Origin of the sequence: Pseudobacteriovorax antillogorgiicola (genome assembly GCF_900177345.1) — a bacterium.
GTDB lineage: Bacteria > Bdellovibrionota_B > Oligoflexia > Oligoflexales > Oligoflexaceae > Pseudobacteriovorax > Pseudobacteriovorax antillogorgiicola.
Window position 1 is genome coordinate 57,672 of the sequence record NZ_FWZT01000011.1, and the last position, 57,671, is coordinate 115,342.

Consider the following 57,671-nt stretch of genomic DNA (forward strand, 5'->3'; position numbering starts at 1 on the left):
TCTTCAAGCTGATTCAGAATGTATGTGAATGCACTTGGTCGCTTCGGTTTCGCTATCAAGACCATCTTGGCTTGGTCCAGCGTATGATTGCCTTTTTTACGATTGCACTGTTCACAACAGCATACCGTATTTTCCCAGGTGTCGCCGCCACCCTTGGACTGCGGCACTACATGATCGATAGTTGCACTTTTGGCGTTGAGCTGCTTTGCGCAATACTGACATTGAAATCGATCTCGTTTAAAAACATTGATTCGTGAGTAAGGAGCCCCTTGATGAAGGCTCTTGATAACGCTGATATAGCGCTTGAGGCGAATGACCTTGGGTGCTGAAAAGGATCTTGAGACCGAACGAACCTTTGTCACATGAGACGAGATCATCTCAGCCTTCTCTTTCATCACCAGAGTTATTGCTCGCTGCCAAGTAACCACATCAATCGGTTCGTAGCTGGCGTTTAAGACCAAGGTACGCATAGGCAAACACTCCCGGTTTTTGATAAATTATACCGTTCAATCCCATCATTTTTAAAGAAAAATACGCGAGCCTGAATAAACAAGTCAGACCAGATTCCTAGGGCGGGCTCGAACCCAGCCTACGATGACTCAAAAGGGTGGGGATCCGATAAATCTAGAGTAAAGGAGGCTAACTCATTTCGTATAGGTAATCTTCTTTAGAGAGCTCCTATCAATAATTACCAGACATATAGATTGCTAAGGTCTCTTTATCGTCACCCAAACAAACACTGAATTCTCATTGGTTTTAGTACCTTAAAAATACTTCAAACACCTTTAAACGACGGTTTTTCAGGGAATTCGCGCACCTAGTTTTTTTTAAAGTATTTTCTGAGAGTTCTCGATATTGGCTTTAGATGGGTTACACACAGGGGATAGACTTATGACTTATGAGTTTCACTTAGAAAAGCCGCTTCCAAGCTTTGTAAAAGACACACTTAAGATTCTAGATAGCTCCGAAACTCAAGAGGACTATATCTATAAGATTCAATTCGAATCGACCTTAGAACACGAAGAGTTCTGCGAAATCGTCTATTCGATTCTCGATATTAACGGTTCCGAAGAAGCGGCCTGATATAGCAACGATCAATCCCTAGGATAGAGCGTCAAGCTGCCCTGTGATACCATCATATTTAGCAATATTTCTCTTCAGCAAGCCAGCCTCCACCATGTCGGCCCGCAGGCTTGCTCAAGCGACTATGACTGAGGGGACAAGATGAGACTCGCCATAGCCATTCTAGGCCTGGGCATTCTGTGTCTCACAGAATCATCATGCACCAAAAAGCAACATTCCGAGCAGAACGAAGCGGTTACTCTTCAGCAAGACGTAACCAACACTCTCTCGATGCAAGCTAAGCCCATTTCCTGGAAAGATTTGCTGGCAGTGGCCATTGGTAAATCAGATCCAGAGGCGAGCTTCGGTGATTTGGTCGGTATTCATAAAAGTGGGCGAATCGTCAGACTCTCTCTACCAAACTGTGTTAACTGCAAGATCCAAAACATCATTCCCGGGCCTTCTGGATTCCTGATCCAGGGTTTACTCAACCTAATCGACGACAGCAAGAATCTTGTTACGGCAACCGTTATCCACTGGAATGGAAAGGAAGTCAGTATCGTATCTGATCAAAAGGTTTCCAAAATCGACTTAAAAGACGGCCTTATCTCGCTTGAAGTGGCTCATGAGAATAAGCTGAAAACGGTAGACCTTTCGTCGAAACCTATATTTGAAGTCGGCTCAGACACTTGGCAGGACTTCGCAATTCAGGAAGATGGCAAGATTTTTATCGCTAGCTCAGAACCATGGCCCAAAATAGAAAAAAGTCATTACTTCATCGAATCGGGAAGCCAACTACTTATGGGTCATCATTTCACCCTTGATACGAACTATCAGTCACCAAAGTCCTATTCATACAACCAATGTTTTCCTCCTGCCCAAATGTGGAAGATCTTTTTCACCCAAGGCAAGCGAGTGACTCGCAGCACGATCCCGGCTCTCTCGCAGAGTGGCGCAAAGTTCCATCAAGGGGACCATCATATTTTCGCGATTGGTCAACAGGGTGATTTAGCTACGATCTCGAACTATGCACAGATTCCAGTCATTGAAGACATCCTTGAGCGAGGTTTTGGCCACAGCCTTGACGATCATAACAATCTGTTCTTTGACGGACACAATGTCTATCGAGTTCGCCAAAACATGGACCGGATCACGATAGTACCCCACATTCGTTTGCAATATGACTTCAAAGATCAGGACTATGCAAGAAACCTATTTGGCCCGAACCATGGCTTTAAAAAGGAGCTTGTGGCCATTACGGGAGATGGAGACCTGGTTTCGTTCAATAACGAGAGTGGGACGATCCAGCCCTTATCACGACGCAAGATCAGTTATGAAAGCGAGTTGGACCATGTGGTTTTGATCAAGAGCAAGGATAGTATTTATGGACTTGATTTAATTAGACGAAAGGTCCTTGCCGGAGACCAGACGGACCAAGAGCTGCGCCTCAATCCGGTGCTAACCATGTTAAATATCAAACACATTGAACAAGTTCGCTTTTATCAAGGGCAGATCATTTTTCTAGCAGATCAGATTCTATGGCAACTCAAGCTAGAAACCATGACCTTAAGGAAGTTGGCCACCGACCCAACTTGTGACCTCAGCTTTGGCTTTAGAGTCGATCAAAAAGGCCATATCCAAGCCCTTCAACGCTGTTCCCACAAGGGGACATTGGTTGCGATCAACCTAAAAGGCAAAAAAAAGCTACCGGTGACCATGATCCAATCGCCCGAACTGTCCTCGCTGATTCGCCTTGGCAAAGTCGAAGGTGTCCACCTTCTGAAGCTCAAGGACCAGACTCTCATCACAGCCACTGACACCCAGGTTTGCCAACAGCTTACCTTAAGTCAAAATCATTCTGATCCGAGCGCGAGAGCCCAATTTATACCCCAAGACCGAATTGAACGTCTCCGGTCTTCGACACGTTTTAAAGAGCCTCATGATGTTTTCGTGCACCAAGCATTCAGTTGGGACGAATCAACAATTCTTGTTAATGGCCAGCAGAAGACCTCTTGGGTAAGTCATATAGTAAAGCCACAAGAGAGCTATCAAGTTCACCCTCTAACAGGCCTGGAAGCCCACGAGTTTTTGAGCCTTGATAATGGGCGAGCCTTGGTCCACGGCTACTTGAAAGGAAATCCATTTACATATATTGTCTTCAAGGATGGTTCGTCTGCCATCACAATTGACGATCAAGAAGGCCTCTACCTTGATCAGCTCTCTGCCACTCCTCTAAATCGATCTCAACTCAACTAAGCCTGCTGTGCATAGAACTCACTTCAGCCACCTAAAAAACAAAAGCGCCAGCTCGGAGAGCTAGCGCTTGACTGGCTGCACAGCCAGAAAAATGTCTTCTAAGGTATTTCTTACTCTGAGTCTAAAACTTCAAATAAGGAGCAATCACCGACATAACAACTGGAATTAGTATACTGAAGTAAAGCAAGTTCTTGAATTTCACTTTCTCTGGGCACGCACGCGAGTCAGTGGCGTTTAGAGCCATATCATTGTTCATGACTTTCAATCTCCTCAAGGGGTCACTTTTTTGTAATTGCTGTAGTATTAATAGTTTCGGCATCCGAAAAATGATTTCAAAGGAAAACTGATTTACCGTTTACAATCCATAGGTTAATTGGGGTATTTATTGTAGGACCTCAAGCATCCCGATTGTAGAAGGTCTAAGTCCCTAGGAATACACAAAATAAAATCTACGCTGCGTCGACGAAATAGTGGAAAGACGAACGCCCTATACGCTTGGCCTCGTGACGATCAATTGCGAAAAAAGCGGCGACCTCAGTCCGAAATCCAGGCCTGACGTTGAAGACAACAAGGTCTGCTCCTTCTACGATCATATAGAGGCCCCGTCCTGCTCCACCCTTAGTGGTATCGACAGATCCAGCTTGATCTGAGTAACAGCTTTCAAGGTACTTGAAAACTGTATTTTTCTTTATGGAGCCAAACGGATCAATTGCAGCGACACCCACGTAGGAACCATCACAACCGTAGGTGAAATGTGCCATCTGTTCAGGGCGAAGTTTTACTGCCACCCGGCGGTCGAGAGTGTTGTACAAAGCTTCTCCATCTTGATCCACAGGCGCATCGTAGATAGCGTTGAGTAGAAGCTCTTCGGCAACCATTGAAATTCTGGTTGTGAGTGCCTTAGTTAAGCCAACATCTCTGAAATAATCTTTCATATGGTCTATGGCTGACAGCCTGTGATCGCTTCCTTCAATTGTTTCCTTGTAGATTTTGGTTCCTGATTCTAAGTACTTCTCTATTCCAAAGATATCTCCAGTGGTGATCTTTTTAATGGTGCTCAGCACTCCTTTGAGCGTGAACTTATAATCAGACTTACTAAGAGACACAATATTGTTGACGTAGGGATAGGGGGCTAGACGCGGTATATATTCATCGGGTGACTCTGCAGTTAGCAAGACAATCTTCGTGTTGGGATTCTTATCGCGGGCAATAGCAGACAATTTGATCATTCGCTTATCTAGTATAACAATTTGATAATTCCCTTCGTAGATATACTTCTCGCCTTTGTCAACTGTTTCAGCATAGTCTATCGTGCCTCCAGTGCTTTGAAGAGCCATACGGGTAATCCGCAATGATTTACTCGACTCACCACAAAATAGAATCTTGAGGTGAGATAGGTTTAGTGGGCCTTCTTCATAGATCATTTTGATTTGCTCTAACTCACTTTTCACTTGCCCCACTAAATCACCATAAAAATCTTGCGTTAAATTTGTGACTTTATCTACTAGCGAGGCATAAATACTATCCTCAGCATCATCTGCAAGCTGAAGATGGGGCGTTGGTTGCTGATCAAGAGAGTATCCTAGCAAACTGTCGTGAGCATGAATGATTGCATCAACGACCTCTTCTAAAGAGATAAAACCTAACAACCTCTGATTTTCGACCACTGGTAAGCAATGATAGCGATTCTTGGTAAATACCTTCAAAGCTTTTTCAAGTGAACAGCTTGGGGAGATTGTGGTAGGGTTTGGTGACATTAGGTGTAGGGCTCTAGTTTTATCCGTCATAGCCTCGCCCTTGATCAGGAAACGCTCCACAAAGTCATGCTTTGTGATTACCCCCTTCAAGACCGAATCCTTAACGACTAGGACGGCATTAGCCCCTTTTTTCGCTAAGATATTTAAAGCATCGGAGGCGTGCTGCTCAGGTTCAACAGTCCAATTGCTTAGGCTTTTTTCTTGTGTCTCTATTAATGTTCTGACATCCATGTCTAACTCCTAGCTGCCCACCGGGGTGAAGTTACTATCACCTTGACCCGCACACATTCCTTGGGCAGTTGCAATATCGAACAAAGGCCCATAGTAGATTTGCCCTGGGTCCTGACTCAGCCCTGTCTCATAAGTTGACAAAGAGCAGGTACCAAGTTGATTTTCCGGAGGGCAAGATTCACTGACCCATCGTCGGTCATCACTCGATTCGCAACGAGACTGTAATGATGCAATATCAGCGTCTGACTGCCCACTGAAGTCTTGACAAAGTAAGAGTCGATCGCCTTGGACCGTTTGGCAACTCAACGATACAGCGGTCGCTAAATCCTCACTTGTCGTAGGATCAGATGAATTTTTACAGGAAAACCCTGAAACTGCCACCAAAACTGATAACACTCGAAGCATCTAGCACCTCCTTAAACAGGGAGTCGGTTCTTCACAGCACACACTTAATCTGAAAGCTAGGCAATTCCGTGGAGTGACATATTTTCCTAGCACTTCCTTCATCGCACCAAGAGCTCTTACGAAAAACAGGGTGGAAGCCTCAAAAAATACCCTCACCATCCATGCAAGGGCTTAGACAATGACAAAAACCCTGAATTTTCAAGAAACCATGAGCGGCGTTATATATCCAAGCCAGAAGCAAAAAAATTTCGAATTGAAGGATGATCAACCTAACCACAAAATTATTTTGACGATGGAACTCTCACTTCAAGACCCCCCATCCTTGCTTCGTGACGGTCACGTTTCGGGAACAATCAATGGCTGGGTCGAATCTGATGCCTTGGGTGGCATATCGCTCATTGAAGACGGCATGGTTTCGCTATTTACCAATTCAATGCTTGAGGATGTTGAGCGTGAGATGACCTACTCATTAGTAGTTAAGTCACCAATGCATGGCTTGCTAACTATCGACGGACGAAAGCTTCTGAGGGGCTTAAACCCACTCAAGATCTGGTATGAAACCACAACATTAATGCTTCATATCAGAAAATGCACACCAAGAAGCAAAACAACCGAGTCCCTTTTTGAAGGCCAGGCATCGGTATCAGCCATGGGATTAATCCATCATCTGCGATCTATGACTACTAATTGTAGTGACTCACGGGTTGCTGCATCATGTATATCTCAATTCTTAGCCGGATTTGTTAGGAATTGTTATGAAATATATGCACAACCTATGGCCTCCCGAAACCAAACTTTATCTGACCAAAACTCTATACCAAAATTTCAGGATACCATAGTCATTGGGTCTGGTTATGGAGGCGCTATTTCAGCTGCCAGGCTTGCATCTAAAGGCTATCCAGTAGCTATATTGGAAAGGGGACGGGAATTTAAATCAGGTGATTTTCCAGATTCAAGTCTAAAGGCTCTTCGTGAATTTCAAGTCAATCACTTCTTAGCCCCAAGAAACCCTAGTGGCCTATTTGATTTTCGGACATTTGATGATGCTGCGGTCGTTGTCGGTTGTGGTCTGGGTGGAACATCTCTTATAAACGCCAATGTGGTTGCTCCTCCTGACCCTGGTATCTTTAGTCACTCGTCTTGGCCTGAGGCTATCCGTCGTAAACCACAGCAAATGAATCGCTATTTCCATGTTGTAAGCAGTGTTCTAGCTGCTAAACCATTCCCAGAAAGTGGCGAGAAGCCCCTCGCCAAAAGAAGGCTATTTCGTGAGTTTTCGCAAAAGCACCAGATCCCTCTGACAGACCCGCCCTTAGCGATCAACTTCGATGGGTCCTGCTACAACAAATTTGGTGTGAAGCAGAGCCCTTGCATCTCCTGTGGTAACTGTTGCTCAGGATGTAACTATGGAGCAAAGAACAGCCTTGATAAGAATTATCTACCCATGGCTAAGAGTTTTGGGGCGCGCATCTTCACTGGTATCGAGGTATCTCACATTGAAAAGTTGGATAACCATGACTATCAAGTCTACTACTGGAATCATAGTTCCTCCAAAGCTTCAAAGAGGCAAGAAAACTTACAGGTAGTTCGTTGTCGGCAATTGATTTTGGCAGCTGGTGCACTAGGAAGCCCTGAAATATTGCTTCGCAGCCGCGAGCTTGGAGGAATTCAATTATCTTCCACTTTGGGTAAAAGTTTCTCACTCAATGGCGGCACCATCGGCTGGATCTACAACACAGATAAAAGTGCTCATCCCATCGGCTTCAATCGTCAAAGTTCGCCAGAAAAAAGACGTAAATCTCAACATAGGAAAGACGATTACCAGGGGGAGGAACGACGAAAATCTAGCGCTTTCCATAAGGTCTTTAAGGCTATGAAAAGCAATCGCTATCGTCCTCAAGTAGGGCCAACAATCACGAATATGCTCGACTATCGGAGCCTGAGTTCTAAGCAGCAGCCCCACCAAGGAGGATTTGTCATCGAGGATTCAAGTATCCCTGGAGTACTTTCGCCACTTCTCCCTTGGGCTGTCACCATTAGCAGTTTTAAGTTTGGACAATCTCCAGGAGATCTCAAGATAAAGTCACTTGCCCCCATTGCTAGATCACTCATCAAAGGATCCTACCAAGGGGCAATTGATAACTCACTAGCCCTGTTGGGGGTCGGTCAGGATCGCCAACAAGGACAAGTTTTTCTTCCCGACTATTCGGGTACCAATGACCTGCTTCGCAAACGCCTTGATCTGTCGTGGCCTGGGCTTAATCGAAGCCCTTGGTACAAAGAGATTCATAGAGAATTTAATAAGTTTCAGCAAGACTTAGGTGGAATCTTCGTCGATTACAATGGCCTTGGACTCAATCGCCCGATCTCCGTTCATCCCTTGGGAGGTTGTGCCATGGGAGAATCCCACGAAACTGGAGTTGTGAATCATCGATGCGAGACCTTTGATCCACAGGGAGGCATTCACAAAGGGCTGTACGTCTGCGATGGCTCAATCATCCCAACCTCAATAGGAACAAACCCTCTTCTTACTATCTCAGCACTAACAGAACGATCAATGGACTACATTCAAAACTATTCAGCTGGTGAAGCCCCTAAATACATGGAACCCTTGCCAAGGAAGCGATTCGACTCCCCAGATATACCTAACACCAAGCGCTTGGTTCAATTTAGTCAGAGATTTGCTAGAGGGTTCCAATATCAAACTACAACGAAGTCTTCGTCACACCTAAGAGTCTTCGCCAAGCACACCCAGTGGAAAATTAGAGCAAATGATGGCTCGCTCGTGACTCTCACGCGACTCCAACGAGACTTCAAGGCTCGCTCTTGCATCATTCTAATGCCCGATATTTACCAAAATTTCGAAGATTATACTTCAGGCGCCATGGCACCCTTAAGTCAAGCAGTGCTTGATCAAGGATATGACCTAGTCATTGCCGATTCTCGATTGACGAGGTTGCGGGGCAAATCCCACTCCATCGAAACCTTTGATCACGTCGCTGCCTACGATATTCCGATTATCATGGAGGACCTTGGATCTCTTAGCTATGAGCATCAACATCTTATATCTCCTGGCTTCAGCAACTTCGCCAGCCTCCTAGCGTGCAACAACATTTTGTTTAGAAGTATTAGCTCATATATTTCTCTTGGGATCTCTTTCATCCCCAATATCTCTCCTGCCTGGCGGAAGACCTCGTCAATTTCGAAATCGTTTCAGTGGATTCCAGGCCTATCATCAAGCTGCCTCCCACGCTCTTACCAAAGCCACCTGGAGCGCATGATTCGTACGGGCCATATTTGTCGATTTCATAACAGAAAACAGGACTATCTTAGCTCACTACCGAAAAACCCGGTGGAGGACTTCGTAAAATCAGGTATTCCGACCCTCTTTATTGCTGGCAAGGATGATAGGTTGTTTAAGTCGTCTCAGAAGGACGCCTTTGCTTTACTAGAAGAACTCAGTCCCGGAAAACATCAATATATAGAGATTCCCAAGTACAACTATCCTGACCTAATTTCTTCTCCAAAGTGGAATCAAGATGTCGGTAACTGGCTCTTTCCATTTCTAAGATTACAGGAAGAGAAAAAACGAGGTCTCGATCCGGCTAACAGTATGTAAAACATAAAAGCTAGGTAATTAGAACCAAGATATGGCGCAATCTACCTTCATGTAAAGGGTGAATTCGTCTTTTAGACTGGATTCATTTGATGCTTACTCCCTTTGAGGTTAGGATAGCAAAACTCAATTTTGCTACGATCCAGGGAGTTTCCTATGAAATATCTCATCCCACTATCACTCCTCGTCGTTACATCACTAACCTTAGGGATAAGCAACTATCGAAGATCGGTATCATTCCAAGATCTCCACCATAGGCTGCTGAGCAGTTTAAATATTTCTAGCTCTGAAACTCTGTATCAAAATCTAGACAAAATTTTTCACGGCTTAGAGTTAGACCGCCATTTTAGAGCATTAACCCAGCAGATCCGCTATCGCAATCAAAACAGTTTAGAACTTTTCATCAAGCGAATTGAATACCATTCCGTTGCAATTCCCTTTCTGTCTCCCGATGAAATTAATGTGGAGTGGAGCATGGATGCTACTTTGGTTCACAACAAGCACGAATACGATCGTCATCTCTTTTTCTCGGTTAATTATCAGGTCGCAGAAACAGAACAGGGGCTCAGAATTATAGGCTCGGACTACCTGCCATGGAGTGACTTTTCCATACAAGAATGGGAACTTAACGAACCCATGCGTTTGGGGGTAGGGCCATGATTGAAATTCGCGACTTAAAAATTGATACGGGTCAAGGTCAGAGCATTCTTTCCATCGATTACCTGCGTATTACTACAAGACAGGTCGTTGGAATTATCGGTGCAAGTGGTTCCGGAAAAACAAGCTTGCTCAGGTGCTTAGCTGGGCAAAAACCGCCTAAAAGCGGAGACGTTGTTATAGGGGGTCAAAGCATTTATGAACTTCCACTCAATATTCGAACAGAATACTGCCGAAGTCATATGGCTAAAGTAGGTAGTGAACCAAATCTACTGCAATATCTGAATATCGAAGATAATATCCTTGTTCCCAGACACTTCTCTCACAAAAAACCTCGCGTTAACCTTGCTCGCCATCTACTTCAGTACTTCTCTATGGACGGTCTGCAACGGAATTATCCTTCATCACTCTCGAAAGGTGAGCAGCAGCGGGTGGCGATCTGTCGATCTCTTTGCCTTGAGCGCCGCATAGTACTCGCTGATGAACCCATGTCTCACTTAGATCCTGACATGCGAGAAAAAACTCTTGAATCACTCATCAATATTTGCCGTGATCGCAGTACCAGCCTGATAATCTCCACTCACGACTATAGCGACCTTTCCATGTTGGATCATGTGTACCAGATCGAACTTAAGGAACTGAAACCATGTCGCTGATTTTTAAACGTTTCCGGTATTACTGGGCATTCTATAGTTTCTTCGTACTGAGCATCGCCATCGCCGGAGCCTTACCTTTGAGTGCGATCAGAATTTCAAGCTACTTCCATAAGCTCTTGGACCTCAGGCTTCAACAAGCTCAGCTCATGATAGCTCCCGAAGGCAGTTCTCTAGCATCCATTGCAACGAACCTACTGCTACTGGACAGGCCACCACAATCATTCGACTTCGCTCAAGTGGAAACGCTACTGGATAGATTACCTAAAGCAGTACCAGTTTATATTACACGTCTCGACAGAACTCTGATTATTGGGACAAACCAACGTTACTTTCAGCTATTCCAACTCTCTCCAGTACGGGGTAGGGTGTTTGATAAGCCAGGAGATATTGTCCTCGGCTCTGACCTTGCGTCATCGTTGAAGGCCAAAGTGGGCTCCAAAACTTCCCTTGGTCATCGGCAAGGTCTCCCCAGCCATAAGCTGAGGGTCGTTGGGCTCTTAAGCCCCTCTATGAGCCCCCTGGATCGAGTTTTGCTAACCGACTTGGAAACCGCTTATGAGCTTGAGGATAACTTCCAACGGCCATATACCCATCTGATTCACGCTGCAGACACTACTCCGAAGCCTTTGACGTCAATTTTGATTGGTGGTTTGAGTCAGAAAGAGCGATCTTTTCTGTGGGAGAAACTTCAAGATTTTGACGACATTCAAGTCATTCAGCCAGATCTTTTCATAGATGATTTTAATCGTGAGAATCAGGGGTTTATGAATCTGAGCAAATGGTTGATGTCCACGGTTTTAGGACTCGTCATTGTCAGCCTTGCTGTGATTGCCTATCTCGTCTACCGTCTTCGGCGCTACGAATTTATCAAAATGCGAGCAATTGGTTTTAGTAAGAAAGATGTAGGAATCTTTCTAGCTCAGGAGTTGCTTCTGCTGGCATTTCTTGCAGGTATTTGTTGCTTTTTGATAACATGGGGGGTGACATCCACCACCTTGCATCTCATGGGATTCACGTTATGAAAAAAGTGATTATTCTCTTAGTAGCTTGCTTGTGGTTCCACTCAACACCGAGCAGGGGTACTACCAAAACCGTTCAGATCATCGCTTCGAACGGCCCTCTTCTCTACATCGCTAAACGGATTGGAGGAACCTTTGTTCATGTAACTCCCCTTTCAAAATCTCATTCTAGAACTTGGGAGCCAGGATCAACCGCGACAAGCCGAATGGAAAAGGCCGATTTGATCCTACTAAACGGCGCAGACTTTGAGCCCTGGTATAGGAACTTAAACATTGATAAGGCGAAGTTGGTTAAAACCGCAGAAGTTTTTCGCAGTCAATGGCTGATCAGCGATATCCATGTTATTGATCGAACTCATGGGCAAAGCACCCAAAGTGGATATAATCCTTACGTTTGGCTTAGCCCTAGGTTTGCCAAGCTACAAGCCATTGCAATTGAAAGAGCTATTTTGAAAATAGTTTATGACCGTTCCATCGAGAGAGCCGCGGAAACCTTATATCTGGAACTCGATGAGTTGGATGCTCAATACCGACGTTTAGCTCAGTTTTCAAGTCGGTACAAAATCATGGCTGCTCAAACAACGTTTGCCTACATTAGCCAACATTACGATCTTGACTTCGTCAACCAGTATATCGATCCTTTGGTGCCATTAAATATCGATCACAAGGACTTGCTAGCTAAAATACTAAGTCCATACAAAGGCAGCCCGATCATTTGGGACAAAGCCCCTAATGAGGAGCTGCAAAAATTTCTAGAAGCAAAGCTCCAAATTTCTTCGTTTACTTTGGACTCAGGAGTTCAAAGTAAAGACTTAGTCCAGCTGCTTCGATCAAACCTATCTGAACTTTCCAAGGCCCTTGGAGTTCACCCTCAATATACTTTAAGCAAGCGCCCTGAAGAAACTCGTTAGTTGGGCTCTCATGAGCATGTATCATACAAAACCCTTTAAATAGAGGGTTTCTATACCTAGTTAAGGTTGCGTTCTCGAAGGATTTTGTGGGCCTGCCGTCGCAATGCGAACAAGAGATCGTAAGCATAGTCTCGCTGTACCATATTCACAACCCATGAAGGAATCCAGCCTCCTGGATCGGCGTGCATTTCCAACTCTACATATGTTTTGCCGTCTTTGGGGGTTAGAGTCCATCGGGAAAAATCAATATCCATCCGTACACCCACCGTCTCTGGTGCCTGTGGGTACTCCCTAGACTTGCCAACCACAGTTACAATCCCCGAGGACGGGTCCTTCTTAAAGTGAACATCGTAAACGGCATCGCGATCACGAATGAAGGGTGGGCTATCAAACGCCTGATAGAAAATCAGATGATTTGCTTTTCTTGGCTCCAAAATCTTGCCGGACAATAATAAATCAGTCCACTCCTTCCAGCGGGGAGCATCTTTGAAGACGTCAACGATCAAGTCTGGAGTTGTACTAATCGTGGCGGTGCCGCGAAACGCAACAAATTTAGACCCAGACAGCTTGGCTCTAAACACTTCGATCCCGTCCTTCTTGTATAGTTGCTCCCAGGGAATTGGTTGATCTCTGGCAACTAGCCAAGATCCCATGAGAAAAACAAGTGTCGCGAAGCCTAAATATCTCATGCCAAAAAATTCCTTTCTGTTTTGTAGGGTTAGCATACATAAGCTAAAACCGCCTGAGATAGTACAATATTTTGCTAGAAAAGCCTAAATCTAAGACAAGACCCTCACTAGACTTTTTCTTTCTATTTAAGTTTTTGCCAAATCTTGCCGATCAATAGGGTAGCACGTTATAAGTTTAGAGGGGATGCTATGAAAAAGGTGTTATTGGTCTATGACCAGCAAATTTCAGCCCAAAGCCATTGTCGAAGCCTTTACTACAAAGGAATCTACCCATTGGTCAGCAACGACGTCCAGGAAGCTTACGAGCTTGCTTGTTACAATCGTTTCGACCTTATCATTGTAGACTTTTTAGATGACCTTGACAAAATCCAAGAGACTCTAACAAAGCTTGCAAATGTGAAACGATCTGCGAAGATCATCGTCACAACATCTGCTCATTCATTGGATCTGAGTGAACACTTAAGAGCCTTAGGTGCCGACCAAGTTCTGCTTCAGTCGAGCCACCCCAGGGAGTTCTTAGATAGCCTCAGTTCAGATCTAGAGGTGTGCCCCCACACTACGTGGGTATCTGGCGAGTTCTGTTGGAATTAGTCGACGACTGAAACTGAGTCAGCCGAGAATGCCGTTTAGAGAAAGCACTCTCAGTACTCCCTACGTCCCACCGGGTCGTGGGGCTATCCTCCTTCACTCCAGCTTGCTGCTCGAACCATCCCCATCGCAAGCTGGCTCCTCCACAACCCTATCGCGGTTGTATAATCGTTTCTAATTCCTTGTAGAATCGGTCAGCAAGCGCTCGGTCAGAGTAGGCAGAACCCCGTTCGACTTGCGCCTGGCGAATCAAAGAAGCGTTACTTCGAATGCTAGAAAGCGCTCTCTGTATGCAAACACCCATGGCTTTGCTATCTCCTTCTGGAAAGCAGTAGGCATCATCGATTAGGTGAGGGATGTGACCCGAATCAGACCCAATCACAAGACAGCCACAGGCTTGAGCCTCGACAATGACTCGCCCAAACTGTTCCTTCCAATGAGATTTCGTACGGCTTGGAACCAGGAGGACATCAGCAAAGTTTAAAAGAGCCCCCATATCGCCATGCGCCAAGAATCCTAGATAGTGGACCCACTCGTGGTCCTGGTTAAACTTTTTAATAGCGCTCTGCACTTCAGCTTCTAGCTCGCCTTTTCCGATGAACAAGAAGTCAACCTGCCCCTGAAGCTCGCCCTGTAAATCCCGCAGACAGGCTAAGATATCAAGGACCCCCTTTTGCTCTACTAAGGCCCCCACGTAGGCGATTTTGATTGTATCTTGGCGAATCCTTGCAGGAATGGTGCTAGATAACTGTCGACAAGCCTCCCCTTTGCTTAACGGCTGAAATTTATCGCTATCAAACCAAAGTGGAAAATCGAATGTCTTACCTTTATAGCCTTGCGCACGAATCACGTCTTCCTGCTCAGGGCCTAATATCGCAACTGCGGAAGAGCGTTTGAACATGATCATTTGAATCCATTGCAGTGGCTTGGGGAAATCCTTCTTGATGTTCTGCAGGCTAAATAAAATTAGGTGAAACTTCTTCCCATATAACAATCTAGCCTTAAGCCAGACGACAAAGGCTGTAATCGAGTAAGGTTCTGCTAGGCAAAAAATCACCTTCGTGTGATCCCTGTTAAAGAAGTCTTGGAAAGCTCGATGCAGGCGACGAAACAGTACTGCTTGCGTGTGATAGACCTTCGACCTAAGGGAAAAGGATTTCACCCGAGGCTTGTTATCAAACGGCTCACAAGGAATGTTTTGAAAGCCCAGTTCGGTAAATGTCTCAGGCGCGACTAGGCCGAGTTCCAAACTAGGCTTCTGGGCAAGTTGGTAGAAAAAACTGCGATAGGTTTTCACAACTAGGCTCTGCCAAATCACCATTAATTGAATCTTAGAACTAGACCTTTGCGTATTAGAGGAATCCAACTTTTGAGTGCTCCTGTGGATCGTTTCCTGACCACGTTTTGATATCAGACTTACGCCAGAGGCGCAATCGAGGAGCACAGTGGGTTGATCAAGTCAGAAGAACATAGCGCTAACTTTAGGATTTGTCTAACATGCCAACTATGCTATACCCGCTCTCCAGACCCTATTTTGTCCTACGTCCCAGGAACCACTACATGAGACCATTTAAACCCTATATACCTGATAATACTCCACCTTTTCCAGATATTTCGGCAGATAACGCGATCGACATTGAAATCGGCTGTGGGGTAGGACTGCACCCCATCCTCTACTGCCAAGGGAACCCTAATCGCCAACTCATTGCGATCGAACACACTCGTGAGAAATTTGATAAGTTCGCCAGGCGGGCGGCACAGCACAAGCTCCCCAACCTGTATCCGATTCACGCCAACGCAATTTCTTTTATTGGCAAATATGGGCGCAAAGAAAGTGTTGATCGCTTTCTGCTCATGTATCCCAATCCAAACCCAAAGCCGTCGCAATTAAACAAGCGCTGGCATGGAATGCCCTTCATGGGCTTCCTTTGGAACTGTCTCAAACCGGGCGGTAGCATCACCATTGTCACCAATGAATCCTGGTATAAGGAAGAGGCTTTGGAGCACTTCGAGCGAGTTTGGAACTTTCCAGTGCCAAACGTGAAGGCAATCAGCCTTGACTCACACCCGGACTGGCGAAGCCGCACTCACTTTGAAGCCAAGTATCTCAAACGAGGGGAAACCTGTTACGACATCTGTCTTCACAAGCCTCTTGCCTAGTATTCTATAGCTGATCGGATTTTAGGACTTGGATAAACTCCTGGACTGCTGTCGAAGCCGGCCCCACAAAATGTCGATTGAAGCTATGGCTAATGGCAGTCGCATCTGTATTGATCTCTATTTTCGGGACTTTTGGTTCCAGTGCCCTCACAAAACCAGCGGCAGGATAAACCTGCCCGGAGGTACCAATAGAAACAAATAGGTCACACCGAGCTAAAATATCTTGAATTTGATCGAGATAGTAAGGAATCTCTCCAAACCAGACAATATCAGGCCGCAATGTTCCCGTTTTTTGGCAACAAGTGCACACTGTCTTCTCATCAAAATCTGTACTTATTTCCAGACTCCTCCCTGAACTCCGGCACTTAGCCTTCATGAGCTCACCATGCATATGCCAAACTCGGCTCGATCCAGCTCGCTCATGGAGGTTATCAACATTTTGGGTAATAATGGTTACTTGTGTATCAGCTTCCAAGTCGGCAAGTGCCACGTGAGCTGCGTTGGGCTCGATCGCTGGATCTAGCAGTTGTCTGCGTCGTTGATTGTAAAAATCATAGACAAGGCTTGGGTTGGCAGCAAAGCCTTCAGGGCTAGCAACTTCCTCAATGGGATGATTTTCCCAAAGGCCGTCGGCATCGCGGAATGTCTTGATACCAGACTCCGCCGAGATTCCCGCCCCCGTTAAAACTACTATATTATGATACATCGATTCCTCTCGGGTCTAAGTGATTCATTTTGAAATCAAAATCATCGTATTTTGCGCCTATACTCAAAATCAAGATCTTTTCTTAATCTTGGCAATGATTCCTGCAAAGCACAGGATATCTAAGGTTTTTCTTGATTTATCCGATTCGAAAAGAGACTTCACCGACTTTTGGAATGGCTATGGCTCCTGCGCTGCCCATTGTTGCAAAATTGCTCATGATCAGCATGGCACTTAGCGTCATGTCTTGCCGCATGAATACAAATCTCGCCCGCAAAGGCACTCTTGACCTCAGTCATGTTTCTCGGGATAAATTTCGATCCCTTCCACTTGTTGGGGAGTGGCAATTTCAAATTCGTAACGACCCGAACAACACTGTTTTTCTATCTTGGCCCAAGACTTGGCCCGAAAACTACGGCTACGGCAAGTACACCTTACGTGTCACCCTACCAGCCTTGCATGCTAACGAAACCGTTGGCCTCCACTTTCCTCTTCAAATCTCTGCAGTTCGATATGAAGTTAACGGGCGAATAGTGGCTGCCTTTGGCACGCCTGGCACAAGCGTCGAGACCGAAATCCCAGGTCGGAATGCCAAGTTTGTCTCGATACCATATTCCCCAAACCTAGAAATATCTGCCTATGTTTCGAGCTACCACCACGCCCGTGGAGGCACCATACGCCCCATCCTGATTGGGCACGAGCAAGCTCTCGCTGAAGATCGCTTTAGCTCCCAAACCATGGATGCACTTCTTACATTTACGCCTATAGGCTTTTTTCTTTTCTACTTAGGACGGTGGTTTCTCAGTCGAACACCTATTGATTTGAGTCTAACGGTCGCCTCCCTTGCTTTATCTGTTCGCAAGTCTTTCGTCGATGAACGCAGCTTGGAGAGAGTGTTAAACGTCAGCTATGATTTGGCGATGAGAATCGAATATGGCAGCGCCTTTCTTCATTACTACGCCACTGCTTGGTTTTGTATTGCATATCTTTCATGGAAATGTCGGCCGCTTATCTGGGCCACATTGTTTGCTACCATTCCCCTTTTTATCCCCCTACTCTTCAGCCCCAAGTTTTTCTCAAGCTTGCTCTACTTGAACCAAATCATGCTCTCTAGCATAGGAGTGATAACTCTGCCTTATCTAGCTCGCGCTGCAAAGTACAGAGAGAAGGGGGCAAGCTATATCTTGTTCGGCGTCGGTGTTCAAATCCTTGCCGGAGCTATTGATACTACCAGAGGGATATTCTTTCACCAATTTTCAGGCTATCTTACTCCTTATGCAAGCATCTTCTTCATTGGCATGCTCTCACTGGCATCGGGTCGCCTTGAGAAGCGAAGGATGGTCAAACTACGGGAGGAATCTGAACGTCTCATTCACAGCTACCAACAGCTTAGTAAGATTATATTTCCTCATCAAATCGAAATGATTCGCGGCGGCATGAATCTTGAGGAAACAATGCCAACCCAAAAACAAGAAGGTGTAGTGATTGCCTTTGATATTGTCGGATCATCACGGCTTCATCACCCCCGGTTAAAAGAGTTCTTAGAAGCGTCTATCCACGACTGTCTCGACATCTTATCCGAAAATTACGACAGTAAGGCCATGGCCTCCAACGGTTACCGCATTAAGGAGCTAGGTGATGGCTTTCTGTGTTCTATAGGTTACCCCCTCGCGAACCCCACCGAGGAATCTAACTCTGATCTAGCACTCAAATTGAGTTATAGATTTATTGAAAACTTAGAGGATCACGTTGTTCACTATGGGTTTAATGAACCTGTCTACTGTGGTGTCGGCATTGCTAAGGGCGAACTACAGGGATACTACCCTAAGACGGGAACTAAGGAGTATGACCTTTTTGGACGTGGTATTGTTCTTGCGACTCGCTACGAAGCCATGAGAAAAAAGATCTTCGCAAAAGCTACCGGCCACTCCATTATCCTTCAATCTGAAGTTTATCAATCACTTTCATCAAGCGAGCAAGAAAGTTTTAACAGCGTATGCCTGTCGGGAAATCTCAAGGTCCGAAACGATGATGGAGCACAAACACTCTACTATCGTCTCGTTCATACCTCCCTAAAAAAAATCGCATGAGCTAACCTTGGATCTGTTTGAGGAATCCTACGCTGCTGAAAACTCGTTTCTCTAGCTCTTGAAACCTTGGATCTGCTTCCTGCTGAACAACTGATTCATCACCATATTCTGATGATTGTAGTTGCTCATGAAGCCTTTCCAGTGCTGCATCGCACTCTTCTTGAAACTGATTCACAAGGATCAGCGATCGATCGTTGCTTAAATCTTCAAACTCGTCCATCTGCTTAGCAAACCTCGCTACGATCTCGTAGCAGATCTCGATTTCGGCTAGCAGGTTAAGCAGACGAATCGCCTGAGCATTGACAACCTTATCATATCTGTGAGCCTTGAGAAGGCGATTCAAGGTCATCTTCACAATATCCTGTCGACTCTTAAAAGTTTCATTCAAGCTTTCCCGCCAATCCCTTCGCCCATGACGGAGCTTCATTCTGAGATCTCGAATCACTTGAAGGTTGCGATAAAGCTCCTTCCGCAGCTCCTTAAACGCGTGTTCTGGCAGCTTGATCAATACTTTTTGTAACTCCGAAGATACGATCGGCGAGATACTTTCTTTTTGATGAGGAATGAGCTTTTCCAACAAGCGCACTAATAGAGGCAGAAATAGCCACCAAACTCCCGCATTAATCACATTGAATAAGGTATTGCTAGTCGAAACCAAGTCGGCGCCTCGACTTTCTAGTCCTGGCACCAACTGCGCCCCCAGGTGACTGATTGTCATAAAAGTTTTAAAAAACAGCACACACATACTCACCCCGATGACTTTTACGATCACATGGGCCAATGCAATTCGCTTACCATTCTGGGATGAAGATAGGGAAAGAAGAAGTGCAGTTGATGTGGTTCCAATATTGGCACCTAAGATCAAACTCACTGCGCTTGGACTTAACATACTACCATTATGCACCATATCCAGTGACGTCATCAAAATAGCACTTGAAGATTGCAGCATGACACTAAGCAATGCTCCTGAGCCAATCCCTAAAAGCACTCCACCGACTCCAAAACTACCTTCCTGATGCTGCAAATGGCTAAGCAGCATATCCTCGCCTAGAGCACCCAACGAGTTTTTTACCAGTGATAAGCCAAAAATTGTAATTCCAATGATAATACTGCTATCGGCTAGAACTCTTTTAGGGCTCAAACGCCAATAAAAGCTTGCCAAGGTTCCAAAGAAAACAAAGCAAGCACTCACTTGACCAAGACTGCCGAACAGTACTAAACCCTTTATCGTAGTGCCAATGGTGGCTCCCAGAGTCATCATGATACCGCGATTCAAACTAAGTAAGCCAGCCGTAACCAAACTCATAGCACAAATAATTGTGACGCTACTGGCTTGTACCAAAACCGTAAATCCGATTCCTAAAAGTAAAGCTCTAAAATTGCTGGGAGCTAGCTGCACCATGTAGCGACTCAAAGTCGCTCGGTTGCCACGCTCAATCAAGCTAGTGAAGTATCGTAGGCTGAAAAGCAGAATACCGAAACCAGCCGCTATATTCATAAAATGATGGATATTCATAAGTTACTCACTACCTCCCACCAGTCATGATCGACTTGGATTTCACCAAATGACACGACCTCTTCCAATCTGAGGATACCAGTTTTATTGATTACCGCACGGTAGTGCAGAATGTTCATATCTTCGTCAGTACTGACTCGAATAACCATATTAATGTGGTAGTTTCTTGGCACTCCAAGATCTACTGGCCCATCTTCTACGTCAAACACAGTAAGGTTTTTGAGAGGGTCGGCTAGATTCCTCAATAGATCATGAAGATTGAATCGAAATACTTCCTTGATTGAATGTGCATCAGGCCACGCCTCACAGATCAACTTTTGTTCGAGACAGATTTTCTTCTCATAGTGAATCACCGACTCAAGATGGTGAGACTCAATATCCCGCCTGCCCTTAAGTTTGCGGACAAATTTGATATCATCTGGAACTCGATCACTTTTGATGTATCTGAGACACTCCTCATAGAACCCTAAGCGATTGCCTCGTGAACGAAGATCTGGATGAGTCAAGTCAGATTTGTAATCAGGAAGGTGTTTTTTCAGCTTCTCATTGAAGTATTCCTTACTCAAGTCCTTAATTCGGTCCTTGAAAACGTAAATAAGAATACCTATGGCAACGACCATAAAAAATTCGAGTCCAATATCTTCCCCTAGAGACTCCCTATAGACTTTTAACTCCATAACTGTGGTCCAGCATGCTGCTAGAGCAGCACCAAAGGCTGCGACCATGTTACGGTATACGCTGCCTTGAGCACGCCGATTTGATTCAATATACAGTGGTCGCGACACATGTTTCTTTAGCAGACTATCCCGATAAGATAAGTATTCACGATCCGATGGTTCATCACCCCCTAGAAAAAAAACCTTATTCATCGACTTTCGATAATCAGCTTCAGACTTCAGAATCTCCAGCATGGAACGCGAAAGTTTCGATCGTTCTCCAGCCATTGATTTAAGAGTTTTAAACTCCTGAGATAAGCTATAGTGGATACGGTTTGAAATATATTCATCACAAAGCAAAACGATCTTTCTAAGATCCTTGGGTAACCAAAGCCTGGCTTGCCTCAGTGGATCCACTATGTGATCACGAAACCAGGTAACATCAGCTTGGAGACCCAGTAACTCATCGAGGAGCTGAGAATCATGATGATTCCCTAAGTTTTGCTGGATATCCTTAAGCATGCGATTCAAACCACTGGCAAAAAGTCTGACCTCTTTGCTATAGCGGCTCACTTCATCAGAACTCAGTGCTACTTGCTTAGCCACGCGCAGATAGTCTTTAAGATCTGATAAAATGTTGATATTGAGTCGCTTCAAGTCGGGTGATTTAAAGCGAAAGTAATTGGTGATACCGCGATAGAATTGAGATTTATCACAGACCTTGGAAAGTTCTCCCAAGGAATTTGGAACGTAGAAAAACAGCTCCGCCTTAATTTTTTTCTGCTCTGCCCCTGTTGAGTTTATAGGATAAAGTAGGTCAACTTCGATCTGAGTTTGATCGTGACGATAAGCTTTCACCGCTGCTTGTTGCTCACGGGATGGCGCCGGAGGCAGGGGTATGTCATGAGTATGAGCAAGGACCAAGGTCTTCATGCTGATTCCCTAATTTCTGCTATTTGCTTTGAAAAATGTAAATTGATGGTAAGCGAGAACCGCCCAAATGTAAAGATAACATAAATTTTATAAAGATATATTTAAATACTTAATGGGAGGTACGGGCTTCATCCTAGAATTCACCCATCAGTCGAAGATAAATTTACTGAATTTCGTTGAGCTACAAGCCTATTTGGCAACCTGCGAAAAAACGATCCCATTGAAGAAGAGGTCATCTATATCAATATCATCACCAGCCACAACATCTAGCGTATAGGAACCAGCTGGTAATTGGTCAAACTCTAAAACATAGTCGCGGGGACCGCGACGGCTAATCTCTAGAAACTGCATCCCCACGATACTATCGTCTAGATTCGATCGAAAGGCGATGAACGAATCGTTAGCCCTTGCAACTCCACATAGAGAGAAGATCTTTAATCGATAGTTCTGAGTCACTGAGATTTCGATGTCCCGACTGTAGCTGTTACCGACAGACATCGCATTTCTTGCGATATTAGTACTGCATCCTTGTTGTTGGTTGGTACCATCACCTACATGAATAGGATTGGCCTCAAGGAAAGTCTCATAGGTGTATTCGGTACGCCCTGTCGCCAAGACGAGCTTAAGTTTGAAGATATTGAGATCAGCCATGTCGATAGACCAACGATAGTTGCCTTCAGCTAACTCTTGAAAACTCAGCGGTATATCATCGCCATAGAAACTCACTTTGAAGTCTGTAGGAATCTCAATATTCTCTTCATCCTTGGTATCCAAGCGGCATTGCAAGGAACTTGTCACCTGACAGTTGAGGAATGCTCCCCCAACCATCACCGGCTCCACCGCAAGGGCACTTTCGCCTTCGGCTTTCGATTCATCCTCAGCGATAGCATTCTCTAGACTGTTATCGCTAGTTAAATCTTTGCTCACAACTTCAGCGTCTGCCTGCGACGAACTAATGGAAGAATCGCTGCTCATTGAAGACTCTTGTCCTGAGCAGCTTTCAAGAAAAATACCACTCAATGTAGCAAGGACAAGGTTTCGAAACATTCCCATGAATAGGCCTTAATTGATCGTTACTGATTCCTAATCATCCTATCGGTAAAGAAAAAAGGACAGGAGTGTAAAAGATATAGGATGCTATCATTATTGAGAAATTTGGCATCCAAATTGTCTCTCTTTGAAGTCAAGCAATCACAACTTTGTGACCCAAAGTGACTAGGAGTAAGGCTAATTCCCAAAATCTTACTATCCGGCTTGTTTCAGAATGTAATCTCGATTCCATGAAACTCTTAGAACACTTCCGGGCTGTGAGTCCTCACGATCCGTGAAACTCAGGCGAGCATCCAGAGCATTGGCAGCCTCAGCCACAACAGCCAAACCCACTCCACGGCCACTAGTCAGCGTCGCTGCCTCCATAGATGTGGTTTGATCTGAAAGAATCAAACGAGTCAGCTCTTCACGACTCGGACTTTGAAGGCCTAGATTCTCAGCTTTCCTCTCAAGTGCTTGCCAATGAATCCCGCCACCACGATCAGAAAGCTCCAAGAAAGCCCTATCACCCTCTGTCCAAAGTCGAACCTCTATCTCTGCAAGTTTCACATCCTCCCCAATTTGACTACTGAAAATAAATCCATGATCAACCGAGTTGCTGATACCGTGGCTAAGGATTTTATTCACAGCATCCCACTCTTTATCAGAAAGGGAAAACCACTCGTAGGTGATTTTCGATTGAAGCGTATAGCCAGCTTCTTTTAGCCTTTCTTCAGCATCGACAAAAAAATTCTGCAAAATTGGAAAAATACTTTTCTGGCTTCGATTCTCTGGCTTACTCGCCCAGATCAAATGGTATGCAGCACGATACTTAGCAATTTCCTCTAGAAGCTTGCTTCCAATCTTCCTTAAGCTTTCAAGATCATGACATAAAAGGGCTTGTTCGCTATCGTGAAGATAGTCAACCAATCGCTTAAAGCGAAGACTTCTGGCCTCTCCTTTAGCTGTATGTGCTAGCCTTAATACATGTTGAAATGATTGATCGAAGCTAAAGGATTTAAGCTCATTGATTTGCTGTTTCATGTGTTCTAAAAAGTCATAGCCAACCGATTCTGCTTGGATCACTGTCAGCAACCTTTCTTTATCTTCCGTTTCCTGTTGCAACCTCAACGACTCGCTCGCATCCCGAACAGACATGATAACTTCTTCAACATGGCTATTTTCGATAATAGGTGTCCAATACAGAAAAAGCGGTTGGTCATTCAAAAGGATTTGGTCGGGCAACTGTAGTGCATTCACTTCCCAGGAAAACGTTTCTTCTCCTAAAACGCTGCGCATGACCTCGCGACAGCGGGAAGTATCATCGTTACCCAAACCTAACTTTTCAAAAAGTTGCTCCAAGGTGAATGATTCTAGCCGATCTGCAATAAGTTCACGGGAATATTTCGAGTACACAGGCTTTATTCTAGCCGCTCGATCGATCACAACGATGCCCTCATCAATGTGATCGAGAACATGCTGTAAGTCTTTCTTCTGCTGGGTTATATCTGCTGATTGGATTTTGATGAAACGATTGGCCCTTATGATGTAGAACAATGCAGCGAGGAGAAGTACGAAAGCCCCACTTACCAGGTAAAGCAAGTTTTGAATCGTCTCACCAGACCTAATTTTTTCATCTTTGAGTAACGATTCTATTTCGAGGCGTCTTAATTCGTTATTACTGGCTGCACGAGCTGTACGCTTGCGGAATTCAGGCTCAATTTTTTCTTCGTACATCTGCACAAATTGCCTTAATGCCGATAACTCCTCAGCTTCTCCCTTCAGCTTCACTAGCCTTTTATTGATGTCGGTTAAAACCTCGATGGTCGTGTTGGGATGTAGCTCAAAGCATGATTTTAAGCTGGTTTCAGGGTCCCAGTTGTGCCTTGCTAGTGCCTGATAACAGGCATGATAACCACCTTTTACTTTGCTAATGCTCAGCAGCGACTCAAGCTTCTTTAAAAGCGCCTTAGAATCTTCATATCGCCCTAACTCCGATGCAGCTAAGGCAGCGAAACTCCAGGAACCTAGTTGATACTCAGGCTTCAAAGCGGACTTCATAAAGTTTTCGTAGCCTCTTTGATAGTCATAAAGATGAAGCGTGTACGCAATTCCGATATTGAATGAAGCTAGCTTTGCTATATCATCGTATTCAGATTTTGCCTCTGGACCAGGCGCTGATTTGAGTCTTTCTTTACTTAACGTTCTAATGTTCTCTAAGATCTCGATCCCCTTACCCACATACTCATCATCGCCATGGACAATGTAGAGAGTTGCCAAGTTGAATTCGACATTTATCAACTGAAATGTGTCTTCCTTTGGAACCATTTCCTGAACTTTCAAAAACGACGCCAGAGCTTCGGCAATGTCACCTTCCAGGGATTGTAACCAACCAATCGCCATCATCAGTTCAATTGCAAGATCGTGACGATCCATAGCGACTGCATCGCGAAACGTAGCTCGATGTTGTTGGATCGCTTGCTTATTGCTAATTTTAGATTCTAAGGACTCTGTACACCAGTAACGATACTTGATGTCGAAAGGCTTCGGCCTTGCAATGGAAGTGCAGATTTCACTGCCTTTTTCCCGATTGCTCTTATAGAACTGAATCCTAAAGATCTCTCTATAGGTCATGTAGTAGCGAAGCGATCCGTCTGACGTTTTCTCTAGTTCCTGATTCAGCCATTGCAAGCTACGGTCAGCTTCCCATGTAAGGAAGTCCTCGGGAAGATAGATATTTAGTTCTTTTTCGAAGGCTTCTAGCTGGCTTTTCATGTGATCGTAGTCAGGCTCCGCAGTCGCCATCGGACTGATGACCCACATAACTAGGTAATAAAATGCTCTGGTAAACTTACCCATAAAACGTCGCTAGCTGAAGGTGGAGGCAATGAGCCTCTTAAGTATACAAGCTTTAATCTGATCATTCGTAGGAAGGCATCGCCTAGCGTTTGATGCTTGTTACGGTGTGTGGCGGTAGCGGCTGAGGACCTCTTGCAAGGCAGATTTTCCTAGCTCTTTAATCTCTTGATCGAACCCTTTCAGCTCATCTCGGTATTTGCCATGGTAGAGCAACTTGTAGTCAAAGTTGCCGAAGTCATTTTTCGAGCTGTGGATCTTAGGAGCAAGCTGAGTCGCCTCGGCAATCCACCAACCGACTCTTTCTGTAACCAGTGCGTAGTTGATCCGCTTTAAGCTAATGAGCTTGATCAGATGCTGCTCACTCTTGGCATCAATCCGCTGGACTTGCTTCCCACGAAACAGGTCCTCAACTCGTTGATGGTAGGTGTACCCGCGAACAACTCCGAGCTTTTTCCCTTTTAAAGACGCAAGAGTAAAATTATCAAGGTTCAGACCCTTATGAGCAAATATGACATCTCTCACACGGATGATAGGAGCAGTGAAAAAGTAACCATCCGGTTTTTTTACCCATTGCTCAGTAGTCAGCGCTCCCTCGATTCTTCCTGCCTTGAGTTCTCGGTGTAACCTCTTTTCAGCCATGATTATAGGCTTGAAGTTCAGACCACGAGCTTCCAAGAGTGAGTCGAACAGATCTTTGATGATTCCGCCCGTCACTGACTTGCCACTGGCAATGGAGAATGGTGGAAAACCATCATCAGAGCTTGCTACAACTACATGAAATGTCTTCTCAGATCCTTGCAATTTTGCCTGAAAAAAAGCAAAGCTAAATAAAAAAGCTAGAAACCCATGGCACATGGCGTGCGTTCCTACAAGTGAGTTGGTAACTCATTTATACTGACAAATAATGGAGCCCCATGGAAGGACATACTGCGAACCTACCAAATAACTAAGATTTGTGGACAAGTTTCACACGCCCCACCTCTCCGGTCTCTAGCTTCACCTTAATTCCGTGGGGATGCTGCGGAGAGTTCGTTAGGATTTTTGAGACCACTCCCTGCGTCAGTTCACCTGACTGCTGATGATGCTTTTGTACCACTTCAACAACGTCGCCAACTTTTATATTTTTTCGAAAAGTTCCATCTTGCACTGTGATCTCCCTAAGTTTTGGATCCGCTGACATGCTGCAAACTCTATTTAGCACGAAATAGTGTACCTGGATATTAGTACTAGTTGTTTTCACTGGATCTTAGTAGCATTGCCATTCTGAATAACATCCAATGGAATGAGGGCGGCTTCTGCTATCTAGGGCTTTTTCGGGGCTTCAAAGAGACGTCAACAGCCCCTAGTAAAAGCTAGCCCTAAGACGAATTCCAAAACTCACAGGCTCTTCTAGGAACTGAAGTCGGTCCGGATAAGTATTGCTTGAACCGGTGCTTACGTAGTAGCGCTTCTTACTCTGCAAGACATTTTCACCAAAAATCGTGACCAGATATTCAAGTTTGGGTGAGGACTGCCAAAGGTAACTCATAGCTAGGTTAAGACTGTAGTCCAGCTGATAGGCATCTTTCGCTTCAAGGTTTCTTTTCCTTTCCAAAAAATCAAGTCTTTGGCTTTCAAAAGCTTCCAATTCAGCGTCCTGCAAAACACTGGTATCAAAATTCGCATAGGCATTCTCGTACATTCCCATCTCATCGTATGAACCTTGGTAATTCCAATAGATTTGCATGTTTGCCAGAAATCGCAGACGTCTATTGAGTAGGTTTTCGATATACATAAGCTTTGTGGACTGATTCGACCAGTTATTTAAGTCATCTCCGTAGCTTTCCAAGAGAAGTGGAACATCACCTCTTGTTTGATAGTAGTAGTCTGCAAAAGAGATGTTATTGCGGTTTGTGCCGTCTTTTAAACCCTCGTTCATGTCGACACTAATTGGATCGAGAAACGAATGGCTCAAACGAAACTCCCTATGATAACTTTTGTAAGCGGCATCAAGCTCAAGACCAAGTAGCCCTAGATCTGCTAGCAGCTCCAAATTTTGACCCGTAAATCCAACCGAGTGCACTCTGTTATAAAATGCCCTAAAATTCACAGTTGTTTTTGGAATGGAGGTGTTGGTCAAGGAAATTTCGAGGCCGTCGATAGTTTCATGCTTGGATTTCTCTTCGTATTTATGATTCAGATACTGCGCCCTGAGTGGCATCATACGCGACGCCCGCTGTGCTGTTACAACGCCGTAATTAGTTTCGTTAACTTGCAGGCCCAGCGACAGGCGAGGAGAAAACATAGGATCGGATATGTCAGGTATATCCAATCGATGGGCATAGATAAGATGCCACCTTTCTGAGGGGTTAAAAATCGACTCCAAAAGGTGAGAATGGGTTATGAATTCCAGACCTGAACCGATTTCCTCTGCGGTTTCTGCGGTCGGTAACCGATCGATCCGCGGATCTGGGTTCTGTAAGTAAACAGATTTTTCAACATCACTTAGAAAATCGACACCCTCATAGATCCATATGTGATCACGACTCTTTCCCCATGGAGCTTCAACTGTAATGTGATTCATTTGATAGCCAGTAATGAGTTCAGTACGATCAAATTTCCCCTGATAGAGCAGCGACGCGGAGCTTCTATTCTGAGAAAACGCATATTGATCAATATTATTTGAGCTTGATATTCTATACTCTTCTGCTCGCACTCGATAACGTATATATTCTTGGCTATCAAAGCTAAATTCTGTTTTTAAGCTTTGATTCTCCGCGAGACTAAACTTGCGATTGAAGCTGGCAATGGCTCCCCTGATACCTACTTGCCGACGAGATACTTCTTCATTTGGATTACCATTTAGATCACTTAAAACTATTTGAGGGTTGAAATGATGAGTCTGACCAGATTGGGTGTAGCGGAACCATACATTCCACTCGTTGCCATGCCTTATATCGATCAGAGCCTTGATCTGTGGCCTGGTTAAACCATCAGCTAGGTAAGCTTGAGGGTTTTCTAGGTATCCATCGCTCAAGTCCCTATAATACTGCGGCTCCTGATACCCATCAGTTTTTCTATAGGAGAAATAGGTAAAAACATCGGAACGATTGATTGAGTCAGCTAGTGATAGACTGAGCCCTCGGCTATTAGGACCAAGCACATGAGTCAGTTCGCTTGAAACTAATTGATGCTTCGCCTTAGCCGTGCGAGTTATGATATTTATAACACCAGCTATGGCACCAGTACCGTAAGTGACTGACCCTGGCCCTCTAACAACTTCAATCCGTTCAATGTCCTGAAGGTCCCAGTTGTCTAACTCAAGAATCGCTCCTTCATATACCATGTTCGTGATATTTTTTCCGTTGACCAAGAGGAGCAACTTATAGTTTTCTGCAGCTATTAGGCCTCGAATACCGATCTTACTGCCTTCGGAATGAGTCATCAGTAACAATCCAGGCACGTGTTGCTCCAGCAGGTTAGCAAGGCTTCTTGCACTGGTAAGTTCAATATCTGCTCTGTCAATAATCGTGACAGCAGAGGCGGACTTTGCACCTATGGACTCACGTAAGCTACCCGTACTAACTTTGGTGCTAAGCAATTCCTCCGCGGATAGCTCCATGAGGTCTTGCAGATTCTCTGAGGTTGCTGCAAAAAGTGTGTGGCTGAAAGTTGCCATTACCAATAAGCAACTCAAGTAGCGATGGTTGGATTGCGACTTTAGGAGAATAAACATTGTTGATAGTCTTTAAATTTATTTATATGGAGCGAGAATGGTTTCATAATCTTGTGATATAAACATGCAGTCAACAGCTTAATCTCCAGATAAAAATCAGGAGCAAGAAAAACGAAACGGTAATGATTCAAATACGGGGTTTCACTTAAAGAATCACACGACCTCAGAGAACATTGGTCAAGAAGAGAAGATACAGCGGTAGGTGAGCACCTACTACCACGAACTTAACAAGTCGTTAGCGATTATGATCGGCTATCTGAAACTCATGATGAAGCGCGAGGCGTTTATCCCGACCTTATGAAAAAGACTGATGGTAGCTCTTGATAGAATCAATCACGTGGTGAAAAATCTTGATCATATTGCTAGGGGAGACGTGGAAGTCGTTGAAACTACCGAATGGACTTCGATGCTGGACATCCATCAAACTAGACAACCCGTTAATGACAAAGCCATCTAACCGATACTTGCCGATCAGTGGCTTCAAAAAAACGGTTTTGACAACGAACAGTTTTACTCTTCTTCGCTCTTCCCACCATCTGGCTTGCGAGTTCGTTTGCCAGGCTTCGCTAAAATCTCTAGGTAAAAGCCCTCTTCATTTTCCGAAAATATCCTACTAATAGCCTTATTGATCTCTGCAATATGAATCGCCGCGGCACGATCCTCAGATACTCCAATCTTACAATCAAAGTCCCAGTAGTCAGCACCTTCTGGGAGTGTTTTCCGGCGCTCTCGGCCTATATACTTCTTTATTTCATACTTAATCGCATCTACCTGTCGTTCGGGCTTCTTATTTGACGATGCGAAGCTGAATGTTTTCTTCATCTCTATTCCCTAGCAAATTTTTAAAAAGTTTACCGTTATGATTCTATCGGCTTCCACATAGATTAGTGTGCAATTGCCGCTGGAGCTTGAAAGGCTCGAAACAAAAAAGCCGAATAGCTCATCGCTATTCGGCTTTTTTGGTGGAGGTAAGCGGAGTCGAACCGCTGACCCTCAGAATGCAAATCTGATGCTCTACCAACTGAGCTATACCCCCTTGAGTGGGAAAGATAATGCATGAGTCCCTGGGATCACGCAAGGAAAAAATTAACTATTTCTAGGAATATGGTAGATTTTTGCTCTAGGCTCAGCCTTCTTGACTCTCCTCTTGGCAGGAACTAGCTTAACTGTCGCGCTCAAACCCAACCAGATCGACAAGCCATAGAGCCCCGCCTCCCAACCTACGACTTGGCGACGGAGTTCGACCATCAGGATCAGTAAACTGACTCCTTGAAGCGCAAACCCCAAAATCAGTCCACCATAAAGATTTTTTTGCTCTAACCAGGACCATTCATGGTGGCCAGCAATGATCAATTCCAGAAGACTAGTGTGATAGAAACCGAATGTAAACGTACCAAAAGATAGGCCAAGCAACGATAGCGCATAGGTTCCCCATGGTCCCCTAGGAATCATATACCAGATTAGGGACCACCCCATTGCCATGACCCAGATTCTAACTAACATTAGCCAGCGCATAGCTGAACCTCAGAACTAGACTATTAAAAGAGCTCGTCTCAAAACAGGCTCTCGTACAAGCTTTCAATTTGATGTCTAAAGCATAGTCTTAGGCCAGGCATTGATAAATTTAAAGTAAATTTTTTATAACCATTTGGTAGTTCATCATCGCAAGTGGTAGGAAAACCCCAGTGGATCAAGCTTTGAGTGATAGCACTGGATCTACCGCGCATCTCTGTACAAAGACTCAATTGACAAGTTAGGCACCATGCTTTTCCACATCAAAGAATGCGGGATCATCATCCAAGACTACCTGATTGCGGCCCGCATCCTTAGCTTTATAAAGAAGATGATCAGCCCGTTCCGCAATCATCTCCACGGAACCATTAGCTGTGCACTTCATTGCAGCTACACCAAAACTTGCGGTCACTTTGATATTAAATTCTTTGTAGGTGAAAGTTGTGGCCTCAATCACATGCCGCACCCGCTCCGCGACGACTCCTGCCATGACCAAGTCAGTACGGGGTAGACAAATCACAAATTCATCTCCCCCGAATCGTGCAGCAACATCTGTCTCGCGCAGGCCTTCACTGATTATGAAGCCAACTTTTTTCAGAACTGCACTACCCACCATATGATTATTATCATCATTCACATCTTTAAAATTATCGATGTCCATCATAATCACAGACAGATAGTCTTTGTAGCGAACACCAAGCTGGTAGTGGTGGTCTGCCTTGCGAAAAAAAGCTTTTTGGTTAAGGAGAATAGTTAGATTGTCCTGCTCCAAAAATCGAAATAGGACATCTTGATAAGAACCAACAATAAAACCAAAAGCTCCTAGAGAAATAGCTGTTGATAAAAACATATAGAGGTAGATACCCTGATGAGTTGCTTCATAGTTAAAAAGGCGACACATCAGAAACCAGCCCGACGGCGCCAGCGACGCGACTACGAAGCCGACCATCATAAAAAGATATTTTCGCTGTAGATTGAAAATAAATTTCATTACTTTTCCTCTACCCTGAATATCGGTGGATAAAGAAAAGGACATGATGCAATTTTTACCGATCTTTTGTTGATGGAAAGACTGTTTCGAAGGAGGGGAGTGGGCCCTTTGTGAGCCCTTGCAAAACTAAATGGGGCGATAGTTGTTGAGGAAGTCTTGGTAACGACCCCTCTCATCCTTTGCTTTCTCGAACTCAGGATGCTGGGTTACAAACTCGAATAGATTTTCTGCCTTCTCACATTCCTGAACGCCGATTGCCGTCACTGCACCGATGAACTGAGCTGCCCAAGCTGGGCCGATGCGAGCTGGGTCTTCCAAGCTCTTTTCCATGAGAACGAAAGGCCATTCTCCATATAGTTCCTTGAACGCCAAATATGACTTTTTTCGAAACTGAATAAACGGAAAATAACCATCCCGTTTAGCAATGTGTTCAATATAGTTTTCAAATTCTTTCTTGTGAGCTTGTTTTAGCTGAGTACGAATCCATGCCTCATCCTGAATCTTGTCCTTAGCGACGGCCATCTTAGCAATTCGAATGACACTTTTTCCGTTAAATTTCCACTTTATGGACATTTTCTCAATTTGTTCCCTCACTATCATCGACGCAAAGTTAAGCAGCTCAGGATCCAAATATTGTCGCACGTCATACTCCTCTCGGGGCAAGTTCAATCGATTATACGGCATGGGGTTCCGATCCCCCAGTTGGCGACGCCATGTTCGGCAATAACTAACTCTACTACCAAAAAATCGGTCAAAGAAACAAGGAAGAACCCGAGTTTCCATCGGAAAGCACCCCACCAACCTTAGAATTGCTGGTGGAATTAACCAAATCTTACCCGAAATACGTCATTTTAACCAAAAGCAAGCATGGCCTAGTTTTCATTAAATATCAGCATCCAAACGGGAGTGTGTACGCCATTCTTTATCAATTATCAAACGCGCACCTTTTTTAAAGGTTAAATATGCCCAGGCCCACTGAAACAGAACTACCATGCGGTTGCGAAAACCTATCAGATAAAGGATATGTACAAATAGCCACGCAAACCACGCAATCATACCACTCATCTCGATACCAAAAGCTTTCAGCACGGCCTTATTGCGACCAATGGTTGCCATTTGTCCCTTGTCAATGTAGTGGAACGGCCCCATTTTTTTGCCTTTAGCCATTTGATTGAGATACTTCGCAACGTACTGCCCCTGTTGGATAGCAACGGGAGCAAGCCCGGGCAGCGTATCTCCCTTCTTGGCTTTAAAGTGAGCTTGATCACCTATCACAAAAACTTCCGGGTGATCCTCCACCTGACAGTTCTGGCCGACAATCACCCGGCCACCGCGATCGAGTTCGCTGCCAAGCTTTTTATTCAAGGGTGAAGCCGCGACCCCAGCAGCCCAAAGCACCGTGGAAGTCTTAACAAATTCATCATCACCGATATAAACACCCTTGCTCTCTATCTTCGTCACCATCGCATTGGTCCAAACTTGAACACCAAGCTTTTCAAGAGCAAGAGCCGCCTTATAGGAAAGTTTCTTTGGATAAGCATTCAAAATCTGAGGTGCCCCTTCCAAGAGAATGACCCGAGTTCGTGAAGTATCTAAGTTCTTAAAGTCTCTCCTAAAGGAAAGCCGACTCAACTCAGCAATCGAGCCAGCTAGTTCCACACCGGTTGGGCCACCTCCGACGATAACAAACGTCAAAAACTGCCGCTGCTTTTCAATATCCTTTTCATTAGCTGCTTTTTCAAAGGCTAGTAACACTCGGCGACGAATTTCTGTGGCCTGACCAAGAGTTTTTAATCCTGGGGCGTGCTCTTCCCACTCGTTATTGCCAAAGTAGGAATGATTGGAGCCGCAAGCCATAATCAAATAGTCATAAGAAATCGAGCGCGTCTTCGTCACGACTTCTTTTTGGTCTGGCTTGAGATCGACAACCTCATCGAGTAGAACGTCAATATGCGGATATCGTCGCACTAGACTACGGATGGGATAGGCTATCTCTGCAGGACTTAGAGCCGCCATCGCCACTTGATAGAGCAGCGGCTGGAATAGGTGATGATTCCTTCGATCAATGATGGTGACACGATACTCCTTACCACGACCGAGAATTTTTGCAGCATTGACGCCGCCGAAGCCTCCGCCGATAATCACAACATGTTTTCGTTCTTTTGCCATGAACAACTCTCCCAGTTGATACCAAAAACCATGGGCACTTAAATGAGCCAATAGGCAGGTTTGAGACCGGCTCTAGTGTGTCACAGGAAAGATCTTGGTTCAAACGAGGCTAACCCTGACTCCCCTGCGGGCGTTCCAAGTGACAGCCGAGTCTAGCACCTCGCCAAACCGCTGTCCTTTTGATTCCTAGGGCTTGAGCCTCTACCCGCTTCAGGCTTCCTTCATTCACCACCTTAAGGTCGTCTAGAGCTACGTACTGCTTGGTGTAGCTATGACAGTAGCTTTCATCTTGTTCCAAGACAAATAAGCAGGTACAAAGTTCCTTGGCATAATAGGCGGACGCTGTTCGTTGTAGAAGCTGGATATCTGACCAATTTAGCATCAGCCAAATAAGCAGAACCATCACTAATCCAACAATCACTCCCAAGAATGTTCTGACTCGTATCATGACAGCTTGGCCTCAATTAGTAGTTTAAGCAGCCCATCTAAATTGATTCTTTGCCGGCGATCATCTCCATAACGAACAAGAACAATGTCGTGCTCAGGAAGGATCATCAAGTATTGTCCCCAATGCCCCGAAGCCCAGAACAAATTCTGTGTCACGCTCGGAAACTTGCGATCGTCGGGATCTTCGCTTAATGCAAAGTTCATATACCACTGCGCACCATACGCACTACGATGAGAAACCACCCGTGCCTGCATGGTATCAGTTGTTGCTGTATACACCCATCTTTCAGGTAGCAATCGATCGCCTTCCCAAATGCCATCGTTCAAGTAGAGGAAGCCTATTTTTGCCAGATCGCGAGCTGTCATATGCAAGTAACTGGAGGCAACAAATACCCCCGCTTTATCCATTTCAAAGACAGCCGTTGTGATCCCCAAAGGCTCAAACAATTGGCTCCATGGATAGCTTTCATAGGCTTTATCATCCGCTAGGGCATTCCTTAAGACCGCACTTAAGACATTAGTACTGCCGCTACTGTACTTGATATACTCCCCGGGTAGTGCTTCCATAGGCTGCCTGCTAGCATACTTTGCCATGTCGCTACTACCTTCCGTATAAAGCATCTTGACTACGGTTGAATACAAAGGAGCATATTCGTAGGTTTCCGTCCAACCTAAGCCACTTTCCATTCTTAATAGATGATCGATGGTAATGGTCTGTTTGCTTGGTTCTTTGAATTCATCGAGATATCTTTGAACCATATGAGTTCGGTTGAGTATGCCCTGCTTTTCAGCGATACCGATCAGTGTTGCGAATACACTTTTTGAAATCGACCACGTGTAATGCAAGCTATTCTGAGAATAAGGCTGCTGATATCGTTCGACGATGATTTTGCCATCATGTATCACAAGCAAACCATCGGTTCGATTAGGCTTTGCAAAGGCATAGTCGACAAATTGATTGAGCTTCTTAAGATCCCATTGCTCGGCAGAAGGCTCAACCACTTGCCATGCCTCTGTTGGCCAGTGGTCCCGTGGCTTGGACTCAAGTAAAACCCCACCACGGCTGATACTCACTGTCCGATAGCTTTTTTGACAAGCACCTTGCAAACTCAAAAGGGTGAGAAGCCCCAAGCAAATTACATTTCTAACTTTCATGAGCGACAATTCCTTTGACGATACACCATTGACCAAGAATATATGTTAGCATGATCACAAATCCTTGCAGAGGATAGGGACTCACAAACTTGCCATAAGCTAAACTCGAATCGGATAGAACGAATAACAAGGAGCCCAGTAGGGCCCAAGCGAAGCTTCGCTGATGAGCTTTTTGAAAGCGCCATGATGCAGCTATGGCCATCATTGTGATCAGGATGATATACCCCAGGACAGGAATCCGAAAGTCACCCGTCTTTTCCCATAAAAAATTGCCATACAGAATAGAGAACATAAGAATACTTAGACTGAGAGCTGTGCTTAAAACAATACCCCCCAGGGATTGTTGCCCCTTCCCTCGGCCCCAAGATAGGAATATGGCGGTATAAAGGATGTGAGTGCAAGCGAAGCTGAGTAAGCCCAGTATGAAGAAGACTTGGGTATTATCAAAAAGAAGAAAAATATCTCCCAACCATGAAAATAGCAGGGCTATGGTCATTGCATATGCCAAACGCCCCTGGGGGGCTAACGCATACCAGGTGTAATGAGCCAATGTGATAAGCAGGAAAGGTTTGGTCATCATGGCCAATTCCTTGTATCCTAATAGGTTGCCTATCAAATTGAGAGCCGTTGCGGCCCAGAAAACTCGTATTGAACTGCTTAGGATATGGGCCACAGGTCCTCCAACTCGTAAATTTATGCACTCGTCTGAAAAAACATCAAACCTTTGCCAGCCGTTTCAGCTGGACTACGAAGCCTCTACGGAAGGCTTTTACAAAACTAAAAATAGTCTCAATATTACATGATTTATTGACCGCTTATTATGGCTTCTCTGGTAGTCTTGAGCAATAGTTTTCCCAGCGATTCTCAAATCAAAGAATCTCCAGCCGATACGTGATTAGACCAATCTACGCAAAAAGTGAGATCATGTTTAGTCACCGCGAGACCTTAAGCCTACTTCTACCCTACGTCCGGAAGCGCCTGATGGAGCAGGTGAAGGCAGTCTTTATCGTGGTCGCATACATGCTTTCCTTTCAGGTGTTCATCCTCGGAACCCCGATCAATGATGCCTCTGAGGTGGTCTTCGGCTTGGGGCTCGTCATCGTGGGTTTAGCGTTTTTTATGGAAGGCTTAATTCTAGGGCTGATGCCTCTAGGAGAAACGCTGGGCTTAAAGCTACCGCGGAAAGCCCACCTGTCGATGATTATGGTGTTTGCCTTCGCTATGGGAATGGGAGCAACCTTTGCAGAACCAGCCATTGGCATACTTAGAGCTGCTGGTAAGGATGTCACTCCTTGGGAGGCTCCCCTACTTTTCCGACTCCTTAACAAAGACACTCATATACTGGTAAATTTCGTTTCGCTTGGCGTTGGTTTAGCTGTTTCCATGGGAGTTCTGCGATTTATCTATCACTTCTCACTGAAGCCAGCCTTATATATAGGTGTCAGTTCGATCCTTCTTATGACAGCTATTGCATCCCTTGATAAAGAGCTATCCGCGATATTAGGCCTTGCTTGGGATTGCGGTGCTGTTACCACAGGACCGGTGACTGTTCCCCTAGTTTTATCCCTAGGAGTCGGGATTAGTCGGATGACAGGTAGCGACCGATCGGAGACCAGTGGCTTTGGTGTCGTTACCTTGGCGAGTCTTTTTCCCATTGGGATGGTCTTAGCACTAGGCTTTATTTTAAATCCCTCCACTCCCAACACGATGACAAAGAAGGCCTTTTCTGACCCGAAGAAAAAAGAGGCTGTCATGGTTTTGTTCAAGGATGAAGCCCACTATCAAAGCTATGTCGGTGAAAGTTCCCAAAAATCTTTGGAAGCTCAGACAAGAGGAGAAAGTCACTGGAGAGTACTGAGCCAAGGGGTTCTAGGCGCGATGCAAGCGATCTTGCCGCTATGCTTGGGCATGATACTGGTTCTCACCCTTTGGGTTCGCGAACGACTCACGCACGGTGATGAAGTTGGCCTCGGGATATTGTTCGCGGTCATTGGAATGTCTATCTTTAATATTGGCATCGAATTAGGACTTGCAAACATCGGTCGGCAAGTTGGTCATGTTTTACCATCGGCCTACAAGACCATTGAGCTTGATGACGAGCGGCACATCTCAAATTTTAGCGAGGATATGGTGTACGCAGCCTCCACCGCTAAGGGAGAAACAAAGCGTTTCTTTTACTTAGAAGATGGCGGCCAGTACCTTAGGGTCCCCTATGACCGCGCAAAACTCGACCCTATCCGACAAGTTTATTCATTTAGAACGACCCGTGGACCGCTTTTCGGCGATACCAAAAATCGCCTCGGCACCATTGTGATTCTAATTTTTGCCTTCATCCTAGGCTATGGCGCAACACTCGCTGAACCTGCTTTGAATGCATTGGGAAACACAGTGGAAAACCTCACCGCAGGGTCGCTACGGAAGACCCTACTGATGCACTCCGTCGCTCTCGGAGTTGGCTTGGGCCTGACCCTTGGAATGGTAAAAATCGTATGGAATGTACCCATCATTTTTCTTCTGGCCATTCCTTACCTGATATTACTGGTTCTGACGGCTATTTCATCGGAAAGCTTTGTCAATATTGCCTGGGATAGTGCAGGAGTTACTACAGGGCCCATTACCGTTCCCCTAGTGATCGCCATGGGCCTCGGCATCGGTGGCCAGTCGGGAGTTGTGGAAGGTTTTGGAATACTAGCCATGGCCTCTGTCTGCCCCATTCTGGTGGTCTTATGTGTGGGCCTTTGGGTTCAATCCAAACAGATATCCAGCGTATCTAGTTCACCATTTAAATCAGTGGACCATAGCTCAAATGACAAGCAAAAGAAGGACAAGCCCCAGAAAACCCTAGCGGCGACGGAAAGCCAAGATAGCAGTCAGAAACAACAAGCCATGGACGAGAGCGCTTAATGCATAGCTATAAGGTCTCGAAAATTACAGCGATCTTAAACCAAAGCAACACCACCATGGTGATTGACAAGCTGCAGGAGTCAGGCTTTTCCCATATTTACTTGCAAGATGGTCGAAACCCTATCATGTCGCGGCAGCATTCTTTACTTAGCCTCGTCACGGGCCGACGATCGCTCTTTAGTATCCCGGTGAAGATCTTAAACCTATATGTCCAAGAGAAGCTCGAATTTGACCTCCTTAATATGATTTCAACAGTCGGCCAGCTTCATTTTCCTGGTATGGGTGCCGTATTCAGCGAGCCTTGCCACTTATTCAAGAGTTATGACGGTTATAAGCCTCACGGCATCAATATTCTTAAAACTAAAAGCAAGGTGCCTCTTCTCAATGATCTTATGGGAATCTGCTGCATTGTGCAGAGAGGAGAGGCCGATCAGATAGCAAGGATCATTCTTGAGTCGGGAATTGGAGTGCCAACAGTTGTGTATGGAACCGGAACGGGCCTGAGAGAGAAGATCGGCCTTCTACGGGTCACCATTCCTGCCGAAAAGGAAGTCATTAGCTTGATTGTTCCAAAATGGGATGTTTCCGATGTGGTAGAAACACTGATCGCCGTAGGCCGCCTTCATCTTCCAGGCCGTGGCTTCATCAACACATTTCCGATTCACAGAGGAATTCTTAATACCAAACTCTCTCTGGGATCAAAGTACCAAGCTGCCAGCACCGATCAGATCATCAGCGCTATCGACTCACTCTACGGCAGTGTCGAATGGCGACGCAATGAAATCGAGCACAGTCCGGCAAAGAAGCGATCTTACCTTGATGGGTCTGATTTGAATATTATTTGCAACTCCGGTAAAGGAGTCAATCTGGTAAGGGCTGCAATGAAAGCTGGGTGTTCCGGTGCTACTATTGAGCAAATGAGGATGTTGCAACGAGATGAAGAACACAATGTTGTTAGTCCAGCCCGTGAGCGGTGTAAGATGATGATCAAGCATACACAAGTTCACACCATTATTGATGCCGTGTCGGATGCAGGGGCCTTCGATGATAACGTTCAGTCGGTAATTTTATCTCAGGATGTACCAAAGGCCTTTACCTACTTAAAAAAAACCTCTTAAATTATTGGCTCACCGTTCGGTCCAACCATTTTGCTGCATGCAATGATCAAAAGCCATGCGGGATACTTTCTTGCTGAAGCCTTCTTCTTGAGCTTCTGCCACTCGCAGTTGGCACTCCTTTCGATCTTCCTTGAACTTGCTCTTTGGATTTTTGGATCGATAGCCGTCCGCCAGAACCCACTCACCACTTGATCCTGAGACACAGGCGACACTCACCTGACAGAGCATTGAAAACACTAGACCTTTAATCATAGCTACCTCACTTTGGAAGTCTCACAAATCAACATTTCCAACTTTCATGCCAAAGCTACTTGATTGCCAGCTAGACTTAACTACCTTAAACTCTTCCTAAGATTCCTATTCAAATAAGGACTTCTTATCGATGTTGTATGCAAGTGTTAAGGTTTCAAACATTCCAAGTGGGGGCGAAGCCAGTGACGAACGCTGATGATATTCCAAACCTCAATGTGGGGAGACTACTTTCGACGACTCAAACGCCGACTCCCGAAATCATTCAAAGGTTCCTCCAAACCTTCCAAACTATCGGCTTCGCCTATATTGAAAACCACGGCATTCAAGAAGCCATGATCAAAGATATCTTGCGGTTATCTCAAGCATTTTTTGCTCTTCCCAAGGAACAAAAAATGGCCCTTCACATGAAACATTCTGGCTATGCCTGGCGTGGCTACTTTCCCGTTGGCGATGAGCTAACATCTGGTATTCCAGATCAGAAGGAAGGTATCTATTTTGGAGAAGAGCATTCACCGGACCACCAAGGGGTTCAAGACGGTTGGCCTCTCCACGGCCAAAATCTGTGGCCGTCAGCTTCAGGTTTAGAGGATTTTCCTAAGCTTGTACGAAGCTATATGGCAGAAATGAAATCTCTAGGAGAAGCCCTGATGAGAGGTTTTGCTCTAGCTTTGGGCCTAGAGCAAGACTACTTTGCCAAACGCTTCGCCGAACCTACGAGTTTATTCCGTATCTTCAATTATCCCGAGCACCAGTGGCAAGAGAAGGACGACCAGTGGGGAGTTCGCGAGCACACCGATATGGGCTTTTTGACAATTCTAAAGCAAGATGAGAGCGGCGGCCTAGAGGCTAAAAGCCGGAATGGCGAATGGCTTGCTATTCCCCCGCGCCCCGGTACATTTGTCATTAACATTGGGGATATGCTTGAGTTCTGGACCCATGGCATCTTCCGAGCAACGCCTCACCGAGTCAAGAACCAAGCCCGAGGGGATCGCCTCTCCCTACCCTACTTCTATGATCCATGCTGGACCGCCAATCTACAGCCAATTGATAAAGCCTTGCTAGGGGATGCCGTCCCAAACCAGAATGATCCAGAGCGGTGGGATGGCCTCAAGCTTCATACCCTTAACCCTCAAAGCACCTACGGAGACTTTGTTTGGAATAAAGTCAGGCATGTTTTCCCCCAACTCGATCAGCAAAATGAGTCTAGTCACGATGAGCTGTAATAATCCAAGCGGTCGTTCCTAAGACACTTTCTTCATGGAGATGACTCTTGAGGTATTCGAGCGCCCGATTTTCACAGCCGCCCCATTCTTCTGGTGTCATCCTTTGCTTGCGATCTACCAATGGCGCCGAGCCTTTCACGATGTTGGCCCAAAATCGATCTATTGGCCCCACCTCAAATTCGTGATAGACCTCTTCGATTTGTACCGAGTTGAATCCCACTTGATCAAGATCACTCTTGATGTCTGCAGTCTCGCTCCAAGGAAAGGCTCCACCTGTTGCCTCTTCATCGTGAAAGAATGCGAACGCCGCACCAAGGGTTTGCATAAAACTGGACTTTTCAGCCAAGGCCCAGCTTGATAGAACCACGGGTGCTCCAGGTTTTAGAACGCGATATATTTCTCTTAAACCTTGTAAGCGTTCGGGGAAAAACATCAGGCCAAACATTGAAACCACGAGATCGAAACGACTCTCATCAAACGGCAAATCTTGGCCATTTGCTTCCATGGGGAAGATATTGTCAATATGCTCAGCCTTGATATTCCGTTTAAGAACTTGAATCATTTTAGGAGAGAAGTCGACGGCATCCACCTGGTCAACAAACTCAGAAAGATATAGGGATGTTGTTCCTGGTCCGCAGGCCACGTCTAAGACTCTCCAATTAGCCTGCAAAGAAATCGATTTTAAGGCGCTCCTCGAAAATTCCAGCATAAATTGGCGATTGACCCGATCGTAGTCGATAGCTACGGCATCCCAAGCACTGGCTTGGCTTAAAAGCTCCATCATACGTCTTACCCTTCTTAGAATCGTTAACGAGGGTAAAGCTTATGATATCATACTTTGCGCTCGGGTTGCAGCCCTTGAGGTGCAACCCTTAGCGCGACGTTAGCGTGGGATCTGCATCGTGGTGCAATGCACCGCACCACCAGAAGCAATCAAACGATCCGACTGAACGAATGCTGTTTCATAGCCAAAACTCCGATAGATTCTAAGAGCTTCTGCTTCCATCGCAGCCATTCGTTTTTGGTCGATGTACTCCTTGCCAGAGAAACTACTCTTTTGAATGTACTGAGGGATAATAGCTCTGCCGTTGACAAGAAGAGAATTCGTGTAGGATCGCATCACTGCTCCATAGTACTCAAACTCTGGTGCTGGCATTGGGATGCGAACAGTGCGATAGCCAAGGCTCTTTAAGTCTTCTGTGCGATCATCTAGAAATTTTTTCACTTCAAGAGCACGGCGTTGATCATCCGCTGAGGGGTAGTAACTCGCGACATTTCCGTCAATCTCGCCAACAATCACCACATCATCAGACAAAAACTTGGCCCACATATCGATGTGCCCAGTTCCTTCATAAGGCATCCTTGGTAGGATGTGAACGGATTCACAACCGGCAAAGCGACGATAGTAATCCGCAATCTGACGATCGTTCAAGACCATATCACCTACCACTTCCCGATAACGATTAGCATCTGTCACACGACTAGTCATCAGGCAGTCGTTGCGGCTGTTACTCATAAAGTTGCCGCCTTCGTTATATACGGGAACGCTAACCCGATCCGTACCTAGTATTCTGCCCATAGACTGTGGAGTCACGTCATCGGCAGGACGATTGGTATAGTAGTTAAAATCCACAAGGTGCAAGGAGCCGTCGCGGGATAATGCTCCGAGTGGCGCCCAATCCCTAGCCCAAACGGTCAAGCTACCATCAGTCACCTGGGGAATCAGCTTCACTTTGTCTATATCTCGCCCCAAGACCTGGCGAAGCCGGCTAAACTCTGACGATGAGAGGCTGCCACGAAAGTTAGAAGGCACAGTAATCCACAGGGTATCCACACCTGAGTCTAGGATTTCCCGCGCGAGATCATGACGCCCATAACTTGTAAGCAAGGGAAGAGAGATAACAACTCCCTGACTCTCGGCATACTCTGGCACGACGGTTTGCTGATACTCATAACGAGCCATTGATGCTTCAGTGGCATCTTCATAATGGCCATCGACTTGACTTGCCTGCTGTGATCCACAGCTTAAAGTTAAAGAAAACCCTAATATCCCTACCAATGATTTCTTCACAACGAACATCCTTTAATAGTACCGTTTAGATTTTATAGAATGGGTTTACATCAACACTAAGGCTAGGTGCAACTTCGGATCGTAAAAAATGGATCGGTTTTTAGGGAGAAAAAAGGGGTCAAACCCCTTAAAGCAGCTTGCCTTATTAGTTTCCAGCTCTACATCTGATATATTGGAAGGGATAGTTTCTATGTGGGAGCTGCGTAGTTAGAAATCCTAAAGAGCCCGCGGCACGAACTGTCGGTCAGACTTCCCCTGTGCTTTTTGCACGGCGATGCCACGGTTCTTGCCAAGAAACATTTTCCATTGAAGCAACCACTCCTTGGCAAGGAGACGACCGTCGTTATGATGCCAGCTATATTGGTAGAGCTTTTTGATACCGGCTAAGGCATCTGGAGATCGTTCCGCCAAAGTCTGAGCATAGGCCTGAGCTGCTGCCATTGGATCGGGCTCAATTTTGCTGATCAAGCCTTGCTCTAGGGCCTCCATTGCCGGTATTTCTCGGGATGTCATGGTCCAATCAAGGGCGCGATCCATAGCGGTAATCTCGCGCAAGGCTAGGCTCCCGCCCATATCGGGAATCAAACCCCAACGGCTTTCCATAATTGCTAGAGACGCGTCAGGGCTGGCAAATCGAAAGTCACCGCCAAGCGCTGTCTGCATGCCGGCTCCCCAGCACCGACCGTGAATAGCCATGATTACTGGAACCGAAAGCCTTCGCCAACCGACGCTCATTTTTTGGGCAAGATTGGACTGGGTCGGCCACCACTTCCAGAGCAGTTTGAAACCAGCCTGCTTGTTCACCATCACAGACTTAATATCAAGCCCAGTAGAAAAGTCTGAGCCTTCGGCCCCAACCACCACAGCTCGGATGCTACGATCACGGCTGATGGAATCAATGGCCTTGGAAATATCTTCGAACATCAATAGATCGAAGGCATTGAGTTTATCCGCTCGATTGAGTTTTAGGGTGACAATTTGATCCTTATTTTCGAATAGCAATCTTTTATACGACACTCTAGCCCCCGTTAAATGTAATTTTGAATCAAAACTATCATGACCTCTCTTCTTGGCCAAGAATCACAAGGCCCAGGGATACAAAGAAAAAGTCATCAAGGACATATTAACCCTTTTGGAGCGGATAAAAATATGCAATAAGGCCTTTAAAATAAGGGGGTGACGAGTAGCGCGAATGCGGGATTGCGAAGGTATTTCAAATATATCAATGGGTTATGAGAGATTCTAAGCAATTCACAGCCAACCCCGGAAACTTTGCCTAAGTGAGGAGAAATTGTGAAGCTTTATGTCTTACCTATCTGTTTAGGTCTGTTGGCAAGTTGTGGAGGACGAGACAAGTCATCCGAATCACAAATTGCAAATGTAACGATCAAAGAACTAAACGCCCCCGAGTCTTATAACAAAGTCCGCTTAGCCGCTTCGCTAGAAGGCGACAGTTCCAAGGCTATCGATTTCGTCAAAGAAGCAGAGGGCAACTCGAATTTAGAGGGTGACTTAGAACTAACCGCAGCCATTCCCGTAGGTCGCTACCAGCTAGAGCTAGAGTACTTCCGTAAAGAAGCAAACAGCGATGTTCAACGCCTCATCTATTCAAGTGGCGCATGCTCTGCGCAAGTCCGTTCTGCTCAAAATGATAATTTCTTCGATCTTAAAGCAGGTAGCCAGGACGTTGAAATCACCGTCTGCGATAGCGATGAAACACCTCTGGCAACAGTTGTTGTAGAGCCAAGCTATTACACAGGCAAAGGAATTATTTTTTCTGAAGTCTTTGACCGCGGCCTTGGCAAGTTTTCAAATCAAACCACTCCGGCTGAAAGCAAAATCAAGTGGGGAAAAACAGATTCACGTGGTACCAACTTCGGTCGTGTTTGGTCAAAAGACGCTGGTGATAGTGTAGCATGGCTTCTCAGTGACCCCATCGACCTAAGTGAAATCGACGAGCCAAAGCTAAGCTTCGACTATGGTGTCCGATTCGGCGCTGATGAAGTACCAGAGGGCACCCTAAGCCTTAAGGTAAGCTACAACTACGATGCTGATAACCCACAAAATGCAACCTGGCATGAGATCCCCCTCGGCACTCTTCCTGAAAAACCTAGTGGTGCCACATCATATTCAGACTTAGCATCTGTGACAGACGCCGACCTTTCTAGCTTTTCGGGAGCAGCGGATAAAAGCAAGGTCCGCCTAGCCTTTGTCTTCACGCAAACCGAAGGATTTGGTTGGCGAGTTGCCAACATCTCCATCAAAGACCCAGCTGCAGCTGAAAGCGCAGACTAGTGGCCTGCTCTAGTGCACCAAACAAGGTGCACTAGAGCTGTTACAGCAATTGCTCCCCCGTTGCCGCTGATCAGGCGCATCCTAAAGCTTTAACCCTTGCCGATACCTCGGGAAGCATTTCCATTCATAGCGAGACACAGCAGTCATGATGACTACAATTAGATAACTCTCTCCCTTGCACTCTATCCTTAGCACTACGCCAAATGTAGTAAGTCCCTAATAATGATAAGGCCGGGTTCAATCATACCGATTGTCTCGATAGACCCTTTTCAAGGCGAGAAATGAGGCGCTTCGGAGTGATCTTTGGGCCGTAACCCTCTTTATAAGCCAGGCTAATTGTGCTACTTTGAGCTTGCTCAACCTTCCAAGCTTCGAGCTGATAGACATCAAAAAAAAGGCAATTCAGCTATGGCCTCAAAAAAAGATGAATCTCAATGGTCTCCAGAAAGAAAAAGGCTCAAGATTCAGTCGACTGATACACCACAAACGCTTCCTTACGGACATAACAGAGGCTCAGCGCCCATCATACCAACTAGCTATGATAGCATGAAGAAAAAAGCGCTAAAGGCTATGTTCGAACATGCGGAAATTCAACTGACACCATTGCACCAGCAGATGTCTTATTTAAGAATTAAAAAAGAAAAGCTCCTCTTACTACCTGGCCATTGCAGCAAGGACGATGAGATCGCAGCACAAACGTCCTTAAACCTGATTGATGAACAAGTTGACTTTATCCAAAATCAAGTACAGTCCATCCAAGAAAAGTATTTGATATCGATGGAAATCCTAAAGGCTAAGTTTAGCTTTGTCCCTGTCCATGGACAAACCTATTACCTCTACCAAAAAGGGAATGAACGGGTATTAATGCTAGTTGGCCCGAATCAGTGGCAGCTTGATAGTCACACCTTATATATTGCTACGGTCAAGCTTATGGCAGATGCCAGTTGGCACGTTTTGGCTATTAGTGACGAAATAGAACTAGACTTCGAGGCATTGAAAAAGGGTGGGAAAAGCTAGAGGGAATATGCGCTTAGTTGTTAGCAACGACACAGATTTTCTCGGGGGGGGCTTTTCCTTCCCTTCGCACTAGTACCTAGTCAAGTTGAATTCTCGGCTAGGCGACAAGGAGCGAGCGAGGAGACAGTACGAGCTGGATACGGTGACGAGCGAGTGACAAAGTCAACAACGCCGAGGCTTCAAATCGACTAGGCACTATTGATGGTATTTTATTTCCTTCAGCTGGAAGTTACTCTCATTCGTGACTTTCCTTGTTCATAATTGAAACTTTCAACAATGAAGAAACCTTTCTCCAGGTACAAGCTAAGACTTACTGATTGTCATGTAAGTTGTCTATCACAGATCTGCCTTGAAGGCCGGCCTCTAGGTTTGCACTTGATATAAGACCCGATCGATCTTGTATGAGGCCTTGCCCCGAGACAAAGCTAACGGAATCAGCCAGTCTCGGGACTCATTCATTCTCAAAAGATGGAGCACTTCTCAACAGAACTGACGTTTTCGATCAGAAATCAAGCAGCCTTCTGAACTTCATCAAGATCAATCGGTCCACCAGCACGAGTCGAGTCATTCTGAGCAAATAGCATCTGGTCTTTCGTATTGAGCAATTCAACTTTGGAATTTGAGTAAAATCCAACTTCAATATCTTGCGTCACTGTAATGCTGGTCGCTTTACCGGCTGCATTCAGAACGGAATTAACATCCAAAGCCCAAAAGTGATGGCCTTTATAGGTAGGATTATAGTTGATTGCAACACTGCCTCTTAAGTAAACCAAGTACTCAACTCTTACTTTCATTACACCACGACTTGCCGTTAGCTGAGCTTTGACAGCCTCCTTTGGCTTTAATATAACACTCACCCCTGAATCTGTTCCTACCGTGACTGACTGGCTTTCAGTCTTACTCTCACCCCATGTATGGCTATAAGACATTGATGTTTCACCACCACCACCTGTTCCTAGAAACCCTACTTTGTAGCTAACCTTTTGAGTAAACGAAACTGTGTTCGATTTAGACCATGTATCTGAAACAGAGTTGGTGACAGAATCGGAAATACCGGCGTTAAATGTTCCGGTTTGATCACTATTATTCTCAAAGGTTTTGGTTGCAATGATAACAGGTTGTGAAGTGATTTCCGTGATCGTAGCATTCTTAACCGTAAGGTAGGTCTCCACTTGTGGCCAATGATATGTTTTATAAAGGTCGTTCCATGGCGTAGGACTGTGAAGATAAGCATCGTTCGGCTTTTTGCCAAAGTACTTACCTACTGCCTCCTTCAAATCATGGTCTTCGATACCAAAATTTTTGCGTTCTTCATCAGTAATGACGTGATTGATGGTTCCCGATGCTTGAACACTTGAAGTATCTTTATCATCACCGGCTTTTATTGAAACTGAAATGCCCATATAACACCTCCATATTATAAAAAATCGTTATCGGGCAGAATCAGTCTTACGTTAGTTACCTATTCATAGGAATATAGGAAAGAGTAAAAATCAGCACCTGAGTATGATCCCACCTCAAAGGCAAAGTTCATTTCCAAGTTAGCGAACAGAAATAAGACCCTAAAAAGATATAGCAAAAACATAGGCAAAAAAGCGACTAAGTTACTTCACTCCCTAAAAAGATTAGTACTGCATTCCCATTTTTTTACCTCGTCAGTGAGTTCCCGACGCGGAGCGTCCGCGGTTTCAGCCTTGCTTTCATCCAATCAGGCCAATTACATGCGCACTAAATAGCGATAGAATCAAGTTTATTCTGTTTTTTTTCCAATCTACAAAAAATTGAATGCAACGATTTTGTATACCAGAGGTATAATAAGAGTAAATCTAACTGAATCTATTGCCTAGGTGTTCTATGAATAGCTTTGCCTATTTAGTCTCTCTATTATTGCTCGTGTTTTCCTTTGAGCTACATGGCTCGTCCCCAGCATTCGAAATGAGCAGGACCATGGATGGAATTCCTCTCGGTCTCAATACCTCTATCTATCACGACAGCAATAAGGAAATGGATCTGCATCAAATAATTGAGATCTATAAAACCGGCAGGTTTAAACAGACTCATGAGGCCAGACCCAATTTTGGTATCAATCAAGATGCTATCTGGTTTCGATTTGTGGTCAGAAATTCTAGTTCAACTCCCCAGATACTATTACTGGAGAACAGCTTTACAGTGCTTGACTCCGTGATACTTCATAAAATGAGTCCTGACGGAAGCTGGACTCGAAAGCTGGGAGGAGAAATTTTTCCCTATTCCGACAGAGAGATTAAGTCGCGTCAGGTAGTCTTCGAATATCTCCTAAGCCCTGGAGACCATGTTTTCTTTGGTAGGATTGAGACAGTCGGACCTCTACAACTCCAGCTAAATGCCTGGTCGCCAAAAGAATTCCATGCCCATAACAGCGCCGAATATATCTACCTTGGGATTCTGGTTGGTTTCCATATTGTGATATGCTTCTACAACTTACTCCTCTCTGTAACCTTAAAAGATCGAGCTTACCTCTACTATGTTGCCTATGTGTTCAGCAATCTAGCCTATCAAGCTGCCAACTATGGCTTGGGGCAGCAGTTCTTATCTGATTTGCCATACTTTGATACCTTTTCGAATATCTATATGCTATTTACGATTGAGTGTGTTGCTATCACCAGCTTGCTCTTTAGTTCTTCCTTTCTCGATCTAAAATCAAGGTACCCACGGTTTGCCAAGCTATACAATGTAGCTTTCGGAATGTCGGTAATAAACTTTTCAATCTCTCTATTTTTCTCCACCTATTGGGGAACCGTATTCTGCTTCCTCACCGCTTCCACAGCGACCTTCTTTTTGATTAGTTCAGGGCTTCTGGTATCAAGACAAGGATATCTGCCCGCCAAGTTCTATCTTGTTGCCTGGGGCTTTTACTTAACAGGGGTCATGGGCACTCTTTCAAATCGATTAGGGTTCATTCCAACAAGCCTGTTTAGCGAGTGGGGGCAGTTTACCGGTGGAGCTATAGAGATTGCGATCCTGTCTCTAGCTCTCGGAACACGTTTTAGTGAGGGGCGACGGGCACACATTGCACAGATTAATGACCTCAATCAAAACTTAGAAAAGAAGGTCGAGGAGCGCACATCTCGAATCGAAGCGCTACTGAAGCACATCCCTCAAGGAATTCTATCCATTGGTCAAGATGGTATCGTTGAGCAGAACTACTCCGCTCAGCTACCTGATATCTTGGGGCATAATCAAATTGCTGGTCGAACTGCCAAGCAGATAATTTTAGAGCACACAGACCTCACCGAAGATGAGAAAGATCAGGCCTGGCATGCCCTCCTAGCATCAATTGACCACTTGGATATAAACTTCGAGATAAATCGAGACAAGCTCCCCTCCCAGCTTCGCTATAGACAAGGCGAGGCATCTAAATACTTGAAGCTCACATGGAATACTGAAGTAGTCAACGAAGAGGTTACTCATATCTTAGTAACCCTTCTTGATGTTAGTTCGGAGATCGAAGCCCAAGAAGAGCTAGACCAAAAGAAAGAAAAATTTGAGTTTATTCGGCAGCTCGTAGAAATTGGTACTAGCAGGTCGCATCAATTTTTTGATTCCGCATACCTATTATTTCAAGAGTCGATTGATCTTGCTAAAGCGCCAATGATCAGCCAAGACGCACTAAAGATTCTATTCATCAATATTCACACTCTTAAGGGAACAGCGCGTAGCCTTGGCTTAAGGGAACTATCCAATGAGCTACATATTATAGAGACGTACTATTCTCAAGTCATAAAGGGTGAGCTGGATTTGGATATTGAAAAAGTTCGCAGAGACCTTCAAAAGGCCCGGGATATGTATGATCGCTATGAACAGATCCATACTCAGGTTCTTGGCAGAGAAAGAACTATGACCACCGTTGCCATTGATCGCCATCGCGTTGAAAAGGGCGTTCAGTTTTTGACCTATCTATTGACGAGCAGCAACCTGGACCTCAATGCACGTGAGGTGATCGAAGAGAACAGAAACCTACTCATCAACTCTATTTCAAAATCCCTTAGAAAAATTCTTAAGGATGTCATGTGTCAGGCAGGAAAGATTGCTAAAGATCTTGGCAAACCAGAGCCAAAGATACACTATGACTTGATTGATATACAACTCACGTACGCACAAGAAATTGCCCTTCGCAATGGATTTATTCATCTTCTCAGAAATGCACTAGATCATGGCATCGAGCATTCTGAGGATCGTCACTCGAAAAACAAAGACCCTATCGGTAACTTGTTTGTATCTGTTAAACGTGATGACCACTGTGCGACCATATATTTTTCTGATGATGGTCGTGGATTAGCGATTGGTAATCTTAGAAGGCGATACCAAGAGTTAGGCAAACTGAATTCATCAACTGATATCGAGACCATTGCAAATCTAGTTTTTGAACAAGGAATTTCCACGGCTGACACAATTTCTCAGGTTTCCGGTAGAGGGATAGGCATGGGCGCTATCCGGCAATATTTTGAGGGAATCGATGGCTCCGTACGCATAATCCTAGAGGATGCGATTGATGATGAGAAGCAGTTCTATAAATTTCAAGTAGAAATAAAACTTCCGATCTTTACATCGGCGAAGTTTATCGAACAGTTTGATAAGATTGCTTAAAGCATGATGATAGCGAGAAGCTTTAAGGCTTACCAGCCCTAGAATCCTAGTCTGTCTTTGCCATAGAAATTACGTATGCTCCCCTTTCAAAGGAGGAGTCTATTGAGACTTTTCAGTCACATGAAAATGAAACCTACCGGCATTGCATCACTTCTCTTAAATGTAGTGATAGCGATCAGCCTTCTGCTGCCAAGCTCACTAAAAGGCAAAACTTCAAGTATCGAGAAGAGGCAAGTAGAGTGACCCATGGCTTTCTTATGGCACAAGTCAAATTTATCGAAGAAGTCTTCGGAATCGCTGCATAGGTCTGAGAGGTTTTAGACCAAAGACCGGGGATCGGGTCAAAGTTGGCACCAGAGCTATCGCTAAGACCTTAGATCCGACAACCTACAACTCTACCTGGGTCGTAAAAGTTAAAATTAGACTAATGGACTCAAAGTTCATATTAGTTTATGACACCATCATTATGACTATGTAGTAACAGATACCTCTACTCGCTAGCTTGCCTTTTATTGAATGGAGTTTCCTAAAAACGATGAAGTAATTTCGTAATTTTAATGAAGTTATGTATAAAAACTTCATTGATCGACGATCGAACAAAGGTTCATCACACTTTAAGATGGAAGCGACTCTCTGTCTTTATCAGCACTTCCGCGAGTTTCTGGTAATTTTTTCCCTCAAAATCGAAAACATCGAACTTTGGTCTACTTGTTGCTTAGTTAACTTGAATAGAAGTTGGGAACTACTCATATACAACTGAAAGGCTACCAACGGAACTATTCCTCTCTTTAACTTTTAATACTGTCCTCGAATAAGTCTCAAGGAAGTGAGGTAACTTATGGGAATTGGCATCATTGATATTGAATATCAGTTAGGATCCACCCTATGCTCCACTGATGATTACTGTAAAGATCATGGTATTGATCAAGACTTAAGTAGTAGGTTGCATCGCAATGCCTCCCAACATTACTATAGATCCCATCCAAAAGAGATATTTGAACTCGGAGTGAAGTGCGTTGATGATATCTTACGCAACAATGGTAAAAAACCGAAAGATGTGTCCTATATAGTCTACTGCCACACATCTCAGGCAAACGTTCTTCCCCCTCCTTTCTCTATTGTCGATATCATTAGGCAATCGTGTCATCTAACAAACTCAGTTGGGTTCTCGGTGAGTCAACAGAATTGCGTCTCACCGATTCATGCCCTCTCAATATTAAATCAATTGATGGAACGAGAAGAGGAAGACAAAGTAGCGGTTCTAGTAACCATTGATACTATATTATTAGAGCACCTGCGTAGGATAAGTGATAGCGGTATGCAAAGCGATGGAGCGTCAGCAATCCTAATAGGTCCCTCTTTTATTGCTGGAAATGAAATAACAGGAATCAGTACATTCAATGATAAGAAAACCCTTCATGGGATACTAGACGATGGTAGTTATGAGGAAAGCCCCAACTATCTGTGGAACTGTACGTCTCTCATGCGAAAAAGCATGCGTGCCAGTGGTATTTCTGCAAGTTCAATCGAAACAGTTTGTCCACAGAATACACACAAGCCGTCTTGGCCTATCGTCCTCAATGCTTTAAAGATTCCGCTTGCCAGGTTGCATGACAATGGATTGAACAATATTGGCCATGTACTTGGGTCAGATATAGCAATCAATATTAAGGATTCAGGCGCCTATAAAAAGCCTGGTCATCATCTGATTTTCTCTAGTGGTATTGGTGGATGCTTTGGTTCCTTTGTACTTAAAACTAATAGAATAAATAGGGCAGAGAGAGCATGATGCAGAACTTTGATCTCAATGAATCCATACTCGTCCCCTACGACAAGAGTTACTTTGAAAAGGCCAGGCGCTGGCTCCAGAGAGAAAGCGTTTCGAAGTGGTTAGATATGGGTCTGGGTAAGCAGAAACTAAGCGATATTGAATTGCACGTCTTCCTTCTCAATCATAACAACAAGATTTTTCTTTATGGTCCGTCTGAAGACAATCTGGTTGGATTAATGTGCTTGAATGGTTTTACGCATCGCATGGGCCTTGGAGAAGTTTGGGGTATTCGTGGTGAAGCAGGAGGAAGTCGCTATCTTACTATTTCAGCTTTTCTGCGAGTAATCGCGACAGGTTTTTTTGATTGTAACCTTGAGTCAATCAGTACCTGGGTTGCAGAACCAAATTTCTTGTCCCACAAGGTTCATGAACGCTGCGGCTTCAAACCTACGGGACGACTTCGGCAGGCTTATGTCTTAGATGGGAGGCGCTGTGATCGCATTCTCTATGATGTGACTCGCGAAGAGTTTTCCCGGGCTTATCCAAATGTTCTAAGCTTCCGTAAGATGAAGTCCGCTACCCAGGAGGGGACTGAATGCTAAGTAGAATAGGAATCGTTGATGGCGCGTATTGCTTACCAGGCTCAGCTCAGGATATCAAGAAATGGGGCCCCAAAGTAGGAGTTAGCCAAGACAGAGTAAAAAGACTAATAAGCAATGGTTGCAAGCACTTTCATATAAGTTCCGATGAGTCAGATTCTGACTTGGTAGTGCGTGCGATTGAGTCGCTGTGGGACAAACTTCCGTTCGTTATCGACACGAAAGACATTTCCTTTATCATTCATGCTAGGACTCAGCCATTTAGTATTCCAGCGCCACCTGAATCCCTATTAAGCCATGTAAAGCGTAGATTCGGATTCGACCCACTTCTAGACCTGTCGCTAAGCCAGCTAGCATGTGCCTCTGTGATGAAGGCTATCGAGATAAGCTTGTCTATGCTGACGAGCAACCCTGAAGCAAGTTATGCACTCGTATTAACTTCTGATAGAGTTTTCGGTGAAGCAGAGTATCGACTAAGACAGGACGGGGGTATTCAAAGTGATGGTGGAGGAGCGCTATTGTTAGGGCGCAAAAATGTTAAGGCTTGGATTGCTCCTCCGATGTTTCGTTACCGAAGTAAGCTCCATTTAGGGCCATTGGCCCCCGGGAACGCTCAGATTATAGCTCAGACTTGCTGGAAAGATAGCCGAGACCTGATTCTGCAATCCATAGACACCTATCAGTTAGGCCCAACGGATATATTACCTATTAATGCGGATCTTTCTCTTTGGCAGTTGATTATCAAGTCTTTGGCTTGGAATACAGATAGGCTATTCGCAGGTAATATAAAGCGAAGAGGGCATGCTTGCTCGAATGACTTCATCATAAACATGGTCGACTACGGCTTTGAGAGAATCACAGAAAATTGCCCAATCTTATCCTTTGGCCAATCAAATTTAGGTACTCAAGCATGTATGATTTCTTATCCCGTTAATCAGTACTGGGAGGCACATTTTGAAAGTCTTGCTTAATTTGTGTATTGAAGCTCTTGACTATAGATACAGCTTTCCACACGGTATATATGAACGAAAGCTTCGCTATCCCTACCTATTGGAGCAATCGGGAAGGCATTCTTTGCCAGTAGGGATGACAGCTTCTGTTGACGATCTGCAGAGCGAAAAGCATCATGACGTTGGCGACCATTTAGCAGTTCTGATTGAGAATATCTCTGCCGATATCAGCGATATTCGAGGCCTTAGACACATTCATAGTCAATGTACGATTAATGATAATTTCTTAGGATCTCGCTGCCTTCGCATACACCATGAGCACGGACTTCCTTGTGAAAGTATTGCGATAGATCAGGTGGGAACTGCAGGAATAGGCGCTAGTTTGATGCTTCTGGGCCTTTCTCGTTCACAGGGTTGTGTTCTACTTACTTGTGCCGATCAATGGCTGAGTCCGTTTACTACAACTTCAATTGAGGGCTTTTCCTACCAAGATGCCTGCGGAGCTTTATTCCTAGGTAGCTCGTTCACGGATCAAACTATAGCAACGATTGAATGGATCAGTTCATTTTCAGGTCATAAGAGCGAAAGTCATGAGAATCTTTTTCAGAGTTTTTCAATATGGCTGAGCCGACTTGTGAGAGACAAAGCGTCTTCTCCAGATCTAGTCATCGGGGAAGCCTATCCAACTTACTTAACAAAACATATTGGATCGGTTCTCACTGTTTCGAATGTGGCCCCTGCACGATCGTCTCACGAAGCGTCAGCTGCAGCTATTGCATCAATCGTAGAGGGATCAAAAAGCCTTCAAAATGGTGGGCGCGCGCTCATCTGGTCCCTCAGCCTATCAGGCCATGGCTATGCATTCTTTGTAGACTATAACAAAAGAAAGGAACGATAGTATGTCAAAGCATATTTTAGTACTAGCGCGAGGAGAAAGTCGAAACTACCGACTCGCAAATGGCAAGCCTGTTTTTTGTGACCTTGATGCTAGGGTTTCGGTATTCACTGATAAAAAAAACAAAGATATTCTGCTCGAATTGGATGACATTCACGCGGGGCACATTGTCCGCTGGAGGCGCCATCAGGCAATCCTTGAGTTGGCAAAAGAAATTCATAGAGTAAATCCTCTTTGCGCTGTTGCAGCTTTCTCCGAAGAGGACGTCGAGCTTGCGGCAAGTATCCGGAGGGAGATTGGCATTTCTGGAACCGATTCGGATACTGCGAAGAAATTTCGTGATAAGGTCTATATGAAAGAGATGCTCGCCGGAGCGAAAACGTTCCGTAACCCGCACTTTAAAGGCGTGTTTACGAAAAGAGACACTGAAGAATTCTTAGACAAGTATGGTAAGGTCGTTCTAAAACCTCGGGATAGCCAAGGTTCAAAAGGCGTTGCTATCATTGAAAATAATGAGCAGATAGAAGAATGGTTTGCTGATGATCCACCCCTCCACGAATTTCAACTTGAAGAGTTTGTCGATGGAGTTCTCTATCATATCAATTCTTTGGTGCAGGGGGAACGAGCTGTTTTTCACTCAGTTGCTCCTTATATTCCTGAAATGGGGAATATCGATTATTACGAAGGACGACCATTCGTTTCAGTCATCGAAACTGAGCCAAAAGTCTGCGAGACCCTAGAAGCTGTCGCTAATGAAGTTATCACTCTTCTCGGTCTGCAGAAAGGCGTCACCCACCTAGAGGTTTTCCTTAATAACAAAGGTGAGATCGTGTTTTGTGAAGTCGCAGCGCGAGCAGGGGGTGGAGGTATCGTCGCCATGATTGAAGAGGCCAGTGGAGTCAATCTGAATCGTGAGCTACTAAAAATTGAGCTTGATGAGGGTTGGACAGATTCGCTAGTGCCAATTGGTGAGGAGCGGAGATCCTGTGGCTTAATTGGAATACGCAACCATAGATTTGGAAGCGTAACATCTATCCCTAGTCTAGCTGAATTCAAGAACACCTGGATTCACCGATCAGAGATAAATTCCAGAATTGGAATGACAGCATTACCAGCGTCTCACTGTACAGATTTTTCAGCTTTCTTCATCGTTTCGGGTAAGTCTTATCAAGAAACGTTAGATCGTATTTTAAGTATAAATATGCATTTCAACGAACATTTTAAAGTAGAATCACTGTAGGAGAATATCATGCTAGCAAGAGATAAAGTGCAAGGCGATGCAGCGCTAAAACTAAAGCAGATCCTTTTCAATGTACTAGGCACAGATGAGTCTATTGCAATCGAAGATGATACAAATCTCTTCGAGATTGGTCTAGTTTCAATAAACGTTGTGGAAGTCCTAACGCAGATAGAAGAGGTTTTTCATTTCACGATCGATATCGAGGATGTTTCACCAGAGCTTTTCGCGCAGTTTGGAACTCTTAGAGACTTTGTTAGAAGGAAGATAAAGTGAAGCAGACGTTTACCATTGGAATACAGGATTCGGCTGCTGTAGTACCTACATCAATCGGAAACATTCGATCATGGAGTCGTGATTGTCTTGAGACCTTAGCTATGAAGCGCTCGGATCATTACACCGATGTTGTAAATATGCTGCTTGTACAATTACCAAATATAGATTTTCGATCCGTGCTTACTGAGGGAATATCTAAATGTGGCGATGAGCAATTTCTCTATACGGAAGATCAAAGCCAGTTCGATATTGCACTGAAAGCCCTACGCAAGCTGTGCGCCAATGATGAGATAAGCAACTCATTAATCTATAGTCACAGTTCAATAGAGGAAGCTGTCTATGCCTCCAATGCATCGCGGCTCGCTGCAGCCATGGATTGGTCAAGTCGTCCCCATTTTGCTTTGTCACAAATGGGTAGCGTTAGCTTTTTCCAGGCATTGAAGATTATAGATCAAAGCTCAAATTTCACTGTCGATGAATTTTCTGTCTATTGCAGTGCGGAAAGGTGGCCAAAACCCTATCCACGTTCTAAAGGATCCTTAGACCCCTTATCGGATGGAGCTTGTGCTCTTAGAATCAGCAGATCGGACCAGGCAAGACTTAAACTTCTTCAGATCTACCAGGAAGGATGTGAACCCTTTTTGAGCCTAGAGCA

The 57,671-nt window shown here is 44.9% G+C and carries 50 protein-coding genes and 1 tRNA gene (2 of these 51 cut by a window edge); 24 read left to right on the top strand and 27 right to left on the bottom strand.

Features of this window, described 5'->3' with window-relative positions; translation table 11 throughout:
* Positions 1 to 470: the 5' portion of an HNH endonuclease gene (locus tag B9N89_RS15310; protein ID WP_132320193.1), read on the bottom strand. It extends 40 nt beyond the left edge of the window; only the first 470 of its 510 coding nucleotides appear in the window; its start codon is at positions 468 to 470; its stop codon lies beyond the left edge, outside the window.
* Between the two features lie 421 nt (positions 471 to 891).
* Between B9N89_RS15310 and B9N89_RS15315 the strand changes: the two genes are divergently transcribed.
* Both B9N89_RS15315 and B9N89_RS15320 read left to right on the top strand, forming a co-directional pair.
* Positions 892 to 1,083: a hypothetical protein gene (locus tag B9N89_RS15315; protein WP_132320191.1), complete on the top strand. Its 192-nt coding sequence runs from the start codon at positions 892 to 894 to the stop codon at positions 1,081 to 1,083.
* Positions 1,084 to 1,224: 141 nt separating this feature from the next.
* A complete protein-coding gene (locus tag B9N89_RS15320) occupies positions 1,225 to 3,318 on the top strand; it encodes a hypothetical protein (RefSeq protein ID WP_132320189.1) in 2,094 nt (697 codons plus the stop codon).
* Between the two features lie 449 nt (positions 3,319 to 3,767).
* Here the strand turns inward: B9N89_RS15320 and B9N89_RS15325 are convergent, their stop codons facing one another.
* Both B9N89_RS15325 and B9N89_RS15330 read right to left on the bottom strand, forming a co-directional pair.
* A complete protein-coding gene (locus B9N89_RS15325) occupies positions 3,768 to 5,306 on the bottom strand; it encodes a CBS domain-containing protein (RefSeq protein WP_132320187.1) in 1,539 nt (512 codons plus the stop codon).
* Positions 5,307 to 5,315: 9 nt separating this feature from the next.
* Positions 5,316 to 5,711, bottom strand: a complete 396-nt coding sequence (locus B9N89_RS15330; RefSeq protein WP_132320185.1) for a hypothetical protein — start codon at positions 5,709 to 5,711, stop codon at positions 5,316 to 5,318.
* A gap of 208 nt (positions 5,712 to 5,919) precedes the next feature.
* On the opposite strand from B9N89_RS15330, the gene B9N89_RS15335 reads away from it, so the two are divergent.
* From B9N89_RS15335 to B9N89_RS15355, 5 genes are all read left to right on the top strand, one after another.
* Entirely contained in the window at positions 5,920 to 9,330 is a 3,411-nt protein-coding gene (locus B9N89_RS15335; protein ID WP_234996116.1) for a GMC family oxidoreductase, read from the top strand.
* Between the two features lie 153 nt (positions 9,331 to 9,483).
* Entirely contained in the window at positions 9,484 to 9,987 is a 504-nt protein-coding gene (locus tag B9N89_RS15340) for a hypothetical protein (RefSeq protein ID WP_132320181.1), read from the top strand.
* Entirely contained in the window at positions 9,984 to 10,640 is a 657-nt protein-coding gene (locus B9N89_RS15345; RefSeq protein WP_132320179.1) for an ABC transporter ATP-binding protein, read from the top strand. Before B9N89_RS15340 ends, B9N89_RS15345 begins: the two co-directional genes overlap by 4 nt.
* Positions 10,631 to 11,662, top strand: coding sequence for an ABC transporter permease (locus B9N89_RS15350; protein ID WP_132320177.1), 1,032 nt, complete (start codon positions 10,631 to 10,633; stop codon positions 11,660 to 11,662). The genes B9N89_RS15345 and B9N89_RS15350 overlap by 10 nt, the downstream gene beginning before the upstream one ends.
* A complete protein-coding gene (locus tag B9N89_RS15355) occupies positions 11,659 to 12,570 on the top strand; it encodes a metal ABC transporter substrate-binding protein (RefSeq protein ID WP_159455397.1) in 912 nt (303 codons plus the stop codon). Before B9N89_RS15350 ends, B9N89_RS15355 begins: the two co-directional genes overlap by 4 nt.
* Before the next feature lie 56 nt (positions 12,571 to 12,626).
* Here the strand turns inward: B9N89_RS15355 and B9N89_RS15360 are convergent, their stop codons facing one another.
* A complete protein-coding gene (locus B9N89_RS15360; protein ID WP_159455398.1) occupies positions 12,627 to 13,259 on the bottom strand; it encodes an START domain-containing protein in 633 nt (210 codons plus the stop codon).
* 189 nt (positions 13,260 to 13,448) lie between these two features.
* Here B9N89_RS15360 and B9N89_RS15365 point away from each other — a divergent pair, with 189 nt between their 5' ends.
* Complete coding sequence (locus B9N89_RS15365) at positions 13,449 to 13,850, top strand: response regulator (RefSeq protein ID WP_132320171.1); 402 nt, start codon at positions 13,449 to 13,451, stop codon at positions 13,848 to 13,850.
* A 148-nt stretch (positions 13,851 to 13,998) separates the two neighbouring features.
* Here B9N89_RS15365 and B9N89_RS15370 read toward each other — a convergent pair whose 3' ends face one another.
* On the bottom strand, positions 13,999 to 15,213 hold the full coding sequence (locus tag B9N89_RS15370) for a glycosyltransferase family 4 protein (protein ID WP_132320169.1): 1,215 nt from the start codon (positions 15,211 to 15,213) through the stop codon (positions 13,999 to 14,001).
* 194 nt (positions 15,214 to 15,407) lie between these two features.
* On the opposite strand from B9N89_RS15370, the gene B9N89_RS15375 reads away from it, so the two are divergent.
* Positions 15,408 to 16,007, top strand: a complete 600-nt coding sequence (locus B9N89_RS15375; RefSeq protein ID WP_159455399.1) for a class I SAM-dependent methyltransferase — start codon at positions 15,408 to 15,410, stop codon at positions 16,005 to 16,007.
* A 4-nt stretch (positions 16,008 to 16,011) separates the two neighbouring features.
* Here B9N89_RS15375 and B9N89_RS15380 read toward each other — a convergent pair whose 3' ends face one another.
* Positions 16,012 to 16,713 (bottom strand): NAD-dependent deacylase, encoded by a 702-nt coding sequence (locus B9N89_RS15380; protein ID WP_132320165.1) that lies wholly within the window; start codon positions 16,711 to 16,713, stop codon positions 16,012 to 16,014.
* Between the two features lie 131 nt (positions 16,714 to 16,844).
* On the opposite strand from B9N89_RS15380, the gene B9N89_RS15385 reads away from it, so the two are divergent.
* Positions 16,845 to 18,800, top strand: a complete 1,956-nt coding sequence (locus B9N89_RS15385) for an adenylate/guanylate cyclase domain-containing protein (protein WP_132320163.1) — start codon at positions 16,845 to 16,847, stop codon at positions 18,798 to 18,800.
* Between the two features lies 1 nt (position 18,801).
* Here the strand turns inward: B9N89_RS15385 and B9N89_RS15390 are convergent, their stop codons facing one another.
* The 7 genes from B9N89_RS15390 to B9N89_RS15420 all read right to left on the bottom strand — a co-directional run bounded on the left by B9N89_RS15390 (position 18,802) and on the right by B9N89_RS15420 (position 29,508).
* Positions 18,802 to 20,316 carry a Na/Pi symporter gene (locus B9N89_RS15390; RefSeq protein ID WP_132320161.1) on the bottom strand — a complete coding sequence of 505 codons (1,515 nt, stop codon included), beginning with the start codon at positions 20,314 to 20,316 and terminating at the stop codon, positions 18,802 to 18,804.
* Positions 20,313 to 21,905, bottom strand: a complete 1,593-nt coding sequence (locus B9N89_RS15395; RefSeq protein ID WP_132320159.1) for a hypothetical protein — start codon at positions 21,903 to 21,905, stop codon at positions 20,313 to 20,315. Before B9N89_RS15395 ends, B9N89_RS15390 begins: the two co-directional genes overlap by 4 nt.
* A gap of 189 nt (positions 21,906 to 22,094) precedes the next feature.
* Positions 22,095 to 22,880, bottom strand: a complete 786-nt coding sequence (locus B9N89_RS15400; RefSeq protein ID WP_143478195.1) for a hypothetical protein — start codon at positions 22,878 to 22,880, stop codon at positions 22,095 to 22,097.
* Positions 22,881 to 23,150: 270 nt separating this feature from the next.
* Positions 23,151 to 25,793, bottom strand: coding sequence for an Hpt domain-containing protein (locus B9N89_RS15405; RefSeq protein WP_132320155.1), 2,643 nt, complete (start codon positions 25,791 to 25,793; stop codon positions 23,151 to 23,153).
* A 99-nt stretch (positions 25,794 to 25,892) separates the two neighbouring features.
* Positions 25,893 to 26,648 carry a type 2 periplasmic-binding domain-containing protein gene (locus tag B9N89_RS15410; protein ID WP_132320153.1) on the bottom strand — a complete coding sequence of 252 codons (756 nt, stop codon included), beginning with the start codon at positions 26,646 to 26,648 and terminating at the stop codon, positions 25,893 to 25,895.
* A gap of 91 nt (positions 26,649 to 26,739) precedes the next feature.
* A complete protein-coding gene (locus tag B9N89_RS15415; RefSeq protein ID WP_132320151.1) occupies positions 26,740 to 26,973 on the bottom strand; it encodes a YwbE family protein in 234 nt (77 codons plus the stop codon).
* Positions 26,974 to 27,135: 162 nt separating this feature from the next.
* On the bottom strand, positions 27,136 to 29,508 hold the full coding sequence (locus B9N89_RS15420; protein ID WP_132320149.1) for a TonB-dependent receptor plug domain-containing protein: 2,373 nt from the start codon (positions 29,506 to 29,508) through the stop codon (positions 27,136 to 27,138).
* Between the two features lie 310 nt (positions 29,509 to 29,818).
* On the opposite strand from B9N89_RS15420, the gene B9N89_RS31905 reads away from it, so the two are divergent.
* Positions 29,819 to 29,965: a hypothetical protein gene (locus B9N89_RS31905; protein ID WP_234996117.1), complete on the top strand. Its 147-nt coding sequence runs from the start codon at positions 29,819 to 29,821 to the stop codon at positions 29,963 to 29,965.
* Between the two features lie 53 nt (positions 29,966 to 30,018).
* On the opposite strand, the gene B9N89_RS15425 is transcribed toward B9N89_RS31905, so the two are convergent.
* The 9 genes from B9N89_RS15425 to B9N89_RS15465 form a co-directional block, all read right to left on the bottom strand.
* Positions 30,019 to 30,330, bottom strand: a complete 312-nt coding sequence (locus B9N89_RS15425; protein WP_132320145.1) for a DUF6172 family protein — start codon at positions 30,328 to 30,330, stop codon at positions 30,019 to 30,021.
* 138 nt (positions 30,331 to 30,468) lie between these two features.
* Positions 30,469 to 30,544 (bottom strand) — tRNA-Ala (locus B9N89_RS15430).
* Between the two features lie 50 nt (positions 30,545 to 30,594).
* On the bottom strand, positions 30,595 to 31,011 hold the full coding sequence (locus B9N89_RS15435) for a hypothetical protein (RefSeq protein WP_132320143.1): 417 nt from the start codon (positions 31,009 to 31,011) through the stop codon (positions 30,595 to 30,597).
* A 250-nt stretch (positions 31,012 to 31,261) separates the two neighbouring features.
* Positions 31,262 to 32,011: a GGDEF domain-containing protein gene (locus B9N89_RS15440; RefSeq protein WP_159455401.1), complete on the bottom strand. Its 750-nt coding sequence runs from the start codon at positions 32,009 to 32,011 to the stop codon at positions 31,262 to 31,264.
* Positions 32,012 to 32,137: 126 nt separating this feature from the next.
* Positions 32,138 to 32,653, bottom strand: a complete 516-nt coding sequence (locus B9N89_RS15445) for a hypothetical protein (protein ID WP_132320139.1) — start codon at positions 32,651 to 32,653, stop codon at positions 32,138 to 32,140.
* Positions 32,654 to 32,893: 240 nt separating this feature from the next.
* Positions 32,894 to 34,180, bottom strand: coding sequence for an NAD(P)/FAD-dependent oxidoreductase (locus B9N89_RS15450; protein WP_132320137.1), 1,287 nt, complete (start codon positions 34,178 to 34,180; stop codon positions 32,894 to 32,896).
* Positions 34,181 to 34,289: 109 nt separating this feature from the next.
* Positions 34,290 to 34,628, bottom strand: coding sequence for an amidase (locus B9N89_RS15455; protein WP_132320135.1), 339 nt, complete (start codon positions 34,626 to 34,628; stop codon positions 34,290 to 34,292).
* Positions 34,625 to 35,782: a serine hydrolase domain-containing protein gene (locus B9N89_RS15460; RefSeq protein ID WP_132320133.1), complete on the bottom strand. Its 1,158-nt coding sequence runs from the start codon at positions 35,780 to 35,782 to the stop codon at positions 34,625 to 34,627. Before B9N89_RS15460 ends, B9N89_RS15455 begins: the two co-directional genes overlap by 4 nt.
* Positions 35,772 to 36,362 carry a lysoplasmalogenase gene (locus B9N89_RS15465; protein ID WP_132320131.1) on the bottom strand — a complete coding sequence of 197 codons (591 nt, stop codon included), beginning with the start codon at positions 36,360 to 36,362 and terminating at the stop codon, positions 35,772 to 35,774. Before B9N89_RS15465 ends, B9N89_RS15460 begins: the two co-directional genes overlap by 11 nt.
* Before the next feature lie 344 nt (positions 36,363 to 36,706).
* On the opposite strand from B9N89_RS15465, the gene B9N89_RS15470 reads away from it, so the two are divergent.
* Both B9N89_RS15470 and B9N89_RS15475 read left to right on the top strand, forming a co-directional pair.
* A complete protein-coding gene (locus B9N89_RS15470; RefSeq protein WP_143478197.1) occupies positions 36,707 to 38,686 on the top strand; it encodes a DUF1538 domain-containing protein in 1,980 nt (659 codons plus the stop codon).
* Complete coding sequence (locus B9N89_RS15475; RefSeq protein ID WP_132320127.1) at positions 38,686 to 39,804, top strand: hypothetical protein; 1,119 nt, start codon at positions 38,686 to 38,688, stop codon at positions 39,802 to 39,804. The genes B9N89_RS15470 and B9N89_RS15475 overlap by 1 nt, the downstream gene beginning before the upstream one ends.
* A 9-nt stretch (positions 39,805 to 39,813) precedes the next feature.
* Here B9N89_RS15475 and B9N89_RS15480 read toward each other — a convergent pair whose 3' ends face one another.
* Positions 39,814 to 40,056 (bottom strand): hypothetical protein, encoded by a 243-nt coding sequence (locus B9N89_RS15480; RefSeq protein WP_132320125.1) that lies wholly within the window; start codon positions 40,054 to 40,056, stop codon positions 39,814 to 39,816.
* 137 nt (positions 40,057 to 40,193) lie between these two features.
* On the opposite strand from B9N89_RS15480, the gene B9N89_RS15485 reads away from it, so the two are divergent.
* Positions 40,194 to 41,279, top strand: coding sequence for an isopenicillin N synthase family dioxygenase (locus B9N89_RS15485; RefSeq protein ID WP_132320123.1), 1,086 nt, complete (start codon positions 40,194 to 40,196; stop codon positions 41,277 to 41,279).
* Here the strand turns inward: B9N89_RS15485 and B9N89_RS15490 are convergent.
* The 3 genes from B9N89_RS15490 to B9N89_RS15500 all read right to left on the bottom strand — a co-directional run bounded on the left by B9N89_RS15490 (position 41,260) and on the right by B9N89_RS15500 (position 44,367).
* Positions 41,260 to 42,063, bottom strand: coding sequence for a class I SAM-dependent methyltransferase (locus B9N89_RS15490; protein ID WP_132320121.1), 804 nt, complete (start codon positions 42,061 to 42,063; stop codon positions 41,260 to 41,262). The two genes, B9N89_RS15485 and B9N89_RS15490, sit on opposite strands and share 20 nt — an antisense overlap.
* 99 nt (positions 42,064 to 42,162) lie before the next feature.
* Positions 42,163 to 43,350, bottom strand: coding sequence for an agmatine deiminase family protein (locus B9N89_RS15495; RefSeq protein WP_159455402.1), 1,188 nt, complete (start codon positions 43,348 to 43,350; stop codon positions 42,163 to 42,165).
* Positions 43,351 to 43,566: 216 nt separating this feature from the next.
* Positions 43,567 to 44,367, bottom strand: coding sequence for a crotonase/enoyl-CoA hydratase family protein (locus B9N89_RS15500; protein WP_132320117.1), 801 nt, complete (start codon positions 44,365 to 44,367; stop codon positions 43,567 to 43,569).
* 276 nt (positions 44,368 to 44,643) lie between these two features.
* On the opposite strand from B9N89_RS15500, the gene B9N89_RS15505 reads away from it, so the two are divergent.
* Together B9N89_RS15505 and B9N89_RS15510 are read left to right on the top strand one after the other, a co-directional pair.
* Entirely contained in the window at positions 44,644 to 45,645 is a 1,002-nt protein-coding gene (locus tag B9N89_RS15505; RefSeq protein WP_132320115.1) for a DUF5017 domain-containing protein, read from the top strand.
* Positions 45,646 to 46,053: 408 nt separating this feature from the next.
* The gene (locus B9N89_RS15510) at positions 46,054 to 46,662 is read left to right on the top strand and encodes a DUF2452 domain-containing protein (RefSeq protein ID WP_132320113.1); all 609 of its coding nucleotides are present in this window, start codon (positions 46,054 to 46,056) and stop codon (positions 46,660 to 46,662) included.
* A 509-nt stretch (positions 46,663 to 47,171) separates the two neighbouring features.
* Here B9N89_RS15510 and B9N89_RS15515 read toward each other — a convergent pair.
* A complete protein-coding gene (locus tag B9N89_RS15515) occupies positions 47,172 to 48,065 on the bottom strand; it encodes a hypothetical protein (protein WP_200820728.1) in 894 nt (297 codons plus the stop codon).
* A gap of 544 nt (positions 48,066 to 48,609) precedes the next feature.
* On the opposite strand from B9N89_RS15515, the gene B9N89_RS15520 reads away from it, so the two are divergent.
* The 8 genes from B9N89_RS15520 to B9N89_RS15555 all read left to right on the top strand — a co-directional run.
* Positions 48,610 to 51,288 carry a 7TM diverse intracellular signaling domain-containing protein gene (locus B9N89_RS15520; protein ID WP_159455404.1) on the top strand — a complete coding sequence of 893 codons (2,679 nt, stop codon included), beginning with the start codon at positions 48,610 to 48,612 and terminating at the stop codon, positions 51,286 to 51,288.
* Positions 51,289 to 52,126: 838 nt separating this feature from the next.
* The gene (locus B9N89_RS15525; protein WP_132320109.1) at positions 52,127 to 53,077 is read left to right on the top strand and encodes a beta-ketoacyl-[acyl-carrier-protein] synthase family protein; all 951 of its coding nucleotides are present in this window, start codon (positions 52,127 to 52,129) and stop codon (positions 53,075 to 53,077) included.
* Positions 53,074 to 53,661 carry a GNAT family N-acetyltransferase gene (locus tag B9N89_RS15530; protein WP_132320107.1) on the top strand — a complete coding sequence of 196 codons (588 nt, stop codon included), beginning with the start codon at positions 53,074 to 53,076 and terminating at the stop codon, positions 53,659 to 53,661. Before B9N89_RS15525 ends, B9N89_RS15530 begins: the two co-directional genes overlap by 4 nt.
* Positions 53,655 to 54,629 carry a beta-ketoacyl-[acyl-carrier-protein] synthase family protein gene (locus B9N89_RS15535; RefSeq protein ID WP_132320105.1) on the top strand — a complete coding sequence of 325 codons (975 nt, stop codon included), beginning with the start codon at positions 53,655 to 53,657 and terminating at the stop codon, positions 54,627 to 54,629. The genes B9N89_RS15530 and B9N89_RS15535 overlap by 7 nt, the downstream gene beginning before the upstream one ends.
* A complete protein-coding gene (locus B9N89_RS15540; RefSeq protein ID WP_132320103.1) occupies positions 54,613 to 55,506 on the top strand; it encodes a hypothetical protein in 894 nt (297 codons plus the stop codon). The genes B9N89_RS15535 and B9N89_RS15540 overlap by 17 nt, the downstream gene beginning before the upstream one ends.
* A 1-nt stretch (position 55,507) precedes the next feature.
* Complete coding sequence (locus B9N89_RS15545) at positions 55,508 to 56,743, top strand: ATP-grasp domain-containing protein (RefSeq protein ID WP_132320101.1); 1,236 nt, start codon at positions 55,508 to 55,510, stop codon at positions 56,741 to 56,743.
* Between the two features lie 9 nt (positions 56,744 to 56,752).
* Complete coding sequence (locus tag B9N89_RS15550; protein WP_132320099.1) at positions 56,753 to 57,016, top strand: acyl carrier protein; 264 nt, start codon at positions 56,753 to 56,755, stop codon at positions 57,014 to 57,016.
* On the top strand, positions 57,013 to 57,671 hold the 5' portion of the coding sequence (locus B9N89_RS15555) for a hypothetical protein (protein ID WP_132320097.1). Its footprint extends 337 nt past the window's final position; the window shows 659 of its 996 coding nt (coding positions 1–659); it begins with the start codon at positions 57,013 to 57,015; its stop codon lies off the right edge, out of view. The genes B9N89_RS15550 and B9N89_RS15555 overlap by 4 nt, the downstream gene beginning before the upstream one ends.

Bases quoted from the DNA above. Each gene is read 5' to 3' on its own strand.
- B9N89_RS15315 (WP_132320191.1), top strand. From the start codon at position 892: ATGACTTATGAGTTTCACTTAGAAAAGCCGCTTCCAAGCTTTGTAAAA.
- B9N89_RS15320 (WP_132320189.1), top strand. From the start codon at position 1,225: ATGAGACTCGCCATAGCCATTCTAGGCCTGGGCATTCTGTGTCTCACA.
- B9N89_RS15325 (WP_132320187.1), bottom strand. From the start codon at position 5,306: ATGGATGTCAGAACATTAATAGAGACACAAGAAAAAAGCCTAAGCAAT.
- B9N89_RS15330 (WP_132320185.1), bottom strand. From the start codon at position 5,711: ATGCTTCGAGTGTTATCAGTTTTGGTGGCAGTTTCAGGGTTTTCCTGT.
- B9N89_RS15335 (WP_234996116.1), top strand. From the start codon at position 5,920: ATGAGCGGCGTTATATATCCAAGCCAGAAGCAAAAAAATTTCGAATTG.
- B9N89_RS15340 (WP_132320181.1), top strand. From the start codon at position 9,484: ATGAAATATCTCATCCCACTATCACTCCTCGTCGTTACATCACTAACC.
- B9N89_RS15345 (WP_132320179.1), top strand. From the start codon at position 9,984: ATGATTGAAATTCGCGACTTAAAAATTGATACGGGTCAAGGTCAGAGC.
- B9N89_RS15350 (WP_132320177.1), top strand. From the start codon at position 10,631: ATGTCGCTGATTTTTAAACGTTTCCGGTATTACTGGGCATTCTATAGT.
- B9N89_RS15355 (WP_159455397.1), top strand. From the start codon at position 11,659: ATGAAAAAAGTGATTATTCTCTTAGTAGCTTGCTTGTGGTTCCACTCA.
- B9N89_RS15360 (WP_159455398.1), bottom strand. From the start codon at position 13,259: ATGAGATATTTAGGCTTCGCGACACTTGTTTTTCTCATGGGATCTTGG.
- B9N89_RS15365 (WP_132320171.1), top strand. From the start codon at position 13,449: ATGAAAAAGGTGTTATTGGTCTATGACCAGCAAATTTCAGCCCAAAGC.
- B9N89_RS15375 (WP_159455399.1), top strand. From the start codon at position 15,408: ATGAGACCATTTAAACCCTATATACCTGATAATACTCCACCTTTTCCA.
- B9N89_RS15380 (WP_132320165.1), bottom strand. From the start codon at position 16,713: ATGTATCATAATATAGTAGTTTTAACGGGGGCGGGAATCTCGGCGGAG.
- B9N89_RS15390 (WP_132320161.1), bottom strand. From the start codon at position 20,316: ATGAATATCCATCATTTTATGAATATAGCGGCTGGTTTCGGTATTCTG.
- B9N89_RS15395 (WP_132320159.1), bottom strand. From the start codon at position 21,905: ATGAAGACCTTGGTCCTTGCTCATACTCATGACATACCCCTGCCTCCG.
- B9N89_RS15400 (WP_143478195.1), bottom strand. From the start codon at position 22,880: ATGAGCAGCGATTCTTCCATTAGTTCGTCGCAGGCAGACGCTGAAGTT.
- B9N89_RS15405 (WP_132320155.1), bottom strand. From the start codon at position 25,793: ATGGGTAAGTTTACCAGAGCATTTTATTACCTAGTTATGTGGGTCATC.
- B9N89_RS15410 (WP_132320153.1), bottom strand. From the start codon at position 26,648: ATGTGCCATGGGTTTCTAGCTTTTTTATTTAGCTTTGCTTTTTTTCAG.
- B9N89_RS15415 (WP_132320151.1), bottom strand. From the start codon at position 26,973: ATGTCAGCGGATCCAAAACTTAGGGAGATCACAGTGCAAGATGGAACT.
- B9N89_RS15420 (WP_132320149.1), bottom strand. From the start codon at position 29,508: ATGTTTATTCTCCTAAAGTCGCAATCCAACCATCGCTACTTGAGTTGC.
- B9N89_RS31905 (WP_234996117.1), top strand. From the start codon at position 29,819: ATGGTAGCTCTTGATAGAATCAATCACGTGGTGAAAAATCTTGATCAT.
- B9N89_RS15425 (WP_132320145.1), bottom strand. From the start codon at position 30,330: ATGAAGAAAACATTCAGCTTCGCATCGTCAAATAAGAAGCCCGAACGA.
- B9N89_RS15435 (WP_132320143.1), bottom strand. From the start codon at position 31,011: ATGTTAGTTAGAATCTGGGTCATGGCAATGGGGTGGTCCCTAATCTGG.
- B9N89_RS15440 (WP_159455401.1), bottom strand. From the start codon at position 32,011: ATGAAATTTATTTTCAATCTACAGCGAAAATATCTTTTTATGATGGTC.
- B9N89_RS15450 (WP_132320137.1), bottom strand. From the start codon at position 34,180: ATGGCAAAAGAACGAAAACATGTTGTGATTATCGGCGGAGGCTTCGGC.
- B9N89_RS15455 (WP_132320135.1), bottom strand. From the start codon at position 34,628: ATGATACGAGTCAGAACATTCTTGGGAGTGATTGTTGGATTAGTGATG.
- B9N89_RS15460 (WP_132320133.1), bottom strand. From the start codon at position 35,782: ATGAAAGTTAGAAATGTAATTTGCTTGGGGCTTCTCACCCTTTTGAGT.
- B9N89_RS15465 (WP_132320131.1), bottom strand. From the start codon at position 36,362: ATGATGACCAAACCTTTCCTGCTTATCACATTGGCTCATTACACCTGG.
- B9N89_RS15470 (WP_143478197.1), top strand. From the start codon at position 36,707: ATGTTTAGTCACCGCGAGACCTTAAGCCTACTTCTACCCTACGTCCGG.
- B9N89_RS15475 (WP_132320127.1), top strand. From the start codon at position 38,686: ATGCATAGCTATAAGGTCTCGAAAATTACAGCGATCTTAAACCAAAGC.
- B9N89_RS15480 (WP_132320125.1), bottom strand. From the start codon at position 40,056: ATGATTAAAGGTCTAGTGTTTTCAATGCTCTGTCAGGTGAGTGTCGCC.
- B9N89_RS15485 (WP_132320123.1), top strand. From the start codon at position 40,194: ATGCAAGTGTTAAGGTTTCAAACATTCCAAGTGGGGGCGAAGCCAGTG.
- B9N89_RS15490 (WP_132320121.1), bottom strand. From the start codon at position 42,063: ATGATGGAGCTTTTAAGCCAAGCCAGTGCTTGGGATGCCGTAGCTATC.
- B9N89_RS15510 (WP_132320113.1), top strand. From the start codon at position 46,054: ATGGCCTCAAAAAAAGATGAATCTCAATGGTCTCCAGAAAGAAAAAGG.
- B9N89_RS15515 (WP_200820728.1), bottom strand. From the start codon at position 48,065: ATGGGCATTTCAGTTTCAATAAAAGCCGGTGATGATAAAGATACTTCA.
- B9N89_RS15520 (WP_159455404.1), top strand. From the start codon at position 48,610: ATGGATGGAATTCCTCTCGGTCTCAATACCTCTATCTATCACGACAGC.
- B9N89_RS15525 (WP_132320109.1), top strand. From the start codon at position 52,127: ATGGGAATTGGCATCATTGATATTGAATATCAGTTAGGATCCACCCTA.
- B9N89_RS15530 (WP_132320107.1), top strand. From the start codon at position 53,074: ATGATGCAGAACTTTGATCTCAATGAATCCATACTCGTCCCCTACGAC.
- B9N89_RS15535 (WP_132320105.1), top strand. From the start codon at position 53,655: ATGCTAAGTAGAATAGGAATCGTTGATGGCGCGTATTGCTTACCAGGC.
- B9N89_RS15545 (WP_132320101.1), top strand. From the start codon at position 55,508: ATGTCAAAGCATATTTTAGTACTAGCGCGAGGAGAAAGTCGAAACTAC.
- B9N89_RS15550 (WP_132320099.1), top strand. From the start codon at position 56,753: ATGCTAGCAAGAGATAAAGTGCAAGGCGATGCAGCGCTAAAACTAAAG.